This is a genomic window from Serratia sp. Ae19-1, assembly GCF_059801225.1.
Genome location: NZ_JBCHWD010000012.1, coordinates 1 through 57,671, shown reverse-complemented (window position 1 = coordinate 57,671; position 57,671 = coordinate 1). Strand labels below are relative to the sequence as shown.

Genomic DNA, 57,671 nt, shown 5'->3' with positions numbered 1-57,671 from the left:
AGGCGGCGCAGGCGAGAAAGGCCGACGTCGTGCTGGTACAAATATTCGCGGCCGCGGGCGTTAGGCGCCATGTTTTCAAGCACGATGCGATCCTGCTCGAGCACGTCCCAATGCAATGATTCCAGGCGATTGCGGTACATGAAGCGCCACATGTCGCGCTGCCAGTCTTTGACCTTACGGATGCGCCAGAAGAACACCCGGCAGTGATCCTTGTCTTCCGGCACCACCATGCCGATGATCCAAAAGTGGCCGCCCGGCCCGAAGCGCTTCTTGTACGGGATCGACAGGCGCATCCAATACGCGCCGCTGTTGCCAAACTCCACCCAGTCGAAGTTGACGCCGATCTGACCATTCTTCTTGAAGATAAACCCGCTGTCGGTCGGCTCCAGCCCCATGTCCGCCTTGCGGTCCCCTTCCGCCATCGAGTGCGAGGAAGAGTGCAGGTAGGTGCCGTGCATCGGATCCATCACGTTTTCCAGGGCGTATTGGTAGTTGCAGTTCCAGCTGGCGGTGCACAAGAAGTGGCTGTACGACGCTTCGTCCGCCAGCTCTTGCGGGAAAGTCAGCTCCGCCGGCGCTTCATCCGCCATCACGCCGAAATAGAGGAACACGGCGCCATAGGCTTCTTTGGCCGGGTAAGAGCGCAAGCATTTTTGCCCCACCAGCGGGCAACGATCCACCGCCGGCACGTCTTTTACCGTCCCGTCGCCGCCGACTTCCACCCCGTGGTACCAGCAGGCGATGCGATCGCCGAGATTCCACCCCATGGAAAGCCGCGCGCCGCGGTGCGGGCAGCGGTCTTCCAACGCGTGGATCTGACCTTCACCGTCGCGCCACACCACGATTTGCTGCTCCAAACGGGTGATGCCGACCGGGTTGTTGCCCACTTCCCAACTGGCCAGCACCGGATACCACATGCCGCGCAATCCCTGGTCAAGATAGTCCTGCAAGCTCTGTTCGGAGGATGTTGTGTTTGCTGTCATTGTCTTCTCCCGGGTGTCGCTCAGAAACCGTTAACGTGAAGGAATTCGCGGAACGTCGCCTCATTCCACGGCTGGCCGCTGCGATCGAACAGACGGCGCTGATTCAACGCGCTGACGATCTGCTCCAGCTCCTCCGCTCCCTGATCGAAGATCGTTTCCAGCGCCGCCACCAGCGCGGTTTCGAAACCGTCCGGCACGCGGGCGCGGTTTTGCCAAACCACGTTGCGGAACTGGCCCGGCTGATGAATTTGACCGTTGCCGCCTTCGCGGGCCGGCGTCACCTGTTGGGTGTCCGGCAGCCAGGGATTGAAATCGGTGATGTGCTGCATGATTACTCCTCCGCGATAAAGGTGATCTGGATTTGGTTGTCGACCACCCGGGTGGGATAGGTTTGCAGATCGCGGCCGCCCGGCTCGCGCAGACATTGGCCGGTGCGCACGTCAAACAGCGCTTCGTGCAACGGACACTCAACCTTGCCGTCATCTACAAACCCTTGGCTGAGCAAGGCATAAGCATGCGGGCAGACGTCTTCCAGCGCGTAGTAGTTACCGTCGAGCAGGTAAACCCCGATCTCTTTTCCTTCCACTTTGCCGGAGAAAGGAAAATCTTCTTTCACCTGAGACACTTCGCACACATTCTTCCAGCTCATTGCTTTTGTCCTCTATCTGATTGTTTCATATATGAAACTCAGTTTCTTATTTAATACAGTCACTATAAGTCTGGCGAAACTTTCGTCAAGCGAGCGGAACGGCAAATGTTAATGAAAGGTTGTTTAAAAATGACAAATGCGGGAAAGATCACGAAATAATGCACCGATATGAAAAACCTATGTCAGTTGTGCGCTCCCCCGCTAATTTATGGCAAAAATTGCATTGATTCCGGCGACGTATTGCGCGTAAAAGTGTTCTCTCACTGTCTCTCACCTCTATTTGATAACAATAAATTTACATAACTTAGCCTGACCCCCCGCGTTTCTGCGCAATGGACTCCGCGGGTAAGTTTACTGCTGCCTGAATTCGTCAACCGCTCACACTGAGGAACGCGCCGTGCAACAACGTCAACGCTGGTTTGGGGTGATCGCCCTGCTGTTTCTGATCGTTATCGCCTATGCCGATCGGGTCAATATCGCCGTGATGTTGGTCAATCCTGACTTCCTGCAACACTTCCAACTCGGCGGCGACCGCGCCCATCAGGGCACGCTGATGACGGTGTTTTTACTCGGCTACGGCCTGTCCGCCATGCTGTTGACGCCGTTTCTGGAAACATTGATGGGTTACCGCCGCGCGCTGACGCTGAGCGTGGTGCTGTGGGCGCTGCTCACCGCCGCCTCGCCGCTGGCGGGATCGCTGATGCTGCTGTGCGTGGTGCGCGCGCTGCTTGGCGTCAGCGAAGGGCCGCTGTTCTCGCTGAAGACCATGTACATCAGCGATCATTTCGCCGCCGACGAGCGCGGCAAGCCCAACGCGGTCAGCGCGCTGGGCGTTTCGTTGGGGCTGGTGCTCGGCTTTCCGCTGGTGAGTTTTTTGATGGCGCATTTCGGCTGGGCGATGTCGTTTCACCTGCTGGCGCTGCTCAACCTGCTGCTGGGGCTGGCACTGGTGCGGCTGTTCGTTCATCCCCTCGCCCGGTCTTCATCCTCGCGCCCCACCGATCCGCAGCCGGTGCTGGGCCGCGTCTGGCACACCTTTGCGCTGGCCTGGCGCACGCCGATGCTCGGCTGGATCCTGCTGATCGAGATCGCCACGCTCAGCTATCTATGGGGCTCCAGCTCCTGGCTGCCGGCGTATCTGACCGATGAAAAGGGCTTCTCCATCAAGCAGATGGGCTGGATGGCCGCGCTGCCTTTCATTGTCAGCATCGCCTCCAAATATCTCGGTGGCGTGTTGCTCGATCGTATCCGCCCTTATCAGGCTCCGCTGATCTTCGTCTGCGGCGGCGCGGCGACCGCGCTGTGCATCTATGGCGTGATGAGCAGCCATCAGCTTGGTTGGATCGCCTTCTTCCTGCTGGCGGCCAATGCCTGTTGGGGCGCGCAAGGCGCGGCGATCCCGACCCTACTGCAACATTATGCGCGGCCGGAGGCGGTCGGCAGCGCCTATGGGCTGATCAACGGCATCGGCAATCTGTTCTCGGCGTTTGTGCCGATGGCGATGGGCATGGTGATGGCCAGCCAGGGTAAGGTGTCTTCAGGCTTTGCGGTGCTGATCGCCTCGCAGCTGCTGACGCTGCTGGCAGGCGGCGCACTGTTTGGCCGCATGTTGCTGGCGCGGCAGATGAAGCGGGCATAACCCCGTTCCCCTCTCCTGCGTAGCGGAAAACCGAATGCTTTAAGTGGGTGCTCAGGGATCTGGACGCCAACAACCAGCAGACGGGGGATATCCCCCGCCGCCGGGTTGCCTTACCGTTCGGATTCGTAAGCCAAAATGGCCGCAACCTCCGTAGTGCCCGATCGGATCCGCAGCTCACACAGTGTGCTGCGGGTTATCCATGCCAGCGATATTACCGTGGCACAAATAACCACCAATTTTAACAGGCTCCGTTTGTTCGGCATCATGCCTTCTTCTCCTTGCCTCGCGGCGGGTAAGAGGCTAACTTAACGTTGTTGGGCGTTAGAGTAGGCCTCGGGTTGTGGATATCACTCGGGGCTTTTCTCTTTGTACCTTTCACGCAGGCTCCAGATACAAAGATCCAGAGCACCCGCGCGCAGTATATTCATCCTCTCCGTTGCCCCCGTTTCTTTTTACTGACTCAGTTTCATTTCTGCGCAGAATTGCGCAAAGGCGTTGCAACAGGCTGAAAATCGCAGTGCGGAGGGCGACAAATGAAATAAAAAAAGCGGCCCCATACGATGGGAGCCGCTTTTTTAGCGAGGAGTGTCCTGGCGTCAGGCGTGTTTCTTCGCCGCCTGCAGGTACAGCATCTCCAGGCCCAGGGTCGCCGCGGCCAGCGCGGTGATCTCGGACTGGTCATAGGCCGGCGCCACTTCTACCACGTCCATGCCGACGATGTTCAGCGACTGCATGCCGCGCACCAGTTTCAGCGCACGATCGGAAGTCAGGCCGCCGATCACCGGCGTGCCGGTGCCCGGTGCAAACGCCGGATCCAGGCAGTCGATGTCGAAGGTCAGGTACACCGGCATATCGCCGACGATGCCTTTGATCTGCGTCAGCAGGTCGTCCACGCTGCGATCGTTCACCTGCGCGGCGTCCAGCACGGTGAAGCCGTTGTCATGGTCGAACTCGGTGCGAATGCCGATCTGTACTGAGTGATGCGGATCGATCAGGCCTTCGTTCGGCGCATGGTAGAACATGGTGCCGTGATCGAACTTGCTGCCGTTGGCGTAGGTATCGGTATGGGCGTCGAAGTGTACCAGCGCCAGTTTGCCGAAATGCTTGGCGTGCGCGCGCAGCAGCGGCAGGGTGACGAAGTGGTCGCCACCGAACGAGAGCATGCGCTTACCGGCCTTCAGCAGTTTCTCCGCGTGCGCCTGCAGCTTGTCGCTCATGTCCTGCGCATCGCCGAAGTTGAACACGATGTCGCCGCAGTCAACCACGTTCAGACGATCGCGCAGATCGAAGCTCCACGGCCAGCGGTTGCCTTCCCAGGCCAGGTTGGTGGATACCTGACGAATAGCCGCCGGGCCGTGACGGCCACCGGCGCGACCGGAGGTCGCCATGTCAAACGGAATGCCGGTGATGACCCACTCTGCATCGCTGTCGTAAGGCATGAAGTTCAGCGGAAAGCGCAGGAAACCAAAGGCGTTGGACACTAATGAATTATCGGACTGATGGCCTAAGGTGCTCATAGTAAACCCTCGTAGTTCAACAAGTTGCCGGGCGCAGATGCCGGGCCGTTACAAAAAAAAATCCCTCCCGCGTCGTTAGCCCGACGAGGAAGGGATTGATACCCTGGATAATTGGAGTTGCATCAAGAAGGCCAGGGCGGGAATCCCCAAGAACTTACTCAAGTAAGTGACTGGGATGAACGCACGCCGCCAACACAGAGGCAACTTCAAGTATGACGGGTAATTCGATGTTTGTTTCGGTATTGCCGATAAGGCGGATTATCACCGTATTTTGTCCGCGCTTCAAGCACGCAAATGATCCTGGCCGCTCGTCGTTAGCAAGTTTAGCAAGTACAGAAGAACGCCGTCCAACTGCAGATGCTCATCGCGCGTTTACGTTGACCAACACCGGCTGTGGGCGGTAGCGGGTCGGGAAACGCTGCTCAAGCTGCTTGATTTTCGGCAGGTCGTTAATCCGAATATAAGGCGCATCGGGGTGATCGGTTAAAAAATTCTGGTGATACGCTTCCGCCGAATAGAAGTGAGCGTTGCTTTCGATACGGGTCATCAACGGCCGCTCAAAACTGCGGCTTGCCTGCAGCTGGGCCAGATAAGCGCTGGCGATCCGCTGTTGTGCGGCACTTTGCGGAAAGATAGCCGAGCGGTACTGGGTGCCGCTATCCGGCCCCTGCCGATTGAGTTCGGTAGGATCGTGCACCACCGAGAAAAATATCTGCAATAGCGCGCCATAGGAAACCTGCGTCGGATCAAAGGTCACCGCCACAGATTCTGCGTGACCGGTCATTCCTGTGCTGACGTTGTCATAATTCGCCGTTTTCGCTGCCCCGCCGGCATAACCAGAAACCGCACCGGTCACGCCTTTCACATGCTGAAAAACCCCCTGTACGCCCCAAAAGCAGCCACCGGCGAAAATGGCGGTTTCACTGTGCGAGGCATTTGCGGGTTCATCTATCGCCGGAGCGGGCAGCGTTACCGCCGCCGCCTCACCGCCCAGCGCCCACGCATTTCCCTGCCAAAGGATCATGCCGCTTAGGGCCATCGCGCCGGCGACGGTGCAAGCGCTCAGCAGCGAGTTAAACCTGTTTGCGCGTTTCATTCTGCCCCCTGGATTAGCCGAAGGTGAAAGCATAGGCCGACACACCGGCCCGCTCGAATTCAATGCTGAAGGTATGCTCTCCCGCCCCGTCGGTTTGACGAATCAGTTGGTAAAGCCGTTGATCGGTTATCACGCCACTGCCATCCGGCGCCACATCGACACCATGCATTTCACCCGGCGCTTTGCCATCCAACGTGACTTTGAACGCGATCGGCTGCCCCGTCGCGGCTGGGCCCAGCACCAAATGCAGATCGCGAGCGTGAAAGCGATAGACGATACGCCCGTCAGGCGTGTTCAGCGTGGCGCGTTCTGCCCCGATGGTCCAATTGCCCGCCAGCGCCCAGTGGTTCAGCGACAACAGGGGCGAGGCCGCATAGTCAGCGGCGCTATCCTGAACGGCAGGCGCCGAAGCGAAGTTTTCGGCACGTTGATATCCCAGGTAGGTTTCCGGCGAGATATCCGTCTGGCGGCTGGCGGCCTGCTCCACGCCCTGCCCATGCACCTGACTGATAGCGGTGCTGGTGTCTTTTCCTCCCGCCAGTCTCAACAACGTCTGAATTACGCGCTCAGACTGCGCATAATCGCCTTCACCAAAATGTTGGTAGCGTATGCGCCCGTTGACGTCGATGAAATAGTGCGCAGGCCAATACTGGTTGTTGAACGCCTGCCAAATGCGATAGTTGTTATCGATGGCTATCGGATAGTCGATACCGAGTTTTTTAGCCTCTTTAGCAACGTTAGCGACATCTCTTTCGAAGGCAAACTCCGGGGCATGTACGCCGATCACCACTAGCCCCTGGTCACGGTATTTTTCCGCCCAGGCTTTCACGTAAGGCAGAGAACGCAGACAGTTGATGCAGGAGTAGGTCCAAAAGTCTACCAGCACCACCTTGCCGCGCAGCGCTTCGGCCTGCAGCGGCGGTGAGTTCAGCCACTGCACCGCCCCCGACAGCGAAGGCATTTCCCCCAGTTCGGCCAGCGCCGGAGCGGCGTCGGCCGTCGTTTGCAGCGCCGCCGGTCGGCTCGCCGGGTTAAACGCCTGCACCAGCCGCTGCTCGATACCGCCGCCAGATGCGGTGGAAATCCGCGCCAGCACGCCGGTGTCCAGGCCGAATGCAATCGCCGCCACGCCGAGTAACATGGCCACTCCCAAACCGCGGCGTATCCATTCGCCGGCGCCCAGCGAACGCTTCATGGCGCTAAAGACCTTGCCGCCGATCAACAGCGCCAACGCCAGCGACGTAGCGGCGCCGGCGGCATAGGCCAACAGCAGCAACGTCGAACCGACATTGGCGCCCTGCAGCGCCGCGCCGGTGAGCACCAGGCCCAGGATCGGCCCGGCGCAGGGCGCCCAAAGCAAGCCGGTGGCAACGCCCAACAGCAACGATGAACCCACTGAATTCTGTTTGTCCGCCGCAACCCGATCCGATAACCGATTACCGGCGGAGACCAACGGTCGCATTACGCGTTCGGAAAGCGCTGGAAACAGCAGCGTAACGCCAAACAGCGCCATCAGAAACAGCGCCAGCCAGCGGCCATATTGATTGACGGCGACCACCCAGCCCCCGCCGACGGCAGCCAGCGTGGCGAACAAAGCGAAGGTCAGCGCCATGCCAACCAACAACGGCAAACCGGAACGCAAGAACGGACGGTCTGCGCGTGCAAAAACGAACGGCAGCACCGGCAAAATGCACGGGCTGGCGATGGTCAAAATGCCGCCTAAGTAAGCCAGTATCAGGATCCACATATCGTTCTCTCCGCTATGCCGCCCGCGGCGTAAATTGTAAGGCAGCCCCGTTCATGCAGTAACGCAGCCCGGTCGGTGGTGGGCCGTCGTCGAATACGTGCCCCAAATGCCCACCGCAGCGCCGGCAGTGCACCTCATCTCGCACCATGCCAAACGAGAGATCTCGACGCTGGGCGACGGCGTGCTCGAGGGGCCGATAAAAGCTCGGCCAACCGGTGTGGCTGTCAAACTTGGTATCAGAAGAAAACAGCGGCAGGCCACATCCGGCGCACGAGAATATCCCTGCGCGGTGTTCGTCGTTCAATGGGCTGCTATAGGGCGCTTCGGTCCCCTGTTCGCGCAGAATATGATATTGCGCGCCGGTCAGGCGCTGACGCCACTGTTGGTCGCTGTAATTGACTGCAAATTGCTCCGGCGCCCCCGCATTCGCTTGCAGCAAAGGCCGCCATCCCAACGCCAGCAGCGCGGATAAACCGCCGCCGGCCAGAATAAATCGCCGTCTGTTGATCATCATGACCTTCTCCGCATCCAACTACTGCAAAGCCGATAAAGACAACCTATAAAGAAAGTGTTGACCAAGTCCTCACGGGAAGTTAACAAATTTGTGATAACTGATTAGCGGGGAGGGGCGGTGTGAAGGGTACGCGTTGAAAAAAAACGGGCGCTTCGCCAGCGCCCGTTTTTTCCTTACGAAATTACTCGTCTTCCAGATACGTGTAGCCGTACAGACCAGCTTCAAACTCTTCCAGGAACTGCGCCTGCAGCTCGCCGTCCAGATCGGTTTCTTTCACCTGATCGCGGAACTTGGACAACAGCGCGCTCGGATCGAGCTGCACATACTCCAGCATATCCGCCACGGTGTCGCCCTCGTCGGACAGCTCGGTCTCAACGCTGCCGTCCGGGAACACGTACACGTCAACCGAGGCGGTGTCGCCAAACAGGTTGTGCATGTTGCCGAGGATCTCCTGGTACGCGCCGACCATAAAGAAGCCCAACGCAGGCGGGTTCTCCGGATCGTACGGCGGCATCGGCATGGTGGTCGCCACGCCGTCGCCGTCGACGTAATGGTCGATGGTGCCGTCGGAGTCGCAGGTGATGTCGAGCAGCACCGCGCGGCCTTCCGGCGGCTTATCCAACCCTTCCAGCGGCAGCACCGGGAACAGCTGATCGATACCCCAGGCATCCGGCATCGACTGGAACAGCGAGAAGTTGACGTAGAACTTGTCGGCCATACGCTCTTGCAGTTCGTCGATGATCGGGCGGTGCGCGCGGTTGCTCGGATCGAGCTGCTGCTGAATCTTGTTGCAGATGTTCAGATACAGCTGTTCGGCCCAGGCGCGCTTGGTCAGATCCAGCATGCCGTGCGCATACTGGGTATGCACGTCGTGCAGATCCATCTGGCTGTCGTGCAGCCATTCGCGCAGCGAGCGGCGGTTCTCCGGCTCGTTCATTTCCAGCCAGGTTTCCCACATGCTTTCCAACGCGCGCGGCGCGTCGGCTTCCGGCGGCAGCGGTTCGCTGAACTCGTTGCGCTCAACGCCGATCACGTTGGAGACCAGCACCGTGTGGTGCGCGGTTACCGCGCGGCCAGACTCGGTGATCACCGTCGGGTGCGGCAGGCCGTGTTCGTTACAGGCGTCGCCGATGCCCCAAATCACGTTGTTGGCGTATTCGTTCAGCCCGTAGTTCACCGAGCAGTCGGACTGTGAACGAGTGCCTTCGTAGTCGACGCCCAAACCGCCGCCCACGTCGAAGCACTGAATGTTGACGCCCAATTTGTGCAGCTCAACGTAGAAGCGCGCCGATTCGCGCACGCCGGTGGCGATATCGCGGATGTTGGCCAGTTGCGAGCCCAGGTGGAAGTGCAGCAGCTGCAGGCTGTCGAGACGGCCCGCTTCACGCAGGGTCTCCACCAGCTTCAGCACCTGCACCGCCGCCAGACCGAACTTGGATTTTTCGCCGCCGCTCGACTGCCATTTGCCGGAGCCTTGCGATGCCAGGCGCGCCCGCACGCCCAGACGCGGTATGACGTTCAACCGTTCGGCCTCTTCCAGCACCAGGTTGATCTCGGACATCTTCTCGATCACCAGGTACACCTTGTGCCCCAGTTTTTCCCCGATCAGCGCCAGGCGAATGTATTCACGATCTTTATAGCCGTTACAGACAATCACCGAGCGGGTCATGCCGGCATGCGCCAGCACCGCCATCAGCTCGGCCTTGGAGCCGGCTTCCAGCCCCAGCGGTTCGCCGGAGTTCACCAGCGACTCAATCACGCGGCGATGTTGGTTCACCTTGATCGGGTACACCAGGAAATAGCCGCCCTGGTAACCGAAGGACTCACGCGCGCGTTTGAACGCGGCGTTGATCGAACGCAAGCGATGCTGAAGGATCTGCGGGAAGCAGAACAGCGCCGGCAGACGCTGGCCGTCTTTCTGGCGCTCTTTCACCAGTTCTGCCAGATCGACACGCGCCTGTGGGACATCCGGATCCGGGCACACGCTGATATGGCCCAGCTCGTTCACGTCATAGTAATTGTTGCCCCAGTAGGCGACGTTATAAGTGCGCAGCATCTTGCTGGCATTACGATCATTCATGGCAACCTCCTGCATGGAGCGCAAAGATAAAGACTCGCCCGCAACCGGCGGGCGGTGAATCAACAGATCATCAGACATGGTTCGCCTCACATTCCGTACTGACGAAACCGTCAGCCACTATCGCAGCTACAACCCGCGAGAACAACCCAACAAGCCGCGCTGGCGGCAGCGAAGAGAACTGCCGTTCGCGGTCAGCGATCGGTTTATCACTCATATAATTGTAAGACACCCTGTTCAAACCTCGTGAATCGGGCCAAGAAACATCCCACAGGAAGGCTGCAGGCTACCCTTGTTCAGTTCTTCAGACGACCGTTAGCCGGCCCGAGAATCCTGAGTAGCGGCCAAGTGTTTATCGCACCTGGTAAGTGACAGAGAGACAAGACGGGAAATAGCAGAAGAATGTGCGCCAGAACGGCACTGCTGTTGGGAACCAACAACCGGTAGACAACGGATCATTAATCCAACCACCTCCACGCGCGTCGTTCGGAGTGAACGACCAAGCCTCTAAAATAGTGTAAGAACGTGACCGTTCGATGAAGCGGCGGCGCTCACGGCGAACGCCTGCGACGGATAATAGCGCAACGCCGGCGAATGCAAAGCGGAAGTTTATCGCACCTTCCCCACGTCAGATCGCCGTACTGTGCAGCAAATGAACCGCGCGCGCAGTTTATACCGGTAAGCAGGTGAAAAAGCAAAATGAAAATTCGCCGAAAACTGTTTCAAGCGATGAAAATGGCGCCAACCGGTTTGCGCAAAAGAGCGAAAGCGCAAAAAATTACTGGCAATCTGGCTAAACCCTGACCTAAAATAGACGTCCAGATGTTAATCCATCTATACTGGTTAACTGATAAACTGCTTAACGGCTTTGCCTGAGGGGCGTTGCAGGATGCATCTCGCGCCATCAGCGGAAGACCCTTCGCTTCGATGCCGGATCTCCAGCGCTGTGCAGTAATTTCTAACCCGTCTTATGCAAGGTAAAGAACACAATGGCTAAACACCTATTCACGTCCGAATCCGTCTCCGAAGGACATCCCGATAAAATCGCCGATCAGATCTCCGATGCCGTCCTCGACGCCATCCTGGAGCAGGATCCAAAAGCGCGCGTCGCCTGCGAAACCTACGTGAAAACCGGTATGGTGCTGGTCGGCGGTGAAATCACCACCAGCGCCTGGGTCGATATCGAAGAGATCACCCGCCAGACCGTGCGCGAAATCGGCTACGTTCATTCGGACATGGGCTTTGACGCCAACTCCTGCGCAGTATTGAGCGCCATCGGCAAACAATCCCCGGATATCAATCAGGGTGTTGACCGTACCGATCCTCTCGAGCAGGGTGCCGGCGATCAGGGCTTGATGTTTGGCTACGCCACCAACGAAACCGACGTGCTGATGCCAGCGCCTGTCACCTACGCGCACCGTCTGGTGCAGCGCCAGTCCGAAGTGCGTAAAAACGGCACCCTGCCGTGGCTGCGCCCGGACGCGAAGAGCCAGGTGACCTTCCAGTACGACGACGGCAAAATTGTCGGCATCGACGCCGTGGTTCTGTCCACCCAGCACTCCGAAGACATCTCGCTGAAAGATCTGCAGGAAGCGGTGATGGAAGAGATCATCAAGCCGGTACTGCCGGCGGAATGGCTGACGGCGGGCACCAAATACCACATCAACCCGACCGGCCGTTTCGTTATCGGCGGCCCGATGGGCGATTGCGGCCTGACCGGCCGTAAGATCATCGTCGACACCTACGGCGGCATGGCGCGCCACGGCGGCGGCGCCTTCTCAGGTAAGGATCCGTCCAAGGTTGACCGTTCGGCCGCTTACGCGGCGCGCTACGTGGCGAAAAACATCGTCGCCGCCGGCCTGGCCGATCGTTGCGAGATCCAGGTGTCTTACGCTATCGGCGTAGCGGAACCGACTTCCATCATGGTGGAAACCTTCGGTACCGAGAAAGTGCCAACCGAACAGCTGACGCTGCTGGTGCGTGAATTCTTCGATCTGCGCCCATACGGCCTGATCCAGATGATGGATCTGCTGCAGCCGATCTACCGCGAAACCGCCGCCTACGGCCACTTCGGCCGCGAGCACTTCCCGTGGGAAGCGACCGACAAAGCTGAATTGCTGCGCGATGCCGCCGGCCTGAAATAAGCTCCGGTATCAACATGAAAACGGCGAGCCTTGGCTCGCCGTTTTTTTTGAACGGATGGGTGCTCATGGATCAACGCATCGACTGCCGGCCGGCGGAGGCAAAACCCCCGCCGCCGGGTTGCCTTACCGTTCGGATTCGTAAGCCAAAATGGCCGCAACCTCCGTAGTGCCCGATCGGATACGCAGCTCACACAGCGTGCTGCGGGTTATCCATGCCAGTGATATTACCGTGGCACAAATAACCACCAATTTTAACAGGCTCCGTTTGTTCGGCATCATGCCTTCTTCTCCTTGCCTCGCGGCGGGTAAGAGGCTAACTTAACGTTGTCGTGCGTTAGAGTATGCCTCGGGTTGATGGATATCGACTCGGGGCTTTTCTCTTTGTCTCTTTCGCACGGGCTCCAGAGACAAAGATCCAGAGCACCCACGCGCAGTATATTCACCTTCCCCTTCCTTCCCGCGTTCCTTTTCAGGCTAAATGTCTTTTTTGCGCAATGGCACGCAAGGTATTGCTATAGCTTGAAAATATAAAAAAGGCCCAGCGTCGCTGGGCCCTTGATGGCAGAAAAAGCACTCAGGGACGCGCTCTATGACGTCTGCTTGCGTAACAGGTAAACGAAGTACGGCGCGCCGATAAAGGTCGCCAGTAACCCGGCGGGGATCTGATACGGGAACAACAGCATCCGCCCGCACCAGTCGGCAAATACCATCAGCAAACCGCCCAACAGCGCGGCGATCACCATCTGCGGCAGCGCGCGGCGGAATCCCAGCATGCGCGCCATATGCGGCGCCATCAACCCGACAAAGCTCAGCGGCCCCACGGTCAGGGTCGCCACAGCGGTCAGCGTGGCGGCCAGCAAAAGGATGGTCAATCGCGCAGGCGTCAAGGCGATCCCCACCGAACGAGCGGTAGCGCCGCCGAGCGGCAGAATGGTCAGCCAGCGGCGGCACAGCGGCGCCAATATCATCAATCCGGCGGCGATCAGCGCGGTGCGCAGCGCCTGCGCCGACTCCACCGAATAGGTTGAACCGGAGAGCCAGGTCAGCAAGCCCCCCATACGCGGATCGCCGCTGGCCAGCAGCAGGAAGATGACGGTAGTAAAAGCCGTGCTGAGCGCGATGCCGGCCAGCAGCATCCGTTCGGTCGAGAAACCGCCGCGGCCTGCGGCTATCATGATGATCAGCAGCGTCGCGGCCGCCCCCAGACTGCCGGCGGGCAACAGCCAAACGAAGGCGTCGCCCGGCACCATAAACAACATCATCACGACGCCAAAAGCGGCGCCGGAACTGATGCCCAACACTTCCGGGCTGGCCATCGGGTTGCCGGTCAATTTCTGGATCAGCGTGCCGGCGACCGCCAGCATCATGCCCGCCGCCAGCGCCGACAGCACCCGCGGCCAGCGCCACGGCAGCAAGGAATCCAGTTCCGCCCCCTGGCTCCAGTGCCAGCCGCCTGCATTTTTACCCAGCATCAGCGCCAGCGTCAGGCCAATCAGCAACACGACGCCGGCCAGGCCAATCCAGCCCGCCAGATGCCCGCGTTCGGCAGGCACCTTGTCGCCGAGGTTCATCGGCGGCGGCGTGGCGGCGCTGCGCAAACGCGGCAGCAGCCACAGCAGCAGCGGTGCACCGAACAGCGCGGTGGCCGCACCGGTCGGGATCTCGCGCCACACCTGCGTTACCCCGAGCATCACCTGATCGGTCAACCACAGCAACAGCGCCCCCAGCAGCGGCGCCAGCATCATGCGGTGCGCCAGACGACGGGCGCCCAGCATCTTCGCCATCAGCGGCGCGAACAGGCCGATAAAGCCGATAACGCCCACCGCGCTCACCAACATGGCGCTGAAGATAATGGCCAACCCGAGAGCGCAGAAGCGCGCCATCGACAGCCCCAGCCCCAGGTTACGCGCCACGCCGTCGTCCAGCCCCAGCAGCGTCAGCGGGCGCAGCAACAGCGCCGCCAGCGCGCCGGCCACCAGCAAGCGCGGCAGGATAAACTGTACCGCGCTCCAGTCCTGTTGGTTCAACGCGCCGGTGCCCCACAGGAACATGCCCTGCAGCTGATCGTAATTAAACAGCGCCAACAGGCTGTTGACTGCGCCGCAGTACAGCCCCAGCACCAGACCGGCCAGAATCAGCGTAACCGGCGACATACGCTTGCCCCAGGCGACGCCGAACACCAGTCCTCCCACCACGACCGCCCCCACCATAGCGGCCAGTTGCCGGGTGAATTCGCCCCCCGGCAGCACCCACAGCGTGGCGATGGTCAAGCCGAGCTGCGCGCCGGCGGCAACGCCGAGCGTCGACGGCTCCGCCAACGGGTTGCGCAACACCTGCTGGAACAGGACGCCGACCAGCCCCAGACCGGCGCCGGCCAACAGCGACACCGTCAACCGCGGCAGCAGACTGTAATGGAACAGCATTTGCCGCAAATCGTCGATGTCCGGCGCGCTGAGCGCCTGCGCCCATTGCGCCGGTGGCAATTGCTGCATCAGGTTGTATATCGTCAGGCCGCCTGACGCCGCCAGCAACAGCAGGATCAGCGTCAGCGGTAATTTCCGGATGCCCGAATTCATGACGCCCTCTCCTGGGCCTGCGCCAACAGGCGGCAAAAGCGCATCGTCGACAGCGTGGCGCCGTAGAACCACACCGCCGGCACCTGCCGCAGCTGGTTTTGCCGCACGAAGGGCAACGACTGCCACAGCGGCGTCGCGCTGACCTTGTCCATCATCGCCTGATTACCGTGGTCGAGATAAATGACCCGGGCGTTACGCACCGAGGCCAACCGTTCAATCCCCACCACCGCCGTGCCCCAGAAGTCGGTTTGCTCCTGCCAGGCATTGCGAATGCCCAGTTGATCCATCGCTTCCTGGAACAGGCTTTTTTGGCCGATGATCAACGCATGGCGCGTGTCGATCAGGGAAAACAACAGCAGCGGTTGCCGGGTGTAGCTTTGCAGACGCTGACGTGCGTCCTGCATAAAGCTGTCGAACTGCGCCAGGTGGTTTGCCGCCCGGCTTTCTATGCCCAACCGCTGCCCCAACGCCAGCAGCGACTGGCGGGCCACGGTCAGCGGTTTGCCGCTGCCGTCGTTGAAGCCGAAGCTCATGGTTGGCGCGATGGGTTGGATTTTTCGCGGTGTCGGGCCATAGCCTTGCGACAGCAACACCAGCGAAGGCTGGAGCTGCTGCAACAGTTCGAGGTTAGGCTCGGTGCGCTGCCCGACGTCGACCACCGTCGCCGGCAGCTTCGGCTCCGCCACCCACAGGTTGTAGTTATGGACATCGGCCACCGCCAGCGGCGTCACGCCCAATGCCAACAGCAGCTCGATCGGCAGCCATTCCAGCGCCGCAACGCGCGCGATATCCGGCGGCGCATCTGCCGCTCGACCGGGCAACGAGCCCAACAGCGGCGACAACGCTAACGCCATCAGCAGACGGCGGCGCAGTGGATCGTGAGAAGATGTGAATGCAGAAGACATCAGTAGACAAAACTCACCGGCGCGCCGCCGCTCGGGTGCGGCAACGTGCCCATAGGAATACCGTAAATTTGCTCCAGCACCGGCCCCTGCATCAATTCCAGCGGGCCGCCCTGGGCGATCATTTCACCGCCGCGCAGCGCCACCAAATGGTCACAGTAGCGCGCCGCCATGTTGATGTCGTGCAGCACGGCGATCACCGTGAGATCGCGTTCGCGGCTCAAGCGCTGGATCAGCGCCAACACGTCGACCTGGTGCGCGATGTCCAGCGCCGAGGTCGGTTCGTCGAGCAGCAGGCAGCGGCTGTCCTGCGCCACCATCATCGCCAGCCAGGCGCGTTGGCGCTCGCCGCCGGACAGGCTGTCCACCAGCCGGTTGGCGAACGGCTTCAAGCCCACCAGCGCGATGGCCTCTTCCACCTGTTGACGATCGTTGGCACCAAAACGCCCCAGCGCGCCATGCCACGGATAACGGCCGACGGCCACCAGCTCGCGCACCGTCATGCCTTCCGCCGCCGGCAACTGCTGCGGCAGGTAGGCCACCTGGCGGGCGAAAGATTTGCTGTCCCACTGCGCCAACGGCTGCTGATTGAGCAAGACCTGGCCGTCGCTGGGCGCATGGTGCCGCCCGAGCAGTTTCAACAAAGTGGATTTACCGGAACCGTTATGGCCGATCAGGCCGCAGACTTTGCCCTGGGGAAAACCGAGCGACAGCGGTTGCAACAGCACCCGACCGGGGACGGCGAAGCTGGCGTTATCCAGCGCGAAGGTCGCGCCGGGATTAAGAAGTTTGTCCTGCATAGATCCTGCTTTGTCCGGGGCGACGCGACGCCGCCCCGGCTATCCGGTTAGAAACGGAAGGTTGCGGTGGCGACCACCTGGCGTTCTGCGCCCCAGTAGCAGGCGTAGTCGCGGTAGCAACTCGACACGTAGGTCTTGTCGAACAGGTTATTGATGTTAACGCCCACGGACGAGCCCGGCAGGCCAAAGCGCGCCAGATCGTATTTAATGGTAGCGTCCACCAGCGTGTAATCCGGCACCTTAAAGGCGGAGTTATCGCTGTTGAAGCTCGAGCTGGAACCCACATAACGCACGCCGGAGCCCAGCGTCAGGCCGCTCACCGCCGTTTCGTGGAAGGTATAATCCGCCCACAGCGAAGCCATGTGTTTCGGCACCTCGACGGTCGGTTTACCCTGGTAAGTGTTGTCCTTGGTGTACTTCGCATCGGTATAGGTATAGGAGGCGATCAGGTTGACGTTGGCGTTCAACGCCGCCTTGGCTTCCAGCTCCACGCCGCGCGAGCGGATCTCGCCGCTCTGCACGCTGAACTGCGCATTGCTCGGATCCGGCGTCAGGTTATTGTTTTTGGTCAGCTGATATAGCGCACCGGTCAGTACGATCGGACGATCCTTCGGCACGTATTTCACGCCAGCTTCATACTGCTTGCCGATCGAAGGCTTGAAGGTGCTGCCCCCTTGCGTCGTGCCCAGATTCGGTTCAAACGACTCGCTGTAGCTGAAATACGGCGTCACGCCATTGTCGAACAGGTAGTTCAGGCCGCCGCGCCAGGTGAACTGCCGATCGGTCTGCTGGCTCGTCGAACTCGCATCGCGATTGTAAGCGGAAGTCTTCGCCCAGTCATAGCGCCCACCCAGCGTCAACAGCCACTGGTTCCACCCCCCTTGTTCCTGCACATACAGGCCGGTTTGCTCCTGACGGTTCAGGTAATGGTAAGGGAAGTTGATGTTGACCGCGTCATTTCCGTATTGCGGATTGGTCATGCTCAGACCGTCTGCAGAACCATATGCGGCATTGATATCGTTACGCATGCGCATGTAATCCACGCCGAACAGCAGCGTGTGATCGATATCGCCGGTTTTCACCTTCGCCTGCGCCTGGGTATCTACGGAGAAATTGTTCAGATGTTCTTTCGACTGGACATAGGCACGATTAATCGTCGTCGGCGTCGTCGCAGAAACGCCGCTGCCGTAGATGCTCTTCATATCGGTGTCCACCTGCATATAACGCAGGTTCTGGCGCACCGCCCAGGTATCGTTGAAGGCGTGTTCGAAACTGTAGCCGATCATTCGCTGCTTGCGCGCCATATAGTTGCTGGCTTCGCCTTCGTTGAAATCGGTCGGCAGTTTGCTGCCGTTCGGCAACGGGATCAGCGTCCCCTGCTTCGGCAGCCAGCCGTAATAGCCGGTATAAGGATCGTTTTGAATGTTGGCCAACAGCGTGAAGTTGGTTTTGTCATCCGGGCGCCAGCTAAAGGACGGCGCGATCGCATAGCGCTTCTCTTTGCTCATGGTCTGCTGCGTATCGCTGTCTTTCGCCAGGCCGGTCAGACGGTAGGAATAGATCCCCTGATCGTCCAGCGCGTCGCTGAAATCGAAGCCGGTCTGGAACAGGTTATCGGTGCCCATTTTGAACTGGATTTCGTGCAGCGGTTCGGTGGTTGGCCGCTTGCTGACCATGGCGACCAAACCGCCCGGGTTGCTTTTGCCGTACAGCACCGAAACCGGGCCGCGCAGCAGCTCGGCGCGCTCAAGGAAATAAGGATCGATGGACGCTTCACTGTAGTTGTCGCCCAGCAACCGCAGGCCATCCAGATACTGGGTGGTGTTGGTGGCCGGGAAGCCGCGGATCGCCACCGCGTCATAGGTCGTGGAGCTGCCGCGGCTGGCAAATACGCCCGGCGCATAGGCCAGCGCGCCCTTCACCGTATCCGGTTGGCGCATATCCATCTCTTCACGCGTCACCACGGAAACGGACTGCGGATTCTTCTCTATTGGCGTATCGGTTTTGGTGCCGGTGGCGCTGCGTTTGGCGACATAGGTGCCGACCGGCCCCCAGGCGCTTTCCTGCTGGGCGGTATTGCTGCCGCCCACAACGGTAATCGTGTCTTCCTTGGCGGCCGGCTTGGCATCGGCGGAGAAAGCCGGCATCGCCAGCGTGCCCAACGCTGCGGCGACGGTGATCGCTAACGCGCTGACGGGAGTACGGCCCTGCTTGGCCGCAGATGATGAAAGACGCTTGGTCGGCATAGTTGATTTCTCTGATGAATAATTAAATGACGAATGTAAACGATAATAATTATTATAAGCGTCGCATTTTATGCAGAAGCCAAATTAAACTGCAAGCCGAATTCACAGGGCAAATAGGTTAAGGATTAGGCGCTTAGCCTTGCGGTTAGCAGGGAAATAAAACGAGCGGAAAAACAAAAAAACCCGCAACCAAGGTTACGGGCTTAATAACAAAGAAAAAATTTTCACCGGGGCCGGCGCCCCGGTAGCGATTACTGACCGAACATATCCTTGATCCAGCCGGCGACGCCATCGCCATCTTTTTGCTCACCCGCCGCCGGTTGCTGCTGTTGCTGCACCGCCGCCTGGCTGGCCTGGCACAATCCCTGCGGATTGTCGGTCCAGACCGGGATGGTGCGCCAACTGCCACCGCCGCAGATAAAGTTGCCGGCAGAGTCGATGCTCATCTGGTTAATGCCTTCCGGCGGCTGCAGCATCAGCGGCAGCGGCGTCTGGTTTTCCAGATAACGGCGATACAGGGTCAAGGCACCGTTGGCGCCGGTCAGCTTGGCCGGGCCGTTGTTGTCGCGCCCCACCCAGGCGATCGCCACCTCTTTACCGTCGATGCCGGCAAACCAGCTGTCGCGCAAATCGTTGGTGGTACCGGTTTTCGCCGCCAGGTTGTAGTTCGGGAACTTCACCGACAGCGAACGGGAGGTCCCGCGCGCTACGCCCTGCTGCATCGCATACAGCGTCAGGTAAGCGGCCTGCGCCGGCACCATGCGTTCCGCCTGCGGGAAGCTCTGGTACAGCACCGTGCCGTCTTCGGCGATCACCGAACGCACCGCCGACAGCGGCGCACGGTTACCGCCGCTGGCGATGGTCTGATACTCCTGCGCCACTTCCATCGGCGTCAGGCCGATCGCCCCCAGCAGCATCGAAGGCACCGGGTTGATCTCCGCTTTTGGGATGCCCAGACGTTGCAGCGTGGCGCTGATCTGATCCAGCCCAACCGACAGACCGAGGTTCACCGTCGGCACGTTCAGCGAGTTGGCCAGCGCATCCACCAGCATCACCTGACCGCGGAATTTACGGTCATAGTTGTTCGGCTGCCAAACGGCCCCGTTCGGCTGTTTCAGCGACAGCGGCGCATCCGCCAGCCAGGTGTTGAGGCGGTATTTATCCGGTTCGGATAGCGCGGTCAGGTACGTCGGCGGCTTGGCCAACGAGCCGACCAGACGGCGCGCCTGCATGGCGCGGTTGAAACCGGCGAACTGCGGGTTGGCGCCGCCGACCATGGCGCGCACTTCACCGCTGAAGCGATCGACAATCACCATCGCCGCTTCCAGATCCTGCAGATGACGCGCGGCGCGCAGCGCCGGAATGCCGTCTTCGACCGCTTTTTCCGCCGCGTCTTGCGACACCGGATCCAGCGTGGTGAAGATCTTCACGCCGGACAGGTCATTGACCTTATCGCCCAGCTTGCTCTGCAGTTCCTGGCGCACCATCTGCATAAATGCCGGCTGTGGCGTAATGACGCCGCCTTTCGGCTGCACGCCCAGCGGACGCGCGCTCAGCATGTCATACAGCTCGCCGTCGATCACGCCCTGGTTCTGCAACAGCTTGAGCACCAGATTGCGGCGCTCCAGCGCCAATTTCGGGTTGCGCCACGGGTTGTACAGCGACGCGCCCTTGACCATGCCGACCAGCAGCGCCTGCTGATCGAGGCTCAGCTCGTCCACCGGACGGCCGAAGTAGTACAGGCTGGCCAACGGGAAACCGCGGATCTGATCGCTGCCGCTCTGGCCGAGGTACACCTCGTTCAGATACAGTTCCAGAATGCGGTCCTTGCTGTAACGGTAATCCACCAACAGCGCCATATAGGCTTCGTTGGCCTTACGCCACAGCGAACGTTCGTTGCTCAGGAACAGGTTCTTCACCAGCTGCTGCGTCAGGGTACTGCCGCCCTGCACTGCACGGCCGGCGGTCAGGTTGGCCAGCACCGCACGGCCGATGGAGTAAGGGCTGATGCCGTCATGCTCATAGAAGTGGCGGTCTTCCGTGGCGATCAGCGTATCCACCAGCAGATCCGGGAAGCCGGAGCGCGGTACAAACAGACGCTGTTCGCCGTTCGGCGACTGCAGCATGGTGATAAGACGCGGATCGAGGCGGAAGAAGCCGAAGCTGCGGCCGCTGTCCAGATTTTCGATCTTCGCCAGGCGGTTGTTCTGGAAATCGAGGCGAGCGCGGATCTGGCCTTCTTTACCATCCGGGAAGTCGAACGGGCGGCGCAGCATCTCGATGCTGTTAGCCTGCACGGTAAACTCGCCCGGACGTGTCATGCGGCTGACCTGGCGATACTGCATGCCTTCCAACAGGTTGACCATTTCCTTCTTGCTGTACGGCATGCCCGGTTCCAGGTTGACCATGCGGCCGTACACCGCCGCCGGCAGCTGCCAGACTTTACCGTCGATGCGGCTGCGGATCTGCGAGTCCAGGTAGACGCCATAGATCGCCAACAGGACAGCGATCACCAGGATCAGTTTGATAAACAGGCCGAGCCAGCGGCGTTTTTTACGCGGCGGAGTCGCTTTTACCTTACGCGGCATGCGTTCCTCCTCCTCTTCATACTCATCATCGTCATACTCGTCTTCTTCGTAATCGTCATAATCGTCGTCTCGGCGACGGCGCGGCGGCTTGCGCGACGCGGTGCTTTTTGGTTGTTTTCCTTTGCGCCCGATGGGCTCGCGGTCATCCCCAGCCATGGCTGTTGTTCTCCGAGCTTGCCGACACTGCCGGCCATAATGAGTCGCTTAATCTGTGCCGACGCCATGGCGCTGACCAGAAGAAACATCTGAATTCCAAACCTTAAATGCTCGCGGCCTACTGATATTTTTTCGTTCGGCGCGTCGGTACCGCCGTGGCCGGGTCGTCCGGCCACGCATGTTTCGGGTAGCGGCCCTTCATCTCTTTTTGCACCTCACGATAGGCGCCTTGCCAGAAGGCCGCCAGATCGCCGGTGATTTGCAACGGCCGGTGCGCCGGTGAGAGTAACTCAAGCACCACCGGGATGCGACCCTCCGCCAGCATCGGGCTGCGCTGCTCACCGAACACTTCCTGCAATCGTACCGCCAGCGCCGGCGGTTTGCCGGCCTCATAACGGATTGGCAAGCGGCTGCCGGTCGGCACAGTGTAATGAGTGGGTAGCGCATTATCCAGCCGCTGCTTTTGCTGCCAGTCCAACAGCCGTGACAGCGCCTCGGCGATGTTGACCTGCTTCAACCCGCGCAGATCGCGCACGCCGCTCAGCGACGGCAGCAGCCACTGTTCCAACGCCGCCAGCAGCGGTTCTTCGTCCATCGCCGGCCATTCCGCCTCCGGCAGCCAGGCTTGCGCACACTGCAGGCGCACCCGCAATTGTTCGGCGGCGCCCTCCCAGTTGAGCACCGCCAACCCCTGCGCGCGCACCCAATCGAGCAGCGCCTGCCGCAGCTCTTCATCCGCCGGTTTGGCCAGCGGCTGGGCGCGCAACGTCAGACGGCCGATCTGCTGGCGCTTCCAGGCGCGCAGCGTGCCCTTCTCTTCATCCCACTCCACCGCCGTACGCGGCGTGACGATCGCCGGCAGCTGCGCCGCCAGCGCCTCGATATCGACCGGCAACGCCAGCAAAATACGCGCATCGGGGCTGTTGTGGCCCTGCAACAGACTGGGGACGATCAGCCACGGCGCGCGCGACAGCGCTTCGTCCTGGTTCATCGCCGCGCCCATGCCGTTGGCCAGCAGGTAGCGGCCATCCTGACCGCGCCGCTGGGCGATGCGATCGGTAAACGCCAGCGCCAGCAGACGCGGTGCCAGATCGATATCGATTTGCCCCGCACGCTGCGGCAGGCGTTTGGCCAACTGCGCGGCGCGCTGCCGCCAGTTCGGCTGCGGGCGGCTCAGCCAGTAGCCGATATCCATCTGCCCGCCGCGCGGCGGCTCCTCCAGCAATGCCGTCAGCAACGCCGCCGTTGCCAGGCCATCGGCGCTCAGCGCCGCGCCGGCGACCAGCATCGCCGCCAGCCGTGGCTCACAGCCCAATGCGGCCATCTGGCGCCCCGACGCGGTGAGCTTGTCGCCGTCATCCGTGGCCCCCAGCCGCTGCAGCAACGCCCTGGCCGCCGCCAATGCCGCCGCCGGAGGCGCGTCAAGCCAGGTCAGTTGCGCCGGATCATGACAACCCCACTGCAGCAGTTCGAGCCAGAAACCGGTGAGATCGCTCTGTAAAATTTCCGGTTCAGCGTGTTCCACCGCACGCTCCGCCTGCTCCTTGGCGAACAGGTGCCAGCAAATGCCCGGCTCCAGGCGCCCAGCACGCCCGGCGCGCTGCACCATCGAAGCCTGACTGATGCGCTGCGTCGCCAGCCGCGTCAAACCGTTGCGCACCTCGTAGCGCGCCACGCGCTCCAGGCCGCTGTCCACCACCAACCGAATGCCTTCAATAGTCAGACTGGTCTCGGCGATGTTGGTCGCCAGCACCACCTTGCGGCGGCCAGACGCCGCCGGCTGAATCGCTTTTTGCTGCTGCGCCAGCGGCAACGCGCCATACAGCGGGCAAAGATCGGTATCGCTCGCCACCTCGCCGGTCAAGCGCTCCAGCACCCGATTGATCTCCGCCACACCCGGCAGGAACAGCAGCAACGACCCCGCCTGCTCGGCCAGCAGGCGCTTCACCGCCGCCGCAACGCCGTCTTCCAGCCGCAGATGGCTGGCCAACGGCTGATACTGGCGCTCAACCGGGAAGCTGCGCCCTTCGGACACCACCACCGGCGCTTCCGGCAGCAGCTGCGTCATACGGGCGTTATCCAACGTAGCCGACATGATCAGCAGTTTCAGATCGTCGCGCAGCCCTTGCTGCACATCGAGCAGCATCGCCAGCGCCAGATCGGCCTGCAGGCTGCGCTCGTGGAATTCATCGAGGATCACCAACGATACGCCCTGCAGCTCGGCATCCTGCTGCAGCATGCGGGTGAGAATGCCTTCCGTCACGACCTCCAGCCGGGTCTGCGGCCCGCTTTTACTTTCGGCGCGCATGCGGTAGCCCACGGTCTGACCGGGCTCTTCTCCCAGTTGCTGCGCCAGACGGTAAGCGACGTTTTTCGCCGCCAGCCGCCGCGGCTCCAGCATGATAATGCGCCCCGGCAGCCCGGCGTTAGCCAGGATCTGCAGCGGCAGCCAGGTGGATTTACCGGCGCCGGTCGGGGCGTGCAACAGCACCTGCGGGGCAGACTGCAGCGCAGCCAGCAACTCATCGAGCACCGCGCTGACGGGCAATGAAGACACTGAATTCTCCGTAGTGGTTAACGTTAAACGGCGTACAGTGTAGCATTAGCTGTATCCCCGTAGCCTTTCAAACTGCGGCGGCGTTAGCTATAGTACGGAGCTCATCCATGTGCCCCGCCCCTCGTGGGGCCGTTGCAAGCCGCATTCCTGTCTGTCCCGACGGATTCGTCATTATTTACCGAGCCCCCATGTCCAATTCGCGCCGCCTGTTTTTCGCCTTGTCCTTGCCTGATGCCCTGCAACAGCAGGTGATCCGCTGGCGCGCCGAGGCGTTTGCGCCAGAGGCCGGCCGACCGGTGGTGGCGGCCAATTTGCACCTGACGCTGGCGTTTCTCGGCGAGGTCTCCGCCCAAAAAGAGCTGGCGCTGCGCAAGCTGGCCGGCCGCATCGTGCAACCCGGCTTCAGCATGCGGCTCGACGATCTCGGCCATTGGCCGCGCCCCGGCGTGGTCTGGCTCGGCACCCGCCGCGCGCCGCGCGGGCTGTTGCAGCTGGCCGAGCTGTTGCGTTCGCAGGCCGCCCGCAGCGGCTGCCATCAAAGCGCGTTGCCGTTCCATCCGCACATCACGCTGCTGCGCGCCGCCACCCAGCCGGTGGCGATCCCGCCGGCGACGCCGGGTTGGACATTCAGCGCCGACGCCTTTTCCTTGTATGAGTCGGTATTCGAAAACGGCCGCACTCGTTACCAACACCTCGAACAGTGGCCGCTGGCCAAGCAGGCATCCGCATGATTTTCTCTCCACCGCTGCGCTCCGCCACGCTGATCAAACGTTACAAGCGCTTTCTGGCGGACGTGATCACCCCGGAAGGGGAAACCTTTACGCTGCACTGCGCCAATACCGGCGCCATGACCGGTTGCGCTACGCCTGGCGACACCGTTTGGTACTCCACCTCGGACAATCCCAAACGCAAATACGCCCACAGCTGGGAACTGACCCATACCCAACAGGGGCACTGGATCTGTGTCAACACCCTGCGCGCCAACGCGCTGGTGCGTGAGGCAATTGAACACAATTTAATCAATGAATTATCCGGTTACAGTAAAATTAGCGGCGAAGTGAAATACGGCGCTGAAAACAGCCGTATCGATTTGTTATTACAGGCAGAAAACCGGGTTAACTGCTATATTGAAGTTAAGTCAGTCACATTACTGCAACAACAACGTGGTTACTTTCCTGATGCGGTAACGCTCAGAGGGCAAAAGCACCTGCGTGAGTTGCTCAGCGTGGTTGAAAGCGGGCAACGGGCGGTGTTGTTCTTTGCCGTGTTACACAGCGGTATTGAGCAGGTCGCACCGGCACATCATATAGATGAGCGCTATGCGGCGCTGTTGGCACAGGTCCGGCAGTTGGGAGTGGAAGTGGTTTGCTACGGGGCAAAATTATCACCTGACGGTATTTATCTCTGCGATAAGCTGCCGTTTTTTATCGATTAGCGCAGTCGGGTCCCTATAAATAGACAACCGACCAGCACGATCGCCAAATACGCCTTCCTTCACACGATTGTCAAGCGGGCGACAGGAATAATTGCCAACCTACCTTCCTTCTGTTATTTATAGCGGCCTGTTTTTCCCCCGCATTGGGGATTCGATAGTGCGTGTGTATGTAGGAGAAGCAACATGCAAGAAGGGCAAAACCGTAAAACCTCGTCCTTGAGCATTCTCGCCATCGCTGGGGTGGAGCCGTACCAAGAGAAGCCGGGCGAAGAGTACATGAACGACGCCCAGTTGTCGCATTTCAAGCGCATTCTTGAAGCGTGGCGCAACCAGCTCAGGGACGAAGTGGACCGTACTGTATCGCATATGCAAGAAGAGGCAGCCAACTTCCCTGATCCGGCCGACCGTGCCACTCAGGAAGAAGAGTTCAGCCTTGAACTGCGTAACCGTGACCGTGAACGCAAACTGATCAAAAAGATCGAGAAAACGCTGAAGAAAGTGGAAGACGATGATTTCGGCTACTGCGAATCTTGTGGCGTGGAGATCGGTATTCGTCGCCTCGAAGCGCGTCCGACCGCCGATCTGTGCATCGACTGCAAGACGCTGGCTGAGATCCGCGAAAAGCAGATGGCCGGCTAATACCGTTGTTACCGCTGCGGCGTGCGCACCCTCGCGCGCCGCACAGAGAAAAGGGAACCTCTCCCCTCTGATATGCAAGAAAGTCATTATGTGGGGCGCTTTGCCCCATCGCCTTCCGGGGATCTGCATTTCGGTTCGCTGATTGCCGCTCTGGGAAGCTACCTTCAGGCTCGCGCCCAACGCGGGCAGTGGCTGGTTCGCATCGAAGATATCGACCCGCCGCGTGAAGTCCCCGGCGCCGCCGCTCGCATCCTGTCCGCGCTGGAACATTATGGTCTCCACTGGGACGGCCAGGTCATCTATCAATCCCAACGTCACGATGCCTACCGCGCCACGCTGGATCTGTTGCAGCGCCAGGGGCTCAGCTATTACTGCACCTGCACCCGCAGCCGCATCCAGCACATCGGCGGATTGTACGACGGCCACTGCCGCGATTTGCAGCTCGGCCCGCAGGGTGCCGCCATCCGCTTGCGCCAGACCGCGCCCGTTTACGGGTTCCACGATCGCCTGCAGGGAGAGCTGCACGCCGATCCGGCTCTGGCGGGAGAAGACTTCATCATTCGCCGCCGCGACGGGCTGTTCGCCTATAACCTGGCGGTGGTGATCGACGACCATTTTCAGGGCGTGACCGAGATTGTGCGCGGCGCCGACCTGATCGAACCGACGGTGCGCCAAATCGCCCTCTACCGCCAGCTGCAGGCGCCGGAGCCGGCCTATGTGCATCTGCCGCTGGCGCTGGGCGCCAACGGCATCAAGCTGTCGAAGCAAAATCATGCGCCGGCGTTGCCCGCAGGCGATCCGCGCCCGGTGCTGATCGCCGCGCTGGAATTTCTGCGCCAACCGCTGCCGGAAAGCTGGCAAGATCTTGACCTGCCATTATTATTGAGCTGGGCAGTCGAACATTGGCGGTTGGAAAACGTGCCGCGTCAGGAGGCTATCCCTCTGGATGAAAACACGCCGGCATTCTCAAAGGAGCCCTGGTGAGCTATGATTAGCCGCTATTTTTTGTTAGCTCCATTTTTATCAGTCACTATCGAGGTGTACCATTTTTACCCGAGTAGCCAACTTCTGTCGTAAGGTACTGACCCGCGATGACAAGCTGCCCCGCGACGACGCGGCGGCCGGCGATAAAAACGTAGTCCGCGAAGAGCGTGCCGCGGCGCCAAGCCGCCCTGCGCCACAGCCGCGCGCCGCCGATAACGGCAGCAGCGCCCCTGCCCGCCGCTCAACGCCGCGCAAGCGTCCGCCTTTCCCCCTCGCCGAGAGCAACGACTCGATGACCGTGATCCCGCGCGAACAGCACTCGATTTCCCGCAAAGACATCAGCGAGAATGCGCTGAAAGTGCTTTATCGCCTGAACAAGTCCGGCTACGAGGCCTATCTGGTCGGCGGCGGCGTACGCGATTTGTTGCTCGGCAAAAAGCCGAAAGACTTCGACATCACCACCAACGCTACGCCGGAGCAAGTGCGCAAGCTGTTCCGCAACTGCCGCCTGGTCGGTCGCCGCTTCCGCCTGGCGCACGTGATGTTCGGGCCGGAGATCATCGAAGTGGCTACTTTCCGCGGCCACCACGAACAAAATCAGGAATCCGACAAGAACTCCTCCCAGCAGGCACAAAACGGCATGCTGCTGCGCGACAACATCTTCGGCTCGATCGAGGAAGACGCCCAGCGCCGTGATTTCACCATCAACAGCCTGTACTACGGCGTGGCGGATTTCACCCTGCGCGATTACGTCGGCGGCCTGAACGACCTGAAACAAGGCGTGATTCGCCTGATCGGCGATCCGGAAACCCGCTACCGCGAAGATCCGGTGCGCATGCTGCGCGCGGTGCGCTTCGCCGCCAAACTGGATATGCGCATCAGCGAAGAAACCGCCGAGCCGATCCCGCGTCTGGCCTCGCTGCTGCATGAGATCCCACCGGCGCGTCTGTTCGAAGAATCCCTCAAGCTGCTGCAGGCGGGTTACGGTTTCCAGACCTACCTGAAGCTGTGCGAATACCAGCTGTTCCAACCGCTGTTCCCGCTGATCGCCCGAAACTTTACGCCGAACCACGATACGCCGATGGAACGCATTCTGGTGCAGGTGCTGAAGAACACCGATCATCGTCTGCAGAACGACATGCGCGTCAATCCGGCGTTCCTGTTCGCCGCCATGCTGTGGTACCCGCTGCTGGAGCACGCGCAGAAGCTGGCGCAGGAAAGCGGCCTGGCCTATTACGACGCCTTCGCGCTGGCGATGAACGACGTGCTCGACGAGCAGTGCCGCTCGCTGGCCATCCCGAAACGCATCACCACGCTGGTGCGCGATATCTGGCAGCTGCAGCTGCGCCTGTCCCGCCGCCAGGGCAAACGCGCGCACAAACTGATGGAGCATCCGAAATTCCGCGCCGCCTATGATTTGCTGGCGCTGCGCGCGGAAGTGGAAGACAATCAGGAAATGTTGCGTCTGGCCGAGTGGTGGGGCGAATTCCAGGACGCCACGCCGGCGCGGCAGAAAGCCATGCTGAGCACCCTGGGTGACGATCCGGCGCCGCGCCGCGCGCGTCAACGCCGCCCTCGCCGCCGGGCACCGCGTAAAGAAGGGGCATAATGATCCGCGTTTATATCGCGCTGGGCAGCAACCTGGCGCAGCCGCTGCAACAGGTTAAAGCCGCACTGGAGGCGCTGGAGCATCTCCCGCGCACCCGGTTGGTCACCTGTTCTTCGTTTTACCGCACCAAGCCGCTGGGGCCGCAAAACCAGCCGGATTTTCTCAATGCGGTGGTGGCACTGGATACCCTGTTGCCGCCCGAACAGCTGCTCGACCATACCCAGGCGATAGAACGCAATCAGGGGCGCGTGCGCAAGGACGAACGCTGGGGGCCGCGCACGCTCGATCTGGACATCATGCTGTACGGCGACAAGGTGATCCATACCGAGCGTCTGACGGTGCCGCATTACGGCCTGAAAGAGCGCGAATTCATGCTCTACCCGCTGGCGGAAATCGCCCCTGACCTGATTTTCCCCGATGGCGAACCGCTCGCCAGCTGCCTCAAGCGCGTGCCGGAAAACGGCATGGCGCTGTGGCATCAGCCCAAACCGAAGTCCTGACCCGCCTACAGCGCCAGCCGCGCAACGAACCCGCCCGCCGAGCGATTGGCGAAGCTGACCTGCAAACCATGCAGCCCGGCGATGCGCTGCACGATCGATAATCCCAGCCCGCTGCCGGTTTGTTCCTGCCCCGGCGGGCGATAGAAGCGTTCTCCCAGCCGCGCCAGATGCTCCGTGGTCACCCCCGGACCGTCGTCCTCCACCGTCAGCGAGCGTTCGCTCAATGTCACGGTGACCACGCCGCCCTTCGGGGTGTAGCGCACCGCGTTGTCCAGCAAGTTGCGCAATAGCAGCGACAGCAGCAAGGTCTGGCCCTGACGCGCCGGCGGCGTTCCCTGCTGTTCATAACGCAGCGTCACGCCCGCCGCATAAGCCTGCTTATCCTGTTCCGCCAAGGTCATCGTCACCAGTTCGTTCCAGTCGATCGGCGTCAGCTCGGCCAGATCCGACAGCGAATCCAGCCGCGACAGCGTGAGTAGTTGATCCACCAGCCGGGTGGCGCGATCGATGCCCACCGTCAGATTGTCCAGCGCATGCTCACGCATCGGCGCATCGTCCCCCGCCAACTGCACCACTTCGGTCTGCACCCGCAGCGCCGCCAGCGGGCTACGCAGCTCGTGCGCGGCATCGGAGGTGAAGCGCCGTTCCCGCACCAGCAAAGCGTTGATGCGGGCAAACAGCGCATTGAGCGCATCCACCAGCGGACGCACCTCGGTCGGCACCTGGCGCGCGTCCAGCGGCGTCTCGTCATCGGGTGCGCGCCGGCGCAAACCGGCCGCCACCGCGCGCAGCGGCCGCAGCTCGCGCCCTACCATCAGCGCGATCAGCAGCATCAGCACCGGCAGCGTCACCAGCCAGGGCACCAGTTGGCCGGTCACCATGCCCAACGCCATATCGCGCCGGTAATCCCATTCCTGACCAACCACGATACGGTAACGACCGTCCGGGCTGGTCAGCCACAGCAGACGCCAGCTGTCGTCATCACCTTTGCGCTCGCCGTCGGTAAAACCTTCACGCTCTTCGTCAAACAGGAAGTCGGCGCCGTTCTCGCCGTCGTTGAGCAGCATCTTGCCCTGGCGATCGAAGATGGCGAACGCCAGCGCGTCGTCGTCCTGCTCGCCACGCTTGCCGTGGTGCACCAGCTTCTTGGTTTTCGGCAGGCTGCGCGCGCTTTCATCGGCCAGCAGATCGCCGAGGTTGGCGGTCGCCAGCCGTTTGGCGAACAGCATCTGTTGGGTGTCGAACACTTCGTTGATGGTGTTGCGCGACATCACCCAGGCCACCACGCTGGCGGTGCTCCAGGTCAGCAGCGCCAACAGGCTGAAGATCAGGATCAGGCGCAGCCGCAGGCTGAGACGCTTCACGGCGCATCCCCCAGCGTGTAACCCACGCCGTGGATGGTGCGGATGAAACCGTTGCCCAGCTTGCGCCGCAGGTGATGAATATGCACTTCCACCGCGTTGCTGCTCACCTCGTCGTCCCAGTTATACAGCTTCTCCTGAATCAACGGCCGCGCCAGCACCCGCCCCTTGTTGTGCAGGAACAGTTCCAGCACCGCCAATTCACGCGGCGTCAGCGTCACCGGCTCGCCGTTGCAGCTCACGCTGCGGGTAGCGCTGTCGAGCACCACGTTGCCGTGCGTCAACTGCGGCATCAGTTGGCCGTGGCGACGACGGATCAACGCCTGCAGCCGCGCCGCCACTTCGGCCAACGCGAACGGCTTGCACAGGTAATCGTCGGCGCCGCTTTGCAGCCCGCTGACCCGCTGCTCCAGCGCGTCGCGGGCGGTAAGGATCAATACCGGTACATCCTGCCCGGCCTGGCGCCACTGGCGCAGCAGATCCAGGCCGTCGAGGCCCGGCAAACTGAGATCGAGGATCACCGCGTCGTAGGGCGCGCTGTCCAGCGCGTTTTTACCGACGGCGCCATCGGTGAACCAGTCCAGATTGAAGCCGAGTTTGGTCAGCCCGGCCTTGATGCCGTCCCCGATCAGTTTGTCATCTTCGATCAGCAAAATTCGCATGAGTATCCCTTTTAAGTCATGGCGCCATTGCACCACAAGGTTCTTAAGAACCGCTTAAGCATGGCGATCCGCGCTACCCACCCCGATCGGGTTACAGTAGAATGGCTGCACTTTTTTTGCAGCCTGGGCCTGCGTACGCCGCACGGCCCGTTTCAGGAGACGTTGTGATGAAACCCACCACCGTGACCCATTTGCGCCAGTGGAAACAGGAGCAACGCAAGTTTGCTACCCTTACCGCCTACGATGCCAGCTTTGCCAAACTGTTTGAAGAGCAAGGCATCAAAGTCCTGTTGGTGGGCGATTCGCTGGGCATGACGCTGCAGGGCCACGACTCCACGCTGCCGGTCACCGTCGCCGACGTGGCCTATCACACGCGCGCCGTGCGCCGCGGCGCGCCGGCCTGCCTGCTGCTGGCCGATCTGCCGTTCATGAGTTACGCCACCCCCGAACAGACCTTCGCCAATGCCGCCGAGCTGATGCGCGCCGGCGCCAACATGGTGAAACTGGAAGGCGGCAGTTGGCTGTGCGACACGGTGAAAATGCTCGCCGAGCGCGCGGTGCCGGTGTGCGGCCACCTGGGCCTGACGCCGCAGTCGGTCAACGTGTTCGGCGGCTATAAGGTGCAAGGGCGCGACGAACTGGCCGCCAAACAGCTGCTGCAGGACGCGCAGAATCTGGAACTGGCCGGCATTCAGCTGCTGGTGCTGGAGTGCGTGCCGACCGAGCTGGCGCGCCAGATCACCGAAGCGCTGTCCATTCCGGTCATCGGTATCGGCGCCGGCAACGGCACCGACGGCCAGATCCTGGTGATGCACGACGCCTTCGGCATCACCGGCGGCCACACGCCGAAGTTCGCCAAGAACTTCCTGGCGCAGAGCGGCGATATCCGCACGGCGGTGCAGCACTACATTCAGGAAGTGGAGCAAGGCCTCTACCCGGCGGCTGAACACTCTTTTAACTAAGCGATGGTTCCAGGAGTCACCCAATGATTATTATCGAAACCCTGCCGATGCTGCGCCAGCAGATCCGCCGCTGGCGCCAGGAAGGCAAACGCATCGCGCTGGTGCCGACCATGGGCAACCTGCACGACGGCCACATGACGCTGGTCGATGAAGCGCGCGCCCGTGCCGACGTGGTGGTGGTGAGCATCTTCGTCAACCCGATGCAGTTCGAGCGACCGGACGATCTGGCGCGCTACCCGCGCACGCTGCAGGAAGACAGCGAGAAGCTGACCCGCCGCGGCGTCGATCTGGTGTTCGCGCCGGCCCCGGCCGCGGTCTATCCGCAGGGGCTGGAGCAGCAGACCTACGTCGACGTGCCGGGCATCTCCACCATCCTGGAAGGCGCCAGCCGGCCGGGCCACTTCCGCGGCGTTTCCACCATCGTCAGCAAGCTGTTCAACCTGGTGCAACCTGATTTGGCCTGTTTCGGCGAGAAGGATTACCAACAGCTGGCGCTGATCCGCAAAATGGTGGCGGACATGGGTTACGACATCGACATCGTCGGCGTGCCGACCGTACGCGCCAAAGACGGCCTGGCCCTCAGTTCGCGCAACGGTTACCTGACCGCCGAAGAGCGCAAGATCGCGCCGCAGCTGAGCAAGATCATGAACGCGCTGGCGCAACAGCTGGCCAATGGCGAACGCCATGTCGAAGAACTGCTGGAGCAGACTGCCGAGCAGCTGCGCGCCGCCGGCTTTACGCCGGATGAGCTATTCATTCGCGACGCCGACAGTCTGCAGCCGCTGACGGTGGACAGCCAACGGGCGGTGGTGCTGATGGCCGCCTGGTTGGGCAAGGCGCGTCTTATCGACAACCAGCAAGTCGATCTGACGCTGTAAGCCATTTTTTATACTGTCGTCACCCTGAAGCCAAGACCATTGGTAGACAATGGCGGGGCAATCGGTGACGATAGAGATTGCAGGGATGCAGGAGAGATGTTCAACCCCAGCGCCTGTGAAGGCCGATATTCAGTTAGGTAAAGCTATGATACGTACTATGCTGCAAGGCAAGCTGCATCGCGTCAAAGTCACTCAGGCTGACTTGCACTATGAAGGGTCCTGCGCCATCGACCAGGATTTCCTGGAGGCCGCCGGCATTCTGGAATATGAAGCGATCGATATTTACAACGTGGATAACGGCCAGCGCTTCTCCACCTACGCTATCGCCGCCGAGCGCGGTTCGCGCATCATTTCGGTCAACGGCGCCGCCGCGCGCTGCGCCTGCGTGGGCGACAAGCTGATCATCTGCTCCTATGTGCAGATGACCGACGCCGACGCTCGCCAACATCACCCGAAAGTCGCCTATTTCGAAGGTGACAACAACCTGCAGCGCAAGGCGAAAGCCGTGCCGGTTCAGGTCGCCTGACAGTAAAAAATCCACCTGCTTAGCAGGTGGCTTTGACACAGCCCCCTAAAAGGGGGCTTAAACACTACTTTTCTAGCCCTAGCTGCATTTGTCTTTCTTCTTCCTCTTTCGCTACCTTGTCCTGGTACCGTACATATCGTCGAATTATCTCTTCGTTTGCCCCTACCGAGTCCACAAAATATCCCCTTTGCCAAAAGTGATTACCCCAAAGCTTGTGCTTTCTTAGATAAGGAAACTTAGCGAACAGCCTGATGGCTGTCCGCCCTTTCACAAATCCCATTAGCTCGGAAACACTTAAACTCGGTGGAGTTCTAACTACCAGATGTATATGATCTATCTGAACATTTAGTTCGACTACTCTGCATTTTTTCATATTGCAGTAGATGTAAATGCTGCGGTAAAGCTCTTTACCGAGATTACCCTTGAGGATTTTGTATCTGTACTTCGGTGTCCATACGAGATGATACTGACATCGATAGAATACGTGGGAAGCAGATTCATATCTGCTCATGCTACTTACTCCTTGATTTGCTGGTAACAAACCGAGGCAGTATTTAGCATGAGCATCCTTCGGGCATAGCCCCACATGAACGATCACCACCTCCATAGGAGGTGGTTTAGGATTGATAATAAAAACGGGCGCCTTGCGCGCCCGTTCTCCCTTACTGCACCACCACCGTGCCCGGCTTGTTGGCTATTCGATCCGCCATGGTCTGGATCGAATCGGTGCGCAGAATATACAGCCGCTTCAGCGTATAGGGATTATCCCCCGGCTTCACCTTGCCTTGCACCGTGGTCACCGCCATGTGGAAGCCGGCATCCTGCGCCGCCTGAATCGCCCGCTGATTGTAGCCGCCGAACGGATAAGACAGATACAGCACGTGCGGATTGAACTGCGACAGCGCGCGGCGTGAACGCTCAAAATCGAACTCGATATTGTGCAGCGAACGGCTCAGCAAAATCGGCTGGCGATTGCCGTCGGTGCGGTGCAGGAAGTGGGTATGCGACTGCACGTCGAACACGTCCTGAATCTGCTTCAGCTCCGAGATGCTCATAAACTGCAGCGAGTCCGGGTTCCATTTTTGCGGGTGGCGCTTGATGCGCGAAGAGATGATGAACGCCGTCGCGCGGAAACCGTAATCCTTCAATACCGGATAAGCGTAGCGATAAACCGATTTCAGCCCGTCGTCGAAGGTCAGCACGATCGCCTTGCCCGGCAGGTTGATCTGGTTCTTCAGGTAGGCTTCCAGCTGATACAGCGAAATGGTGTCGTAGCCCGCCTGTTTCAGGTAGGTCATCTGGTTGCTGAACGCCGCGTCTGAGGTGGTGGTCGACGTGTGGCGGAAGCGCTTGTTCTCTTCGTTTTTAAGTAGGTGGTGGTAAGTCAGCACCGGTATGCCGTTATCGATCTCGCAGTCCAGTTCATTGACGAACCCCAGCCGATCGCCGATGTTGACCTCGTACCAGGTGTTGTTCAGCCGATCCTTCAGCTTGCCGATGATCGGGTAACGCAAGTTGCCTTCCAGCGTGCCAAAGACCTCGCTCTCTTTGTCCGCCGCAGTGTAAACGTCGATCACCTTTTGGGTGATCAAATTCTGGTTGGTCAGCGGCTTGTTCAGTTCGCCCAGATCGTCTTGCACCTTGCGCGACTTCTTCAGCTCACGCACGTCGTCTTTATCGATAAAGCCGGTGCCGTGCCCGAATTTGAATTCGTAGTATTCCGCATCTGCCGGGAACACCTGGATCAGCTGCCCGCGTTTCACTTCCCCTACCGGGATCACATGTTCGCCCACCAACGCATAAACTTCGCTGTCGCGTTGCGCTTCCATGTATTCAGATTTAACCGCGCTGTCTTCCGACAGCAAATTCGCCAGGCTCACAGGGGAAACCAACGACATCAGAATGCCGAGTAACCCAGCCGCTAACTTGTATTGAGGCCGCATGATGATGTTCTGCTTACGAGTGCGTAATGACAAAAGTGAAGGAAATGTGGAGCGCCAGCATAGCACGATTTGAACAACGGGGAACTAACGGTTATTTGAGCAATTCTATTGATTTACGTGCCGTCTGCGCCAGATCAAGGAAAGCGCCCCCGCCGGGAAAGCGAGGGCGCGCCGGGATCAGCTGCGCAGGCCGCGGCCGCGCTCGATCAGGTACCAGGACGCCAGGTAGAACACCGCGATAAACGCCACCAGCACCGCCATGGTGAAGACCAGCGGCACGTCGTTAACGCCGAGAAAACCGTAGCGGAAACCGCTGATCATATAGACGATCGGGTTCAGCTTGGACACCGCCTGCCAGAATGGCGGCAGCAGCGACAGCGAGTAGAACACCCCGCCCAGGTAGGTCAGCGGCGTCAGCACGAAGGTCGGGATCAGACTGATGTCGTCGAAGGTGGTGGCGAACACCGCGTTGATCAGCCCCGCCAGCGAGAACAGGATCGCCGTCAGCAGCAGCGTCAGCGCAATCACCCACCAGGCGTGCACCTGGAGCGGTACGAAGAACAGCGAGATGATGGTCACCAGCACACCGACGCAGATGCCGCGCGCCACGCCGCCGCCGACATAACCGGCGATCACCACGTGGGTCGGCACCGGCGCCACCAGCAGTTCCTCAATGTTGCGCTGGAACTTGGCGCTGAAGAACGACGAGGCGACGTTGGCGTAGGAGTTGGTGATCACCGCCATCATGATAAGGCCGGGCACGATGAACTGCATGTAGCTGAAGCCGTGCATATCGCCGATGCGCGAACCTATCAGGTTGCCGAAGATGATGAAGTACAGCGTCATGGTAATCACCGGCGGCACCAGGGTCTGGATCCAGATGCGCGCGAAGCGGTTCACCTCTTTGGCCCAGATGCTCTGCAAGGCCACCCAATACAAACGCGTCATGCTTTCTCTCCATTGCCGTTAACCAGGGTGACAAACAGCTCTTCCAGGCGATTCGCCTTGTTGCGCATGCTCAGCACCTGCACGCCCTGCGCGCTCAGCTGGGCGAACAGGCCGTTCAGCCCCTGCTCGCGCATCACTTCCACTTCCAGCGTCGAGGTATCCGTCAGGCGGCTATGATAACCGTCCAGCTTCGGCAGCGGGCTTTTCGCCGCCAGATCGAGGATGAAGGTTTCCGACTTCAGTTTGGCCAGCAGCCCCTTCATCGACGTGTTTTCCACCAGCTCTCCGTTCTGGATGATGCCGATGTTGCGGCACAGCATTTCCGCCTCTTCCAGATAGTGGGTGGTGAGGATGATGGTAGTGCCCTGAGCGTTCAGCTCTTTCAGGAAGCCCCACATTGAGCGGCGCAGCTCGATATCCACCCCGGCGGTCGGTTCATCGAGGATCAGCAGCTTCGGCTGATGCATCAGCGCGCGGGCGATCATCAGGCGGCGCTTCATGCCGCCGGACAGCATGCGGGCGCGCTCGTTGCGCTTGCCCCACAGGTCCAGCTGATTGAGGTATTTTTCGGCGCGGGCCATCGCTTCACGCCGCGTGACGCCGTAGTAACCCGCCTGGTTCACCACGATCTGCAACACGGTCTCGAACGGGTTGAAGTTGAACTCCTGCGGCACCAGGCCGAGCTGGCGCTTGGCGTTGACGATGTCTTTATCGATGTCGTAACCGAACACCCGCACGCTGCCAGCGGTTTTGTTCACCAGCGAGCTGATGATGCCGATGGTGGTGGATTTTCCGGCGCCGTTGGGCCCCAGCAGGGCATAAAAATCCCCCGCTTCGACGCTCAGGTCGATGCCGCGCAGCGCCTTTACGCCACCGGCGTAAGTCTTGGTCAGCTGCGCTAATTCCAGTGCATAATTCATATGTAAAATAGTACCTTATGACGATGAGTATGCCGCCGCGCCCCTGTTTGCGAGGCTTGAAACAATAACAATAATCCTAGCATTAGCGGCGTTTTCACTGAGTCGAATCCGTGCGGAAAATGAGGTTGCGCCACTGTTCCGATTTCCAAATTGTGACGCTTACCCTATATTACCCCAACGCAATCTGTTCGTTACGAGTCAATAACCTCCATGAAAGAAATCGAAGAGCTTATCGCCAACAACCAGGCTTGGTCGGCCAGCATCAGCCAGGAAGACCCGGAATTTTTTGAACGTTTAGCCCAGGCGCAAAAGCCCCGTTTCTTATGGATTGGTTGCTCTGACAGCCGCGTTCCCGCAGAACGCCTGACCGGTCTTGAGCCGGGTGAACTGTTCGTCCACCGCAACGTAGCGAACCTCGTTATCCATACCGATCTTAACTGCCTGTCGGTGGTGCAGTATGCGGTAGATGTGCTGGAAGTCGAACACATCATCATCTGCGGCCACCTGGGTTGCGGCGGCGTACAGGCGGCGGTGGAAAACCCGGAGCTGGGTTTGATCGACAACTGGCTGCTGCACATTCGCGATCTGTGGTACAAGCACAGCTCGCTGCTGGGCGAGCTGCCGCCGGAGCAGCGTTTCGACATGCTGTGCGAGATCAACGTCATTGAGCAGGTATACAACCTGGGCCACTCCACCATCATGCAGTCCGCCTGGAAACGCGGTCAGAAGGTGATGATCCACGGCTGGGTATACGGCATTCAGGACGGCCGTCTGCGCGATATGGAAGTGCTGGCGACCAGCCGCGAGAGCCTGGAGATGGGCTACCGCAAAGCGATAGCCAAACTGAAGCAGGATAAAGGCGTATAACCCCGCTGCGGGCGCGGTTTGCCGCGCCCCACATCGATCACTCGTCCAGCAGCACCACTTTGCCGACATACGGCAGGTGACGATAGCGCTGAGCGTAGTCGATGCCATACCCCACCACGAACTCATCCGGGATCGAGAAGCCGACATATTCGACCGGCACCTGCACTTCACGGCGCTCAGGTTTGTCCAGCAGGGTGCAAATCGCCAGCGATTTCGGCCCGCGCAGCGCCAAAATCTCGCGCACCTTGTTCAGCGTGTTGCCGGAATCGATGATGTCTTCCACGATCAGCACGTCTTTGCCACGAATGTCTTCGTCCAGATCCTTGAGGATCTTCACGTCGCGGGTGGTGGACATGCCGCTGCCGTAGCTGGAGGCGGTCATAAAGTCGACTTCGTGCGGCACGTCGATCGCGCGGCACAGATCGGCCATGAACATGAAGGAGCCGCGCAGCAGCCCGACCAGCACCATGTCACTGCCGCTGTCGCGGTAATGTTCGGTGATCTGGCGGCCAAGTTCGGCGATACGGGTCTTAACTTCCTGCTCGGAAATCATTACGTCTACAGTGTGTTTCATAGTATTCAGGTCAGTTGCCGGAAGAAAGGCGCAGAGTTTAGCATAGGCCGTTACGAGTTGCCTCTCTCCCGGACAGGGGAGTTTTCTTTATTAAGGGTATTCCTGACGAGCGTGCAGGACACCCACTATTTCAATGTGCGCAGCCAGCACGCGGTAAACCACAATGTAATTAGGATGAACGACCATTTCACGCGTTCCGTTCACCCTGCCTGGCCGGAATAGATAAGGATGTTCCGCTAACGGGATAACCGACTCTTCAATGCGTTGCAACAGAGCCTCAGCGGCAACGGGATTTCGCTCCGCGATAAAGGCAAGCAGCGTGTATAAACCCGTTTTTGCTTCGTCAGTCCATTTGACGATTAACATGAAGGTCAGGCCGATTTTCTTTTGGCTTTTGCCTGTTCGATAATGTGGCGAGCACCGGCCATGACCTCGTCGTGGGGGACGCGAGGGGTGTCGCTATTGATGGAAGATTCCACAGTGCTTCTGAACCAACGATCATAGCTATCAGCCTGCTCTTGAGTCTCAAACTCAGAAACGATGGGATCCAATTTTGTCGGCATGACGCACTCCTCAACAGCTGATATTTTAATCAGTATAATGGCATCCTTTCATTGAACCAAGCGGTGGCGACGCGAGCGCACCGCCACCTGAGCGCCGGACCGCGATCAATCGGCGACGGTGAAGCCCATCATCATGCCGGTATCTTCGTGCTCCAGCAGGTGGCAGTGGGCCATATACGCATGTTCGCTGCTGGCCGGATGGTCGAAACGCACCAGCACTTCGCTGCGCCATCCTTCGACGCGCACCGTGTCCTTCCAGCCACTGCGGTGCGCCGCCGGCGGTTTGCCGTTTTCCGACAAGATGCGGAACTGAGTGCCGTGAATATGGAACGGGTGCAGCATCATGTCGCCCTCGCCGGAAATGGTCCATTTTTCATACTGGCCCCGTTTGGCGGCGAACATCGGCTTGGCCATATCGAAGGCCTTGCCGTTGATCATGTTGCCATGGCTGAAATCGAACGGTTTGGCTTTGCCCTGCGCACCACCGTGATCCATACCGGCCATCTTGCCATGATCCATGCCTTTCATGTTGCCCATGTTGCCATGGTCCATGTTCTGCATGCCGCCCTTTTCCATACCCGGCATGTTGCCGTGGTCCATGCCTTTCATGTCTGTGCCGCCCATCGCGCCGTGATCCATGCTCATGCCGGCCATCGCCTGGTGGCCATAGCGATCCATCAACGCCTGCATGCCCAGCATATCCAGCTGCGGATCCATCATCAGCTGTAGCCAGCGCTCCTGGATGCCGGCGGTGGCAGGCAATGTCGGCAGCTTCACCAGGCTGTCCGGCATGGTTTTGACGCCCTGCGCCAACGATGGCTGAATGCGCAACACCGGCAGCGCTTGATCGAACGGCGCCAGCGTCATGCCCATCTGCTTAACCGGCAGCGTCACGATATCGAACGCTTTCCCGTCGGAAGCATCGACCAGCACTTCAAAGCGTTCGCCCATCAACATCGGCAACTCGGTCAGTTTCACCGGCTCTGCCAGGAAACCGCCGTCGCTGGCGATGACGTACAGCGGACGATTGTCGCTGGCCGCCAGATTCAACGAGCGGGCGTTGCAGCCGTTAAGGAAACGCAGACGCAGCCAACCGCGCGGCGCCAGATGCTGCGGATACTGCGCGCCGTTGGTGAACATGCGATCGCCAAACCAGCCCACCGCCGCGCTCATCACGTCCAGGCGGTATTCGATCTGCGCGTCTTTGCCCAACCGCTTATCCTGCAGGATCACCGGAATATCATCCTGCCCCCAGGTTTTCGGCAGCGGCAGTTTGGCGCTTTCCTCATCTTCCAGCAGCACCAGCCCCGCCAGCCCCATCATCACCTGGCTGCCGGTTTTACCGTGGGTATGCGGGTGGAACCAACAGGTGGCCGCCGGCTGTTCGACGGTGAAATTCACCGTGCGCGTCGCGCCGGGATGGATCAGCGCCTGCGGGCCGCCATCGACATCGCCGGGAATTTCCAGACCGTGCCAGTGGACGGTGCTGGCCTCCGCCAGGCGGTTTTTGATATCGACCGTCACCGGTTGGCCCCGCTGCAGTTTCACCGCCGGCCCGAGCAACGCGCCGTTGAATCCCCAGGTTTTGGTCGCGGCACCGGGCACCCAGCGGGTTTCCCCCGCCTGCAGCGCCAGCGCAATCTTTCCCTGCGCGTCCGGCGTCAACAGCGGCGGCACCGGTAAAGACGGCCGATCGGCCGCCCAGGCGGCCCGGCTCCATAACGGCAGTGCGCTCGCAGCGCCCAGCGCGGCGGTTAATTTAATAAAATCACGGCGTAACATCGCTGACTCCCTTTTCCCAGTGACATAGCTCAATGCCGCCAGCCTAAACCTTCCCCTTGGCGGAAGGTCAAGCCTTTCCTGGCGGTATTTTAAGCTATGCCTCACAATCAAGAGAGTGCGACTGGCGAACGTGACGCTGGCCCGCCGGTAATAAAATTTGGTGCCTTTACAGGCAAGTGTGGTAACGTCTGCAGACGACAAACAGGTCTATTTCATGATGAAAAAAACAACGTTATCGATGCTGCTGCTGGCGATGCTGGGCTTCTCCAACGCCAGTCTGGCGCTGAATGAATCCGAGGCGGAAGATCTGGCCGATCTGACGGCGGTATTTATTTATTTGAAAAATGATTGCGGCTACAACGATTTGCCAAACGCGCAAATCAAACGCGCCATCGTCTATTTCGCGCAACAAAATCGCTGGGATCTGAGCAACTACAACAGCTTTAACATGAAGGCGCTGGGCGAAGACAGCTATCGCGATCTCAGCGGCATCGCCATTCCAACGCCTAAAAAGTGCAAATCGCTGGCGCGCGACTCTTTGAGCCTGCTGGCTTACGCCAATTAATTCCTCCCCCTTCTCCCGTCCGCCTTCCGCTCCCTCTGTCTGAAATTCAACCGTGCATCGCCAGGCAGAGTTAGCTATTATGTTGCGCCGATTTTTCATGGCTGTTATTACGGAGTTTCCCGCACATGACCCAGAAAGAAATTTGGTACGAAACGCTGCATACGGGCTTCGGCCAGTACTTCTCGGTAGAGAAGGTACTGTACCGCGAGAAGACCGATCATCAGGATCTGGTGATCTTCGAGAACCCGGTGCTGGGGCGCGTGATGGCGCTCGACGGCGTGGTGCAAACCACCGAGCGTGACGAGTTCATCTATCACGAAATGCTGACCCATGTGCCGCTGCTGGCGCACGGCGCGGCGAAGAAAGTGCTGATCATCGGCGGCGGCGACGGCGGCATGCTGCGTGAAGTCAGCCGGCACCCCGGCGTGGAGCAGATCACCATGGTCGAGATCGACGCCGGTGTCGTCGAATTCTGCCGCCAGTACCTGCCCAACCACAGCGCCGGTGCCTATGACGATCCGCGTTTCAAACTGGTGATCGACGACGGCGTCAATTTCGTGAATCAAACCGACGAAACGTTCGATGTGATCATTTCCGACTGCACCGATCCGATCGGCCCCGGCGAAAGCTTGTTCACCTCGGCGTTTTATGAAGGCTGCGCCCGCTGCCTGAATGAGGGCGGCATTTTCGTCGCGCAAAACGGCGTCTGTTTCCTGCAGCAGGACGAGGCGGTCAACAGCCACGCCAAACTGAGCCGCTATTTTACCGACGTCAGCTTCTATCAGGCAGCGATCCCGACCTATTACGGCGGCATCATGACCTTCGCCTGGGCGAGCCAGAATCCGGCGCTGCGCCAGCTCGGTCAGCCTGCCCTGCAACAGCGCTTTAACCAAAGCGGCCTGCGCTGCCGTTACTACAACCCGGCAATTCACGTCGGCAGTTTTGCCCTGCCGCAATATTTGCTCAATGCCCTGAACGTAACACGTTAAGCGAGAAGATAAAGGAGGTGGCCCAAATTGCATAAGCTAAAACTGCACGGCTTCAACAACCTGACCAAGAGCCTGAGTTTTTGTATTTACGATATTTGTTACGCCAAGACCGCAGACGATCGCGACGGCTATATCGCCTACATTGACGAACAATATAATGCCAACCGGCTGACCGAGATCCTGAGCGAAACCTGCTCGATCATCGGCGCCAATATTCTGAATATCGCGCGCCAGGACTACGATCCGCAGGGCGCCAGCGTCACCATCCTGGTCAGCGAAGAACCGATCGACCCGAAAGACGTCGATACGTCGGAACACCCCGGCCCACTGCCGAATACGGTCGTCGCGCACCTGGACAAGAGCCATATCTGCGTGCACACCTACCCGGAAAGCCACCCGGAAGGCGGGCTTTGCACCTTCCGCGCCGATATCGAGGTTTCGACCTGCGGCGTCATTTCGCCCCTCAAGGCGCTGAACTACTTAATTCACCAGTTGGAATCCGACATCGTCACCATGGACTATCGCGTGCGCGGTTTTACCCGCGACGTGAACGGCGTGAAACATTACATCGATCATGAGATCAATTCGATTCAGAACTTTATGTCGGAAGACATCAAAGCGCTGTACCACATGATGGACGTGAACGTTTATCAGGAAAATATCTTCCATACCAAGATGTTGCTGAAAGACTTCGATCTGAAGCACTACCTGTTTAACGCAGAACCGGAAGCGTTGAGCGCCGCCGAGCGCAAACAGATCACCGATCTGTTATGGAAAGAGATGCAGGAAATCTATTACGGCCGCAATATTCCGCATCTGTGATGGAAGGGGCGCACGCGGTGCGCCCCGATGCTTAATACTTCAGCATGAAAGAACGATAGGCCTTCAACACCAGCAGGAAATCCTCAACGCCGCAGAATGAGAGGCTTTCTTCGTCGTAGTAATTCATCCCCTCTTCCATTTCATCGCCTTCGAACTCCAGCTGATTGGCGCGGATCATCACCTCTTCACCATCCATCAACAGCGTATATTCATGGCCTTCCAACTGCCATTGACGCTCGCTGCCTTTTACCTCGGCCGCACCGGCTTCAATGCGGTCCAGCAGGTTGAAATCGCCTTTGACTTCTTCGTTGATCCAGTGGCCAATCGCTTCATGCCCCATCGAAAATCTGACGATCACCTGACCGGTAACGTCACGCAGAAATTCGTAATCCATAGCATGCCCTCCTGAGCCCTTTTTCTTAGTGTAAACATAAATTGATTGCTAACTCAGTGAGCGCTCGCAAAGTTGGCAACTCGGCAAAATAAAACCTCGGCGGCGCGCAATATAGCGGCTTGCGGCGGTGATGGGAAGACGCCGGATGCGATCTATCGAGGAAAGGGAAATGAATACATCATCACCGTGCGGCGCAGGCTCGCCATGCGGAAAGTGTGCCGAGCGTCGGCAGATAACAGGCTATTTATTTGAATCATGTAGAGACCGTGAAGATGTATGTCATGATTTTATCAGATTAATTATTTCCTTTTAAAATAAACAAGTTACCAATTCATGATGCGAGGAGGCTTGATTGACATCTCCTCAATATCGATTAGCTTTTAAATAAAGGAGCTTGAATTGTGTTCACTAGCGGCCAGAGGTGTCCTCACCTCCTTCATACCTATCACCACGATCAGGATGTGTGCCATGAAATACATAATCTCCATTATCGCACTGAGCGTAATGTTCTCTGCATCGGCGTTCGCCGCCAAGCAAATCACGCTTGAAGAATCAGCCAATTACACCAAACTTGGCGATCTCTCCGTTCAACAGACCGGCCTGCCTACCGTCGGCCATAAATACATTTCCGCAGCCGTTGATAAAAAATGTAATGAACTCAGTGGGCTGGACGGGAAGGACTGCTTCTATCGCATCGTCTCCGCCAGCGGACAAGAGAGCGACCACAAAGACATCCATGTAGAGATATTTAAAAAATAGCCCATGCAGCCGCGTACCGACCTCGTCTCGCCACCGTGAAGATGTCGCCGGATGCAGACCATTTCCTGTATCAGGAGATTGAAAATGAACGCTATTTTATCGAAATATCCTATGTTGTTGCTGGCGTGTTTGCTGCTGTTGCCCACGACCAGAGCGGCCGCAGACGTCATCGTCAATATCGGCCCGGAACCCGCTTGCCCCTATGGCTACTACGATTATGCGCCCTACTATTGCGCCCCTTACGGCTATTACGGCCCCGATTGGTTTATCGGCGGCAGATTTATCGGCGCAGGGCCCTGGTTCCACGGTCCACGAGAATTTCGCGGCCATGTGGATAACCGTTTCGATCCCAAACACGGTTACCGAGGCGCATTTCCGGAGCGTGGAGATGTCCCCTTCAACCATTTTAGGGGCAACGAGATGCGCAACGGGCGTGGCTAACCGTATGAATATATGGATGAAAAAAATGGGGCCCTTAATGGGCCCCATCGTTTGATTTAATGCCAATCCGAATTAAACCGCGGTTTGGAAGATCACGCCGTCGGCTTTTTCGGTGTACTGCCCCAGTTGGTCAAAGTTCAGGTAGCGGTAGGTATCCGCCGCCGTCTTGTCAACCTGCGCCATATAGGTCTGGTACTCGTCCGGCGTCGGCAGGCGGCCCAGCAGGGACGCAACCGCAGCCAGTTCGGCAGAGGCCAGATAGACGTTGGCGCCGGTGCCCAGACGGTTCGGGAAGTTACGGGTCGAGGTGGAAACCACCGTCGCGCCGTCCGCTACGCGCGCCTGGTTGCCCATGCACAGCGAGCAGCCCGGGATCTCGATACGCGCGCCGCTCTTGCCGAAGACGCTGTAATAGCCCTCTTCGGTCAGCTGAGCCGCGTCCATCTTGGTTGGCGGCGCCACCCACAGACGGGTCGGCAACTGCCCCTTGTGCTGATCCAGCAGCTTGCCGGCAGCGCGGAAGTGGCCGATGTTGGTCATGCAAGAACCGATGAACACTTCATCGATTTTGCTGTTGGCCACGTCGGACAGCAGGCGTGCATCGTCAGGATCGTTCGGCGCACACAGGATCGGCTCTTTGATCTCGTTCAGATCGATGTCGATCACCGCCGCATATTCAGCATCCGCATCGCCTTCCAGCAACAGTGGATCCGCCAGCCATTTCTCCATGCCCTGAATACGGCGCTCCAGCGTACGGCGATCGCCGTAGCCTTCGGAGATCATCCACTTCAGCAGCACGATGTTGGAGTTCAGGTACTCTTCGATCGGCGCCTTGTCCAGCTTGATGGTACAACCGGCGGCGGAACGTTCGGCGGACGCATCGGTCAGCTCAAACGCCTGCTCGACCTTCAGATCCGGCAGGCCTTCGATCTCCAGAATGCGGCCGGAGAAGATGTTTTTCTTGCCCTTCTTCTCGACGGTCAGCAGACCCTGCTGGATCGCGTAGTAAGGGATGGCATGCACCAGATCGCGCAGGGTGATGCCCGGCTGCATTTTGCCTTTGAAGCGCACCAGCACCGACTCAGGCATATCCAGCGGCATGACGCCGGTCGCGGCGGCAAACGCCACCAGGCCGGAACCGGCCGGGAAGGAAATGCCGATCGGGAAACGGGTGTGGGAATCGCCGCCGGTGCCGACGGTGTCAGGCAGCAGCATGCGGTTCAGCCAGGAGTGGATCACGCCGTCGCCCGGACGCAGCGAGACGCCGCCACGGTTCATGATGAAGTCAGGCAGCGTGTGGTGCGTGGTCACATCAACCGGTTTCGGGTATGCGGCGGTATGGCAGAACGACTGCATGACCAGATCGGCGGAGAAACCGAGGCAGGCCAGGTCTTTCAGCTCATCGCGGGTCATCGGGCCGGTGGTGTCCTGAGAACCGACGGAGGTCATCTTCGGTTCGCAGTATTCGCCAGGGCGAATGCCGGCGACGCCGCAGGCGCGGCCCACCATTTTCTGCGCCAGCGAGAAGCCTTTGCTGCTGGCGGCAACCGGTTTGGCGATGCGGAACACGTCGCTGTGCGGCAGGCCCAGCGCTTCGCGCGCCTTGGTGGTCAGGCCGCGACCGATGATCAGCGGGATGCGGCCGCCGGCGCGCACTTCATCCAGCAGCACGTCGGTTTTCAGCTCGAAGTTGGCGATCAGCGCGCCGGTCTCGTGGTTGCGCACTTCACCTTTGTACGGGTAAACGTCGATCACGTCGCCCATGTTCAGCTCGGACACGTCCACTTCGATCGGCAATGCGCCGGCATCTTCCATGGTATTGAAGAAGATTGGCGCAATCTTGCCGCCCAGCACCACGCCGCCGCCGCGCTTGTTCGGCACGTGCGGGATGTCGTCGCCCATAAACCACAGCACGGAGTTGGTGGCGGATTTACGGGAAGAACCGGTGCCGACCACGTCGCCGACGTAGGCCAGCGGGAAGCCTTTCTTGTTCAGCAGCTCGATCTGTTTGATCGGGCCAACGCTGCCCGGCTGATCCGGCACGATGCCTTCACGTTCGTTTTTCAGCATCGCCAGCGCGTGCAGCGGGATGTCCGGGCGCGACCAGGCGTCCGGCGCCGGAGAAAGGTCGTCGGTGTTGGTTTCGCCGGTGACTTTGAACACGGTGACGGTGATCTTTTCCACCAGTTCAGGGCGCGACAGGTACCATTCGGCGTCTGCCCAGGACTGCATGATCTGCTTGGCGTGCGGATTGCCGGCCTTCGCCTTCTCTTCCACATCGTAGAAGTTGTCGAACATCAGCAGCGTGTGGGACAGCGCTTTGGCGGCGATCGGCGCCAGCTTTTCGTTGTCCAGCGCTTCAATCAGCGGATGAATGTTATAGCCACCTTGCATGGTGCCTAACAGTTCAATCGCTTTCTCGGGGGTAACCAGGGGGGATGTCGCTTCACCTTTGGCGATGGCCGCCAGGAAACCTGCTTTGACGTAGGCGGCTTCATCGACGCCCGGTGGAACACGGTTAATCAGCAGGTCTAACAGGAATTCTTCTTCGCCTTTTGGCGGATTCTTCAGTAGTTCGACCAGCGCGGCCATTTGGGTGGCGTCTAGCGGCTTAGGGGCGATGCCCTCAGCAGCACGCTCGGCTACGTGCTTACGGTATTCTTCTAGCACGACGTTCTCCTCGCTCTCATTGTCATTTATTGTGCCTGGCGTATATGCAAACCGGGTTTATACCCTTGGGGTTTCACACTGTGGCTAGGCGATCGGCCCGTAAAGTCCCCGAAACGGTGATTGGGGTAAACAAGCACGGTCAAACAGCGTTGCAGCATGAAAGACTGATGGGTAGAGCGCACGGCGATATTGATGCCATCTATCCTGACGGGGCACTGCTGTCGATGTCCTGGACTGTAAGGTACAGTGCCCGGTTCCGCTCAGCCAGCATATCAGGATTTGAAACGGTTGTTAATTCGTTCACATAAAAGCAACATTAAATCTTTGCTGAATCGTTGAGCGCAGCGTAATCGGCTGCCGGACTAGCAGGGCATTATATCCATAGAGTTAGAATGGATATAAGTATGGGGATCGGAATTTGGCGCAGCGGCCACAAAAAAACCGCTCTCTGAATCTGAGCCAAAAAAAACGGCCCCTTTTCAGGAGCCGCTTGTTAACCGGTCAAGCCAGCAGAATTACTTCTTCTTGGCTTTCGGGTTAGGCAGGTCGGTGATGCTGCCTTCATAGATTTCCGCCGCCAGACCCACGGATTCGTGCAGGGTCGGGTGAGCGTGGATGGTCAGCGCGATGTCTTCCGCGTCGCAGCCCATCTCGATAGCCAGACCGATTTCACCCAGCAGCTCGCCGCCGTTGGTGCCGACAATCGCGCCACCGATGATGCGGTGAGTTTCTTTGTCGAAGATCAGTTTGGTCATGCCGTCTGCACAGTCGGAAGCGATCGCACGGCCGGAAGCCGCCCACGGGAAGGTGGAGGTTTCGTAGCTGATGCCTTTCTCTTTCGCTTCTTTCTCGGTCAGACCCACCCATGCCACTTCCGGCTCGGTGTAAGCGATGGATGGGATCACTTTCGGGTCGAAGTAGTGCTTCATGCCGGCGATGACTTCCGCGGCAACGTGGCCTTCGTGCACGCCTTTGTGCGCCAGCATCGGTTGACCGACGATGTCGCCGATAGCGAAGATGTGCGGCACGTTGGTGCGCAGCTGTTTGTCGACGTTGATGAAGCCACGCTCGTCAACTTCAACACCGGCTTTGCCGGCATCCAGCAGTTTGCCGTTCGGCACGCGGCCGATCGCCACCAGCACCGCGTCGTAACGCTGTGGTTCTGCCGGCGCTTTTTTACCTTCCATCGTGACGTAGATGCCGTCTTCTTTGGCTTCTACCGCGGTCACTTTGGTTTCCAGCATCAGGTTGAACTGCTTGCTGATGCGCTTGGTGAAGACTTTCACCACGTCTTTATCTGCAGCCGGGATAACCTGATCGAACATTTCAACCACGTCGATCTGTGAACCCAGCGCATGGTATACGGTGCCCATTTCCAGGCCGATGATGCCGCCGCCCATAACCAGCAGACGCTCTGGGACGGTTTTCAGTTCCAGCGCATCAGTAGAATCCCACACGCGTGGATCTTCATGAGGAATGAATGGCAGTTGGATCGGACGAGAACCTGCAGCGATGATGGCGTTGTCGAAGTTGATGGTGGTTGGGCCGTTTTCGCCTTCCACAACCAGGGTGTTAGCGCCGGTGAACTTGCCCAGGCCGTTGACCACTTTCACTTTACGGCCTTTCGCCATGCCAGCCAGACCGCCGGTCAGCTGAGTGATGACTTTTTCTTTCCAGACGCGCACTTTGTCGATGTCGGTTTTCGGCTCGCCGAAAACGATGCCGTGTTCGGCCAGCGCTTTGGCTTCTTCGATCACTTTGGCAACGTGCAGCAGTGCTTTGGAAGGGATACATCCCACGTTCAGGCAAACCCCGCCCAGAGTGGAATAACGTTCAACCAGAACGGTTTCAAGACCTAAGTCAGCGCAACGAAAGGCTGCAGAGTAACCTGCCGGGCCCGCCCCAAGTACCACGACCTGAGTTTTAATTTCAGTACTCATCATGACCTCTTAATTGATTGTCCGGCGGGTCAGACGTCATTTTTATTGCTAATCGATCTCATAACGCCCTTCATCCACCGGGACGCTTACACCGCGAGCAGTTTACAGAATTGTTAATAATCTGCAAAGCGTGTTCGAGTGACCCGTGTCTCAACAATTTTGTCGAGTAATGCAAAATCCGACAAAACTGCTACAGAATCGTCAGGGGCGCAGCATGCTGCGCCCCTTTTGCATTACATCACCAGACGGCGAATGTCGGACAACATGTTGTTGATGATGGTGATGAAGCGCGCACCATCGGCACCGTCGATAACGCGGTGGTCGAAGGACAGCGACATCGGCATCATCAGGCGCGGCATGAACTCTTTACCGTTCCAGACCGGCTCCATCGCAGACTTGGAGACGCCCAGGATTGCCACTTCCGGCGCATTGACGATCGGCGCGAAGTGAGTCGTCCCGATACCGCCCAGGCTGGAGATGGTGAAGCAACCGCCCTGCATCTCGCCCGCGGTCAGCTTGCCGTCGCGCGCTTTCTTGGAGATGGCCATCAGTTCGCGAGACAGCTCGGTGATGCTCTTCTTGTTCACGTCCTTGAACACCGGAACCACCAGGCCGTTCGGGGTATCTACCGCCACGCCGATGTTGATGTATTTCTTCAGCGTCAGCTTCTGGCCATCTTCGGACAGCGAGCTGTTGAAGCGCGGCATCTGCTCCAGAGCGGCGGCGACGGCTTTCATGATGAACACGACAGGCGTGAACTTCACGTCCAGCTTGCGCTTGGCCGCTTCTTCGTTCTGCTGCTTGCGGAACGCTTCCAGATCGGTGATGTCGGTTTTGTCGAAGTGAGTCACGTGCGGGATCATCACCCAGTTGCGGCTCAGGTTCGCGCCAGAGATTTTCTGGATGCGGCCCATTTCGACTTCTTCGATCTCGCCGAACTTGCTGAAGTCCACTTTCGGCCATGGCAGCATGCCCGGCAGACCGCCGCCGGCAGCAGCCGGGGCCGCTTCGGCGCGTTTCACCGCGTCTTTCACGTAAGTCTGAACGTCTTCGCGCAGGATGCGGCCTTTACGACCGGTGCCTTTCACTTTCGCCAGGTTAACGCCGAACTCACGCGCCAGACGACGAATGACCGGGGTCGCGTGCACGTAGGCCGCGTTCTCGGCGAACTCGCCCTTGTCGTCAGCTTTCGCAGCCGGTGCGGCGGCTTTAGCGGCGGCCGGAGCCGGCGCAGCTTCCGCTTTAGCAGCTGGAGCGGCGGCAGCGGCTGGCGCAGCGCCTTCCACTTCGAACACCATGATCAGGGAGCCGGTTTTCACTTTGTCGCCGGTCGCGATCTTGATCTCTTTCACGGTACCCGCGAACGGCGCAGGCACTTCCATAGAAGCCTTGTCGCCTTCCACGGTGATCAGAGACTGCTCGGCGGCAACCTTGTCGCCTACCTTAACCATCACTTCGGTCACTTCGACTTCGTCGCCGCCGATATCCGGCACGGCGACGTCTTTGGCCGCAGAGGCCGCTGGCGCTGCAGCGGCGGCAGGAGCTTGCGCCGCAGCCGGGGCCGCAGCGGATGCGGCGCCGGCCACTTCGAACACCATGATCAGGGAGCCGGTTTTCACTTTGTCGCCGGTCGCGATCTTGATCTCTTTCACGGTGCCCGCGAACGGCGCAGGGACTTCCATAGAAGCCTTGTCGCCTTCAACGGTGATCAGGGACTGCTCGGCTTCCACCTTGTCGCCCACTTTCACCAGGATCTCGGTCACTTCAACTTCGTCGGCGCCGATGTCCGGCACGGCAACGTCTTTGGCCGCAGCGGCAGCCGGGGCAGCTGCTGCCGCCGCCGGTTTTTCTTCCGCTTTCGCCGCCGGTGCAGCTTCCGCTGCGCCTGCCGCTTCGAAGATCATGATCAGTTTGCCGGTTTCGGTTTTATCGCCGACCGCCACTTTGATCTCTTTCACCACGCCCGCCTGCGGGGATGGCACTTCCATGGAAGCCTTGTCGCCCTCCACGGTGATCAGCGATTGTTCCGCTTCAACTTTATCGCCGACCTTCACCAGAATCTCGGTGATTTCGACTTCATCTGCACCGATGTCCGGTACGTTGATTTCGATAGACATTATTCAGTACCTCTTAGGCCAGACGCGGGTTAACTTTTTCTGGGTTGATGTTGAATTTCTTGATTGCATCAGCAACCACAGAAGCTTCGATCTCACCGCGTTTAGCCAGTTCGCCCAGAGCAGCAACCACCACGTAAGACGCATCGACTTCGAAGTGGTGACGCAGGTTTTCGCGGCTGTCCGAACGACCGAAGCCGTCGGTGCCCAGTACGCGATAATCGCTGGCCGGCACATAAGTACGAACCTGCTCGGCGAACAGTTTCATGTAGTCGGTAGAGGCTACCGCCGGCGCGTCGCTCATCACCTGAGCGATGTAAGGCACGCGTGGCGTTTCGGTTGGGTGCAGCATGTTCCAGCGCTCGCAGTCCTGGCCGTCGCGCGCCAGTTCGGTGAACGAGGTCACGCTGTAGGTGTCGGAACCCACGCCGTAGTCCTTCGCCAGGATCTGCGCAGCTTCACGCACGTGGCGCAGGATGGCGCCGGAGCCCAGCAGCTGTACCTTGCCTTTGCTGCCTTCCAGCGTTTCCAGCTTGTAGATACCCTTGCGGATACCCTCTTCCGCACCCTGCGGCATCGCAGGCATGTGGTAGTTTTCGTTCAGCGTGGTCAGGTAGTAGTACACGTTTTCTGGGTTGTCGCCATACATGCGCACCAGACCGTCGTGCATGATTACCGCTACTTCGTACGCGTAAGCCGGATCGTAAGAGATACAGTTAGGGATGGTCAGAGACTGAATGTGGCTGTGGCCATCTTCGTGCTGCAGACCTTCGCCGTTCAGGGTAGTACGGCCCGACGTCCCGCCGATCAGGAAGCCGCGCGCCTGTTGGTCGCCCGCTGCCCAGCACAGGTCGCCGATACGTTGGAAACCGAACATCGAGTAGTAGATGTAGAACGGAATCATCGGCAGATCGTTGGTGCTGTAGGAAGTCGCTGCGGCCAGCCAGGAAGAAGCTGCGCCCAGTTCGTTGATGCCTTCCTGCAGGATTTGGCCTTTCTCGTCTTCTTTGTAGTAAGCAACCTGCTCACGGTCCTGCGGAGTGTACTGCTGGCCGTTCGGGCTGTAGATACCGATCTGACGGAACAGACCTTCCATACCGAAGGTACGCGCTTCGTCGGCGATGATTGGCACCAGGCGATCTTTGATCGACTTGTTCTTCAGCATCACGTTCAGGGCACGCACGAAGGCGATAGTGGTGGAGATCTCTTTGTTCTGCTCTTCCAGCAGCGAGCTGAAATCTTCCAGCGCCGGCATTTCCAGCTTCTGGGTGAACTCCGGCAGACGAGTCGGCACGTAGCCTTTCAGCGCCTGGCGACGTTCGTGCAGGTATTTGTACTCTTCGGAATCTTTCTCGAAGGTGATGTACGGCAGTTTTTCGATGTCAGCATCGGCAACCGGCACGTTGAAACGATCGCGGAAGTGGTGAACCCCTTCCATGTTCATTTTCTTCACCTGGTGAGCGATGTTTTTACCTTCCGCGGTTTCACCCATGCCGTAACCTTTGATGGTGTGGGCCAGGATAACGGTCGGTTTGCCTTTGGTGTCCTGCGCTTTTTTCAGTGCAGCGAAGATTTTCTTCGGATCGTGACCACCACGGTTCAGCGCCCAGATTTCGTCGTCGGTCATGTCTTTGACCAGCGCAGCGGTTTCCGGGTAACGGCCGAAGAAGTGCTCGCGCACGTAAGCGCCGTCTTTGGATTTGAAGGTCTGGTAGTCGCCGTCCAGGGTCTCGTTCATCAGCTGAACCAGTTTACCGCTGGTGTCTTTACGCAGCAGCTCGTCCCAACGGCCGCCCCAGATCACTTTCAGCACCTGCCAGCCTGCGCCGGAGAAGATGCCTTCCAGTTCGTTGATGATCTTGCCGTTACCGGTGACCGGGCCGTCCAGACGCTGCAGGTTGCAGTTGATGACGAACACCAGGTTGTCCAGCTTCTCGCGGGTCGCGATGGTGATAGCGCCTTTGGATTCCGGCTCATCCATCTCGCCGTCGCCCAGGAAGGCGTAAACGGTTTGATCAGAGGTGTCTTTCAGGCCACGGTGTTCCAGGTATTTCAGGAACTTCGCCTGATAGATGGCGCTGATTGGGCCCAGGCCCATGGAAACGGTCGGGAACTGCCAGAATTCCGGCATCAGCTTAGGATGCGGGTAAGACGACAGGCCGTTGCCGTGCACTTCCTGACGGAAGTTGTTCATTTGTTCTTCGGTCAGGCGGCCTTCAAGGAAGGCACGCGCGTAAACGCCCGGAGAGATGTGGCCCTGGAAGTACACCAGGTCGCCGCCGTCTTTCTCGTTGCGTGCGCGGAAGAAGTGGTTAAAGCAGACTTCATAGAAGGTCGCGGAAGACTGGAAGGAAGCCATGTGGCCGCCCAGCTCCAGGTCTTTTTTGGATGCGCGCAGAACGGTCATGACCGCGTTCCAACGGATCGCTGAACGAATGCGGCGCTCCAGATCCAGGTTGCCCGGGTAAGCCGGTTCGTCTTCGACCGCGATGGTGTTGACGTAGTTGTGCGCTGCAGCACCGGCCGCAACGTTAACGCCGCCTTTGCGGGCTTCTCCCAATACCTGATCAATCAGAAACTGAGCTCGCTCAACACCCTCTTCACGGATGACCGATTCGATCGCCTGCAGCCAGTCGCGGGTTTCGATCGGATCCACGTCATTGTTTAAACGTTCTGACATGGTGGTATTCCTTATCTGTCTAATGGTTTGTTTGGAGCCTGTCTTCCTGTGCTCTGTGAAAAAACACACGAAGACAGGCCCATCAGTTTAGTTGCCGCTTAAGTACTTAACTAAGTACCTCGAACTTAACCCCCGCAGGCTGGTGTACCCTGAAGAGGACAGCTCTTAATCCTTGCGTTGCTGGAGACGCCGTAGCGATCTCTCGCGTCGGGTATGCTCCCGGCTGAGATCCAGCAAGATTTCCTCGATAAACGCCAAGTGGCGATGCGAGGCTTCACGGGCCTTTTCCGGCTCGCGTGCCACAATCGCCTCAAAAATTCCGGCGCGGTGGCTGCTCACTTTTGCCAACATCTCACGGCGCGAGTAGAGCAATTCAAAGTTCTGACGCACGTTCTGTTCCAGCATCGGCCCCATGCAGCGTAGCAGGTGAAGTAACACAACGTTGTGGGCGGCTTCGGTCACGGCGATTTGATACTGCATGACCGCATCGGCTTCGGCGTCGAGATCGCCGCTGTCCTGAGCCTGCTGAATCACAATGTGGCAATCGCGGATGCGCGCCAGATCTTCATCGGTGCCGCGCAGCGCCGCGTAATAGGCGGCGATGCCTTCCAGCGCGTGACGGGTTTCCAGCAGATCGAACTGTGATTCGGGATGGTCGGCCAGCAGCTCGGCCAGCGGATCGCTGAAGCTCTGCCACAGATTAGTTTGCACGAAGGTGCCGCCGCCCTGACGGCGCAGGAGCAGCCCTTTCGCTTCCAGGCGCTGAATGGCCTCTCTCAGAGAAGGACGGGAGACATCAAACTGTTTCGCCAGCTCGCGCTCCGGAGGCAGTTTTTCGCCTGGGCGCAGTGTCCCCTCGAGGATCAGATATTCGAGCTGTTGCTCGATAACATCTGACAACTTGGGTTGGCGGATTTTGCTGTAGGCCATGAGTGAATTCTTCTCTGCGAATGGCGCGGAGTCAATTGGTAATACCAATTTCAAAAACGTGACGGTAAAGTAACAAAGTATTCACCTCCTGTCCATACGGGCCTTGATCGAAATCAGGTTACCCGCACATTTTAACACCCCGCTGAAAACCCCGCTGCAAACCGGTAACGCCGTGATGGTATTACCATTTACGCGACGGGTTATGGATTTAACTTTTACCAAACCTTACGCAAGGAAGAGTGCAAACTTTTTGCCCGAGTTTTATTGCATGGTTATTACGCTTTGATGAATGACTATTTGGCGAGCAATGCGGCGCTGATTTGTTCATTATTTGAACGCATCCCGCCGCGCAGATCTACGTTATTTTTGCGCATTATGTGATTTGTTGCTTATTTCATGCACTGAATCCCCCCCGCCGTCACACAACCCGCATTTTGTTTCCTAAACTGCTGCAATCTTAATCACTCACACGACAAAGCAGGTGCAAACCGACGCGCATAACATTATTCTCTGCCAAACGGTAGCGGCGCCGTGGAATTAATAGATATAACGCCGTAAATAAAACAAAACACACATCGTAACCACTGCTTTACAGGTATGTGGGCATTCACAACGACAGAGGGTTAGATTGATGGATGGTCAACAGCATGGTGACCAGCTGAAACGCGGCCTGAAAAACCGCCATATTCAGCTCATCGCCTTAGGTGGCGCAATCGGCACCGGATTATTTCTCGGTATCGCTCAAACAATAAAAATGGCCGGCCCGTCAGTGCTTCTCGGCTACGCCATCGGTGGCTTCATCGCGTTTCTGATCATGCGCCAGCTGGGGGAAATGGTGGTGGAAGAGCCGGTCGCCGGTTCCTTCAGCCACTTCGCCTACAAATACTGGGGCAACTTCGCCGGCTTCGCCTCCGGCTGGAACTACTGGGTGCTGTATGTCCTGGTGGCGATGGCGGAGCTGACCGCGGTCGGCATCTACGTACAGTACTGGTGGCCGGAGATCCCCACCTGGGTTTCCGCCGCGGTGTTCTTCCTGGCGATCAACGCCATTAACCTGGCCAACGTCAAAGTTTACGGCGAGATGGAGTTCTGGTTCGCCATCATCAAGGTGGTAGCGATTATCGGCATGATCGTGTTCGGCGCCTACCTGCTGTTCAGCGGCCTGGGCGGCCCGGAAGCCACCGTCACCAACCTGTGGGCGCAAGGCGGGTTCTTCCCGAACGGCATCATGGGCCTGGTGATGGCGATGGCGGTGATCATGTTCTCCTTCGGCGGCCTCGAGCTGGTCGGCATCACCGCCGCCGAAGCCGACAACCCGCAAAAGAGCATCCCGAAAGCCACCAATCAGGTGATCTACCGCATCCTGATCTTCTATATCGGTTCATTGGCCATTCTGCTGTCGCTGTACCCGTGGGGCAAAGTGGTCGAAGGCGGCAGCCCGTTCGTGCTGATCTTCCACGCGCTGAACAGTAACCTGGTAGCGACCGTGCTGAACATCGTGGTGCTCACCGCCGCGCTGTCGGTCTACAACAGCTGTGTCTACTGCAACAGCCGCATGCTGTACGGCCTGGCGCAGCAGGGCAACGGGCCGAAAAGCCTGCTGAAGGTCGATGGCCGCGGCGTGCCGGTGGTGGCCATCGGCATTTCCGCCCTCGCCACCGCGCTGTGCGTGCTGATTAACTACCTGAGCCCGGGCCGCGCCTTCGAACTGCTGATGGCGCTGGTGGTGTCGGCGCTGGTGATCAACTGGGCGATGATAAGCCTGGCGCACCTGAAATTCCGCGCCGCCAAAAACCGCGAAGGCGTAGTGCCGAAGTTCAAAGCGTTCTGGTACCCGTTCAGCAACTACTTGTGCCTGCTGTTCATGGCCGGCATCCTGGTGATCATGTATCTGACGCCGGGCATTCAAATCTCGGTGCTGCTGATCCCGGTGTGGGTGGCGATCCTGGCCGTCGGTTACGCCATCAAACAGCGCAGCCAACGCGTCGACGGCGTCACCAGCCGTTGAATCCCGTAACCGAGC

Annotated in this window: 51 protein-coding genes (1 of these 51 running past the window's edge); 18 read left to right on the top strand and 33 right to left on the bottom strand. The window is 59.2% G+C overall.

The window, feature by feature from the left end; all coding sequences use genetic code 11:
• The 3 genes in view from AAIE04_RS23950 to AAIE04_RS23940 are tightly spaced (at most 20 nt apart) and all read right to left on the bottom strand, a layout consistent with a single transcriptional unit that may run on beyond the window.
• Positions 1-983 carry the 5' portion of a Rieske 2Fe-2S domain-containing protein gene (locus AAIE04_RS23950; protein WP_239043846.1) on the bottom strand. 61 nt of this gene lie to the left of the window's left edge, so only the first 983 of its 1,044 coding nucleotides appear in the window; it begins with the start codon at positions 981-983; the stop codon falls past the left edge of the window.
• Positions 984-1,003: 20 nt separating this feature from the next.
• Positions 1,004-1,312, bottom strand: coding sequence for a recombinase-like helix-turn-helix domain-containing protein (locus tag AAIE04_RS23945; protein WP_019456046.1), 309 nt, complete (start codon positions 1,310-1,312; stop codon positions 1,004-1,006).
• Positions 1,313-1,314: 2 nt separating this feature from the next.
• Positions 1,315-1,632 (bottom strand): non-heme iron oxygenase ferredoxin subunit, encoded by a 318-nt coding sequence (locus AAIE04_RS23940; RefSeq protein WP_004937614.1) that lies wholly within the window; start codon positions 1,630-1,632, stop codon positions 1,315-1,317.
• Between the two features lie 397 nt (positions 1,633-2,029).
• Between AAIE04_RS23940 and AAIE04_RS23935 the strand changes: the two genes are divergently transcribed.
• Positions 2,030-3,271 carry an MFS transporter gene (locus AAIE04_RS23935; RefSeq protein ID WP_211129715.1) on the top strand — a complete coding sequence of 414 codons (1,242 nt, stop codon included), beginning with the start codon at positions 2,030-2,032 and terminating at the stop codon, positions 3,269-3,271.
• A gap of 110 nt (positions 3,272-3,381) precedes the next feature.
• Here AAIE04_RS23935 and AAIE04_RS23930 read toward each other — a convergent pair whose 3' ends face one another.
• From AAIE04_RS23930 to yqgG, 7 genes are all read right to left on the bottom strand, one after another.
• Complete coding sequence (locus AAIE04_RS23930) at positions 3,382-3,534, bottom strand: Hok/Gef family protein (protein ID WP_004937610.1); 153 nt, start codon at positions 3,532-3,534, stop codon at positions 3,382-3,384.
• Between the two features lie 333 nt (positions 3,535-3,867).
• Positions 3,868-4,788, bottom strand: coding sequence for an agmatinase (gene speB, locus AAIE04_RS23925; RefSeq protein ID WP_004937606.1), 921 nt, complete (start codon positions 4,786-4,788; stop codon positions 3,868-3,870).
• Between the two features lie 361 nt (positions 4,789-5,149).
• On the bottom strand, positions 5,150-5,884 hold the full coding sequence (gene msrA / locus AAIE04_RS23920; RefSeq protein WP_498577798.1) for a peptide-methionine (S)-S-oxide reductase MsrA: 735 nt from the start codon (positions 5,882-5,884) through the stop codon (positions 5,150-5,152).
• Positions 5,885-5,897: 13 nt separating this feature from the next.
• The gene (locus AAIE04_RS23915; RefSeq protein ID WP_498577791.1) at positions 5,898-7,631 is read right to left on the bottom strand and encodes a cytochrome c biogenesis protein DipZ; all 1,734 of its coding nucleotides are present in this window, start codon (positions 7,629-7,631) and stop codon (positions 5,898-5,900) included.
• Between the two features lie 13 nt (positions 7,632-7,644).
• Complete coding sequence (gene msrB / locus AAIE04_RS23910; RefSeq protein WP_019456052.1) at positions 7,645-8,145, bottom strand: peptide-methionine (R)-S-oxide reductase MsrB; 501 nt, start codon at positions 8,143-8,145, stop codon at positions 7,645-7,647.
• A gap of 181 nt (positions 8,146-8,326) precedes the next feature.
• The gene (gene speA / locus AAIE04_RS23905) at positions 8,327-10,303 is read right to left on the bottom strand and encodes a biosynthetic arginine decarboxylase (RefSeq protein WP_019456053.1); all 1,977 of its coding nucleotides are present in this window, start codon (positions 10,301-10,303) and stop codon (positions 8,327-8,329) included.
• A 234-nt stretch (positions 10,304-10,537) separates the two neighbouring features.
• A complete protein-coding gene (gene yqgG, locus AAIE04_RS23900) occupies positions 10,538-10,681 on the bottom strand; it encodes a small protein YqgG (protein WP_464017219.1) in 144 nt (47 codons plus the stop codon).
• A 530-nt stretch (positions 10,682-11,211) separates the two neighbouring features.
• Here yqgG and metK point away from each other — a divergent pair.
• Positions 11,212-12,366, top strand: coding sequence for a methionine adenosyltransferase (metK, locus tag AAIE04_RS23895; RefSeq protein WP_019456054.1), 1,155 nt, complete (start codon positions 11,212-11,214; stop codon positions 12,364-12,366).
• A 123-nt stretch (positions 12,367-12,489) separates the two neighbouring features.
• Here the strand turns inward: metK and AAIE04_RS23890 are convergent, their stop codons facing one another.
• From AAIE04_RS23890 to hrpB, 7 genes are all read right to left on the bottom strand, one after another.
• Positions 12,490-12,642, bottom strand: coding sequence for a Hok/Gef family protein (locus AAIE04_RS23890; protein ID WP_004937610.1), 153 nt, complete (start codon positions 12,640-12,642; stop codon positions 12,490-12,492).
• A gap of 311 nt (positions 12,643-12,953) precedes the next feature.
• Positions 12,954-14,942, bottom strand: coding sequence for a Fe(3+)-hydroxamate ABC transporter permease FhuB (gene fhuB, locus AAIE04_RS23885; protein WP_498577790.1), 1,989 nt, complete (start codon positions 14,940-14,942; stop codon positions 12,954-12,956).
• Positions 14,939-15,847 (bottom strand): Fe(3+)-hydroxamate ABC transporter substrate-binding protein FhuD, encoded by a 909-nt coding sequence (gene fhuD, locus AAIE04_RS23880; protein WP_498577789.1) that lies wholly within the window; start codon positions 15,845-15,847, stop codon positions 14,939-14,941. Before fhuD ends, fhuB begins: the two co-directional genes overlap by 4 nt.
• Positions 15,847-16,644: a Fe3+-hydroxamate ABC transporter ATP-binding protein FhuC gene (gene fhuC / locus AAIE04_RS23875; RefSeq protein ID WP_019456057.1), complete on the bottom strand. Its 798-nt coding sequence runs from the start codon at positions 16,642-16,644 to the stop codon at positions 15,847-15,849. Before fhuC ends, fhuD begins: the two co-directional genes overlap by 1 nt.
• A 47-nt stretch (positions 16,645-16,691) precedes the next feature.
• On the bottom strand, positions 16,692-18,890 hold the full coding sequence (gene fhuA, locus AAIE04_RS23870) for a ferrichrome porin FhuA (RefSeq protein ID WP_498577788.1): 2,199 nt from the start codon (positions 18,888-18,890) through the stop codon (positions 16,692-16,694).
• Positions 18,891-19,141: 251 nt separating this feature from the next.
• Positions 19,142-21,634, bottom strand: coding sequence for a bifunctional glycosyl transferase/transpeptidase (gene mrcB, locus AAIE04_RS23865; RefSeq protein WP_019456059.1), 2,493 nt, complete (start codon positions 21,632-21,634; stop codon positions 19,142-19,144).
• A 118-nt stretch (positions 21,635-21,752) separates the two neighbouring features.
• A complete protein-coding gene (hrpB, locus tag AAIE04_RS23860; RefSeq protein ID WP_498577787.1) occupies positions 21,753-24,191 on the bottom strand; it encodes an ATP-dependent helicase HrpB in 2,439 nt (812 codons plus the stop codon).
• Positions 24,192-24,379: 188 nt separating this feature from the next.
• Here hrpB and thpR point away from each other — a divergent pair, with 188 nt between their 5' ends.
• From thpR to folK, 6 genes are all read left to right on the top strand, one after another.
• Positions 24,380-24,922: an RNA 2',3'-cyclic phosphodiesterase gene (thpR, locus tag AAIE04_RS23855; RefSeq protein WP_498577786.1), complete on the top strand. Its 543-nt coding sequence runs from the start codon at positions 24,380-24,382 to the stop codon at positions 24,920-24,922.
• Positions 24,919-25,626: a DNA/RNA nuclease SfsA gene (gene sfsA / locus AAIE04_RS23850; protein ID WP_019456062.1), complete on the top strand. Its 708-nt coding sequence runs from the start codon at positions 24,919-24,921 to the stop codon at positions 25,624-25,626. Before thpR ends, sfsA begins: the two co-directional genes overlap by 4 nt.
• A gap of 183 nt (positions 25,627-25,809) precedes the next feature.
• A complete protein-coding gene (gene dksA, locus AAIE04_RS23845; protein WP_004937569.1) occupies positions 25,810-26,265 on the top strand; it encodes an RNA polymerase-binding protein DksA in 456 nt (151 codons plus the stop codon).
• A gap of 72 nt (positions 26,266-26,337) precedes the next feature.
• Positions 26,338-27,249: a tRNA glutamyl-Q(34) synthetase GluQRS gene (gluQRS, locus tag AAIE04_RS23840; RefSeq protein WP_498577785.1), complete on the top strand. Its 912-nt coding sequence runs from the start codon at positions 26,338-26,340 to the stop codon at positions 27,247-27,249.
• A 61-nt stretch (positions 27,250-27,310) separates the two neighbouring features.
• Positions 27,311-28,858, top strand: coding sequence for a polynucleotide adenylyltransferase PcnB (pcnB, locus tag AAIE04_RS23835; RefSeq protein ID WP_071532880.1), 1,548 nt, complete (start codon positions 27,311-27,313; stop codon positions 28,856-28,858).
• Complete coding sequence (gene folK, locus AAIE04_RS23830) at positions 28,858-29,358, top strand: 2-amino-4-hydroxy-6-hydroxymethyldihydropteridine diphosphokinase (RefSeq protein ID WP_019456064.1); 501 nt, start codon at positions 28,858-28,860, stop codon at positions 29,356-29,358. Before pcnB ends, folK begins: the two co-directional genes overlap by 1 nt.
• Before the next feature lie 5 nt (positions 29,359-29,363).
• On the opposite strand, the gene qseC is transcribed toward folK, so the two are convergent.
• Together qseC and qseB are read right to left on the bottom strand one after the other, a co-directional pair.
• On the bottom strand, positions 29,364-30,722 hold the full coding sequence (gene qseC, locus AAIE04_RS23825) for a quorum sensing histidine kinase QseC (protein ID WP_498577784.1): 1,359 nt from the start codon (positions 30,720-30,722) through the stop codon (positions 29,364-29,366).
• Entirely contained in the window at positions 30,719-31,381 is a 663-nt protein-coding gene (qseB, locus tag AAIE04_RS23820) for a quorum sensing response regulator transcription factor QseB (RefSeq protein ID WP_498577783.1), read from the bottom strand. Before qseB ends, qseC begins: the two co-directional genes overlap by 4 nt.
• 167 nt (positions 31,382-31,548) lie before the next feature.
• Between qseB and panB the strand changes: the two genes are divergently transcribed.
• The 3 genes from panB (at position 31,549) to panD (ending at position 33,747) form a co-directional block, all read left to right on the top strand.
• Positions 31,549-32,343: a 3-methyl-2-oxobutanoate hydroxymethyltransferase gene (panB, locus tag AAIE04_RS23815; RefSeq protein ID WP_004937548.1), complete on the top strand. Its 795-nt coding sequence runs from the start codon at positions 31,549-31,551 to the stop codon at positions 32,341-32,343.
• A gap of 23 nt (positions 32,344-32,366) precedes the next feature.
• The gene (gene panC / locus AAIE04_RS23810) at positions 32,367-33,221 is read left to right on the top strand and encodes a pantoate--beta-alanine ligase (protein ID WP_019456066.1); all 855 of its coding nucleotides are present in this window, start codon (positions 32,367-32,369) and stop codon (positions 33,219-33,221) included.
• Between the two features lie 145 nt (positions 33,222-33,366).
• Positions 33,367-33,747, top strand: coding sequence for an aspartate 1-decarboxylase (panD, locus tag AAIE04_RS23805; protein WP_004937544.1), 381 nt, complete (start codon positions 33,367-33,369; stop codon positions 33,745-33,747).
• A 64-nt stretch (positions 33,748-33,811) separates the two neighbouring features.
• Here the strand turns inward: panD and tnpA are convergent, their stop codons facing one another.
• The 4 genes from tnpA to AAIE04_RS23785 all read right to left on the bottom strand — a co-directional run bounded on the left by tnpA (position 33,812) and on the right by AAIE04_RS23785 (position 37,558).
• Positions 33,812-34,258, bottom strand: coding sequence for an IS200/IS605 family transposase (gene tnpA, locus AAIE04_RS23800; protein WP_498576569.1), 447 nt, complete (start codon positions 34,256-34,258; stop codon positions 33,812-33,814).
• A 151-nt stretch (positions 34,259-34,409) separates the two neighbouring features.
• The gene (locus AAIE04_RS23795) at positions 34,410-35,690 is read right to left on the bottom strand and encodes a polysaccharide deacetylase family protein (protein ID WP_498577782.1); all 1,281 of its coding nucleotides are present in this window, start codon (positions 35,688-35,690) and stop codon (positions 34,410-34,412) included.
• 177 nt (positions 35,691-35,867) lie between these two features.
• Positions 35,868-36,638, bottom strand: a complete 771-nt coding sequence (locus tag AAIE04_RS23790) for an ABC transporter permease (RefSeq protein WP_019456068.1) — start codon at positions 36,636-36,638, stop codon at positions 35,868-35,870.
• Entirely contained in the window at positions 36,635-37,558 is a 924-nt protein-coding gene (locus AAIE04_RS23785) for an ABC transporter ATP-binding protein (protein WP_015379030.1), read from the bottom strand. The genes AAIE04_RS23790 and AAIE04_RS23785 overlap by 4 nt, the downstream gene beginning before the upstream one ends.
• 210 nt (positions 37,559-37,768) lie before the next feature.
• On the opposite strand from AAIE04_RS23785, the gene can reads away from it, so the two are divergent.
• Positions 37,769-38,425, top strand: a complete 657-nt coding sequence (gene can, locus AAIE04_RS23780; protein WP_019456069.1) for a carbonate dehydratase — start codon at positions 37,769-37,771, stop codon at positions 38,423-38,425.
• 37 nt (positions 38,426-38,462) lie between these two features.
• Here the strand turns inward: can and hpt are convergent, their stop codons facing one another.
• The 4 genes from hpt to cueO form a co-directional block, all read right to left on the bottom strand.
• Positions 38,463-38,999, bottom strand: coding sequence for a hypoxanthine phosphoribosyltransferase (gene hpt / locus AAIE04_RS23775; RefSeq protein WP_048234659.1), 537 nt, complete (start codon positions 38,997-38,999; stop codon positions 38,463-38,465).
• A gap of 90 nt (positions 39,000-39,089) precedes the next feature.
• Positions 39,090-39,365, bottom strand: a complete 276-nt coding sequence (locus AAIE04_RS23770) for a type II toxin-antitoxin system RelE/ParE family toxin (RefSeq protein WP_004937524.1) — start codon at positions 39,363-39,365, stop codon at positions 39,090-39,092.
• 5 nt (positions 39,366-39,370) lie between these two features.
• Entirely contained in the window at positions 39,371-39,562 is a 192-nt protein-coding gene (gene relB, locus AAIE04_RS23765) for a type II toxin-antitoxin system RelB family antitoxin (RefSeq protein ID WP_004937521.1), read from the bottom strand.
• Between the two features lie 105 nt (positions 39,563-39,667).
• Entirely contained in the window at positions 39,668-41,344 is a 1,677-nt protein-coding gene (gene cueO / locus AAIE04_RS23760; RefSeq protein ID WP_198636816.1) for a multicopper oxidase CueO, read from the bottom strand.
• Positions 41,345-41,561: 217 nt separating this feature from the next.
• Here cueO and AAIE04_RS23755 point away from each other — a divergent pair, with 217 nt between their 5' ends.
• The 3 genes from AAIE04_RS23755 (at position 41,562) to speD (ending at position 43,720) form a co-directional block, all read left to right on the top strand.
• Positions 41,562-41,909, top strand: coding sequence for a YacC family pilotin-like protein (locus AAIE04_RS23755; RefSeq protein ID WP_004937515.1), 348 nt, complete (start codon positions 41,562-41,564; stop codon positions 41,907-41,909).
• Between the two features lie 125 nt (positions 41,910-42,034).
• Positions 42,035-42,898, top strand: coding sequence for a polyamine aminopropyltransferase (gene speE / locus AAIE04_RS23750; RefSeq protein ID WP_498057725.1), 864 nt, complete (start codon positions 42,035-42,037; stop codon positions 42,896-42,898).
• A gap of 27 nt (positions 42,899-42,925) precedes the next feature.
• The gene (speD, locus tag AAIE04_RS23745) at positions 42,926-43,720 is read left to right on the top strand and encodes an adenosylmethionine decarboxylase (RefSeq protein ID WP_126171765.1); all 795 of its coding nucleotides are present in this window, start codon (positions 42,926-42,928) and stop codon (positions 43,718-43,720) included.
• A 31-nt stretch (positions 43,721-43,751) separates the two neighbouring features.
• On the opposite strand, the gene yacL is transcribed toward speD, so the two are convergent.
• Positions 43,752-44,114 (bottom strand): protein YacL, encoded by a 363-nt coding sequence (gene yacL / locus AAIE04_RS23740; protein WP_004937507.1) that lies wholly within the window; start codon positions 44,112-44,114, stop codon positions 43,752-43,754.
• Positions 44,115-44,582: 468 nt separating this feature from the next.
• Here yacL and AAIE04_RS23735 point away from each other — a divergent pair, with 468 nt between their 5' ends.
• Positions 44,583-44,873, top strand: a complete 291-nt coding sequence (locus AAIE04_RS23735; RefSeq protein ID WP_025160355.1) for a hypothetical protein — start codon at positions 44,583-44,585, stop codon at positions 44,871-44,873.
• Positions 44,874-44,957: 84 nt separating this feature from the next.
• Positions 44,958-45,314 carry a hypothetical protein gene (locus AAIE04_RS23730; protein ID WP_071532881.1) on the top strand — a complete coding sequence of 119 codons (357 nt, stop codon included), beginning with the start codon at positions 44,958-44,960 and terminating at the stop codon, positions 45,312-45,314.
• Between the two features lie 72 nt (positions 45,315-45,386).
• On the opposite strand, the gene acnB is transcribed toward AAIE04_RS23730, so the two are convergent.
• The 5 genes from acnB to pdhR all read right to left on the bottom strand — a co-directional run bounded on the left by acnB (position 45,387) and on the right by pdhR (position 55,648).
• The gene (acnB, locus tag AAIE04_RS23725; protein ID WP_498577781.1) at positions 45,387-47,984 is read right to left on the bottom strand and encodes a bifunctional aconitate hydratase 2/2-methylisocitrate dehydratase; all 2,598 of its coding nucleotides are present in this window, start codon (positions 47,982-47,984) and stop codon (positions 45,387-45,389) included.
• 515 nt (positions 47,985-48,499) lie between these two features.
• Complete coding sequence (lpdA, locus tag AAIE04_RS23720) at positions 48,500-49,924, bottom strand: dihydrolipoyl dehydrogenase (protein ID WP_004937500.1); 1,425 nt, start codon at positions 49,922-49,924, stop codon at positions 48,500-48,502.
• A gap of 233 nt (positions 49,925-50,157) precedes the next feature.
• Positions 50,158-52,041, bottom strand: a complete 1,884-nt coding sequence (gene aceF / locus AAIE04_RS23715) for a pyruvate dehydrogenase complex dihydrolipoyllysine-residue acetyltransferase (protein WP_019456076.1) — start codon at positions 52,039-52,041, stop codon at positions 50,158-50,160.
• Between the two features lie 13 nt (positions 52,042-52,054).
• Positions 52,055-54,718, bottom strand: a complete 2,664-nt coding sequence (gene aceE, locus AAIE04_RS23710) for a pyruvate dehydrogenase (acetyl-transferring), homodimeric type (RefSeq protein ID WP_063919683.1) — start codon at positions 54,716-54,718, stop codon at positions 52,055-52,057.
• Between the two features lie 165 nt (positions 54,719-54,883).
• Positions 54,884-55,648, bottom strand: coding sequence for a pyruvate dehydrogenase complex transcriptional repressor PdhR (gene pdhR / locus AAIE04_RS23705; RefSeq protein WP_004937490.1), 765 nt, complete (start codon positions 55,646-55,648; stop codon positions 54,884-54,886).
• A 631-nt stretch (positions 55,649-56,279) separates the two neighbouring features.
• On the opposite strand from pdhR, the gene AAIE04_RS23700 reads away from it, so the two are divergent.
• Positions 56,280-57,656 (top strand): amino acid permease, encoded by a 1,377-nt coding sequence (locus tag AAIE04_RS23700; RefSeq protein WP_498577780.1) that lies wholly within the window; start codon positions 56,280-56,282, stop codon positions 57,654-57,656.
• The last annotated feature ends 15 nt before the right edge of the window (positions 57,657-57,671 follow it).

What these genes read in the sequence shown, in the direction of transcription:
- AAIE04_RS23785 (WP_015379030.1), bottom strand. Translation starts at nt 37,558, where the DNA reads ATGAATTATGCACTGGAATTAGCGCAGCTGACCAAGACTTACGCCGGT.
- aceE (WP_063919683.1), bottom strand. Translation starts at nt 54,718, where the DNA reads ATGTCAGAACGTTTAAACAATGACGTGGATCCGATCGAAACCCGCGAC.
- AAIE04_RS23700 (WP_498577780.1), top strand. Translation starts at nt 56,280, where the DNA reads ATGGATGGTCAACAGCATGGTGACCAGCTGAAACGCGGCCTGAAAAAC.
- relB (WP_004937521.1), bottom strand. Translation starts at nt 39,562, where the DNA reads ATGCCGACAAAATTGGATCCCATCGTTTCTGAGTTTGAGACTCAAGAG.
- fhuD (WP_498577789.1), bottom strand. Translation starts at nt 15,847, where the DNA reads ATGTCTTCTGCATTCACATCTTCTCACGATCCACTGCGCCGCCGTCTG.
- cueO (WP_198636816.1), bottom strand. Translation starts at nt 41,344, where the DNA reads ATGTTACGCCGTGATTTTATTAAATTAACCGCCGCGCTGGGCGCTGCG.
- speA (WP_019456053.1), bottom strand. Translation starts at nt 10,303, where the DNA reads ATGTCTGATGATCTGTTGATTCACCGCCCGCCGGTTGCGGGCGAGTCT.
- metK (WP_019456054.1), top strand. Translation starts at nt 11,212, where the DNA reads ATGGCTAAACACCTATTCACGTCCGAATCCGTCTCCGAAGGACATCCC.
- AAIE04_RS23940 (WP_004937614.1), bottom strand. Translation starts at nt 1,632, where the DNA reads ATGAGCTGGAAGAATGTGTGCGAAGTGTCTCAGGTGAAAGAAGATTTT.
- fhuB (WP_498577790.1), bottom strand. Translation starts at nt 14,942, where the DNA reads ATGAATTCGGGCATCCGGAAATTACCGCTGACGCTGATCCTGCTGTTG.
- AAIE04_RS23790 (WP_019456068.1), bottom strand. Translation starts at nt 36,638, where the DNA reads ATGACGCGTTTGTATTGGGTGGCCTTGCAGAGCATCTGGGCCAAAGAG.
- hpt (WP_048234659.1), bottom strand. Translation starts at nt 38,999, where the DNA reads ATGAAACACACTGTAGACGTAATGATTTCCGAGCAGGAAGTTAAGACC.
- panB (WP_004937548.1), top strand. Translation starts at nt 31,549, where the DNA reads ATGAAACCCACCACCGTGACCCATTTGCGCCAGTGGAAACAGGAGCAA.
- yqgG (WP_464017219.1), bottom strand. Translation starts at nt 10,681, where the DNA reads ATGATCCGTTGTCTACCGGTTGTTGGTTCCCAACAGCAGTGCCGTTCT.
- speB (WP_004937606.1), bottom strand. Translation starts at nt 4,788, where the DNA reads ATGAGCACCTTAGGCCATCAGTCCGATAATTCATTAGTGTCCAACGCC.
- AAIE04_RS23795 (WP_498577782.1), bottom strand. Translation starts at nt 35,690, where the DNA reads ATGCGGCCTCAATACAAGTTAGCGGCTGGGTTACTCGGCATTCTGATG.
- fhuC (WP_019456057.1), bottom strand. Translation starts at nt 16,644, where the DNA reads ATGCAGGACAAACTTCTTAATCCCGGCGCGACCTTCGCGCTGGATAAC.
- panD (WP_004937544.1), top strand. Translation starts at nt 33,367, where the DNA reads ATGATACGTACTATGCTGCAAGGCAAGCTGCATCGCGTCAAAGTCACT.
- AAIE04_RS23890 (WP_004937610.1), bottom strand. Translation starts at nt 12,642, where the DNA reads ATGCCGAACAAACGGAGCCTGTTAAAATTGGTGGTTATTTGTGCCACG.
- AAIE04_RS23755 (WP_004937515.1), top strand. Translation starts at nt 41,562, where the DNA reads ATGAAAAAAACAACGTTATCGATGCTGCTGCTGGCGATGCTGGGCTTC.
- fhuA (WP_498577788.1), bottom strand. Translation starts at nt 18,890, where the DNA reads ATGCCGACCAAGCGTCTTTCATCATCTGCGGCCAAGCAGGGCCGTACT.
- AAIE04_RS23770 (WP_004937524.1), bottom strand. Translation starts at nt 39,365, where the DNA reads ATGTTAATCGTCAAATGGACTGACGAAGCAAAAACGGGTTTATACACG.
- pdhR (WP_004937490.1), bottom strand. Translation starts at nt 55,648, where the DNA reads ATGGCCTACAGCAAAATCCGCCAACCCAAGTTGTCAGATGTTATCGAG.
- AAIE04_RS23930 (WP_004937610.1), bottom strand. Translation starts at nt 3,534, where the DNA reads ATGCCGAACAAACGGAGCCTGTTAAAATTGGTGGTTATTTGTGCCACG.
- gluQRS (WP_498577785.1), top strand. Translation starts at nt 26,338, where the DNA reads ATGCAAGAAAGTCATTATGTGGGGCGCTTTGCCCCATCGCCTTCCGGG.
- folK (WP_019456064.1), top strand. Translation starts at nt 28,858, where the DNA reads ATGATCCGCGTTTATATCGCGCTGGGCAGCAACCTGGCGCAGCCGCTG.
- lpdA (WP_004937500.1), bottom strand. Translation starts at nt 49,924, where the DNA reads ATGAGTACTGAAATTAAAACTCAGGTCGTGGTACTTGGGGCGGGCCCG.
- qseB (WP_498577783.1), bottom strand. Translation starts at nt 31,381, where the DNA reads ATGCGAATTTTGCTGATCGAAGATGACAAACTGATCGGGGACGGCATC.
- mrcB (WP_019456059.1), bottom strand. Translation starts at nt 21,634, where the DNA reads ATGGCTGGGGATGACCGCGAGCCCATCGGGCGCAAAGGAAAACAACCA.
- thpR (WP_498577786.1), top strand. Translation starts at nt 24,380, where the DNA reads ATGTCCAATTCGCGCCGCCTGTTTTTCGCCTTGTCCTTGCCTGATGCC.
- panC (WP_019456066.1), top strand. Translation starts at nt 32,367, where the DNA reads ATGATTATTATCGAAACCCTGCCGATGCTGCGCCAGCAGATCCGCCGC.
- aceF (WP_019456076.1), bottom strand. Translation starts at nt 52,041, where the DNA reads ATGTCTATCGAAATCAACGTACCGGACATCGGTGCAGATGAAGTCGAA.
- AAIE04_RS23735 (WP_025160355.1), top strand. Translation starts at nt 44,583, where the DNA reads ATGAAATACATAATCTCCATTATCGCACTGAGCGTAATGTTCTCTGCA.
- AAIE04_RS23915 (WP_498577791.1), bottom strand. Translation starts at nt 7,631, where the DNA reads ATGTGGATCCTGATACTGGCTTACTTAGGCGGCATTTTGACCATCGCC.
- AAIE04_RS23730 (WP_071532881.1), top strand. Translation starts at nt 44,958, where the DNA reads ATGAACGCTATTTTATCGAAATATCCTATGTTGTTGCTGGCGTGTTTG.
- yacL (WP_004937507.1), bottom strand. Translation starts at nt 44,114, where the DNA reads ATGGATTACGAATTTCTGCGTGACGTTACCGGTCAGGTGATCGTCAGA.
- sfsA (WP_019456062.1), top strand. Translation starts at nt 24,919, where the DNA reads ATGATTTTCTCTCCACCGCTGCGCTCCGCCACGCTGATCAAACGTTAC.
- speE (WP_498057725.1), top strand. Translation starts at nt 42,035, where the DNA reads ATGACCCAGAAAGAAATTTGGTACGAAACGCTGCATACGGGCTTCGGC.
- msrA (WP_498577798.1), bottom strand. Translation starts at nt 5,884, where the DNA reads ATGAAACGCGCAAACAGGTTTAACTCGCTGCTGAGCGCTTGCACCGTC.
- AAIE04_RS23945 (WP_019456046.1), bottom strand. Translation starts at nt 1,312, where the DNA reads ATGCAGCACATCACCGATTTCAATCCCTGGCTGCCGGACACCCAACAG.
- dksA (WP_004937569.1), top strand. Translation starts at nt 25,810, where the DNA reads ATGCAAGAAGGGCAAAACCGTAAAACCTCGTCCTTGAGCATTCTCGCC.
- msrB (WP_019456052.1), bottom strand. Translation starts at nt 8,145, where the DNA reads ATGATGATCAACAGACGGCGATTTATTCTGGCCGGCGGCGGTTTATCC.
- tnpA (WP_498576569.1), bottom strand. Translation starts at nt 34,258, where the DNA reads ATGAGCAGATATGAATCTGCTTCCCACGTATTCTATCGATGTCAGTAT.
- can (WP_019456069.1), top strand. Translation starts at nt 37,769, where the DNA reads ATGAAAGAAATCGAAGAGCTTATCGCCAACAACCAGGCTTGGTCGGCC.